The following is a 57671-nucleotide window of genomic DNA, read 5'->3' as shown; positions in this document are numbered from 1 at the left end:
TCGCGCGGCTGCGCTGCAACCTGGCCGACGCGTGCGAGTGGACCGGGCACCTGCGGATCGCCGACGAGCTGCTGCGCGGCGGCCTTCGGATCGCCACCCGCTGCGGCGCCCCGTTCGTGATCAGCACGGCCCGGGCCACCCGGACCCGGCTGGACTGGCTGGCCGGCGAATGGGCCGGGCTCGACGAGCGGGCGCGCCGGATGCTCGACGAGTACCGGGACCTGTTCCCGGTGGTCAGCGAGCTGAGCCTGGTGCTGGGTTCGCTCGCGGCGGCTCGCGGCGAGTGGGCGACCGCGACGAGCCACCTCACCGAAACGGGCGCCTTCGCCCCGGACGAGGCGATCAGCCCGGTCGCGATCGCCGGCTGCGCGGGGCTGGCCTGGACCCTGCTGTCCCAGGACGAGCCGGCGAAGGCGTGCGCGGACGTCGAACGCGGGCTGGACATCCTGCGGCGCAAGGGGGTCTGGGCGTGGAGCGGCGAGCTGGGCCCGGTCGCGGTCGCGGTGTACCTGGCGGCGGACCGCGAAGCGGACGCGGTGCGGCTGGTGGACGAGATCGCCGCGGGAATCGCGGGTCTGAGCGTGCCGCTCGCGGTGGCGGCGCTGGCTCAGTGCCGCGGTCGGCTGGCCGAACACCGGGGAGACCTGCCCGCGGCGGTGGCGCACTACCGCGCCGCGATCGCGCACTACGAGGAACTGCCGGTGCCCTACTACGCGGCGATGGTCGCCGAACGAGCGGCCGCGTGCCTGCTGCCCACCGATCCGGGACCGGCGAGCGAAGAGCTGTCCGCGCTGGTCGACGTGTTCGACCGCCTCGGAGCCACGCGCGACGCGGCCAGGTGCCGCCACCTGCTGCGCGGCGCGGGCGGCGGCAAGCCCTCCCGCCGGGGCCGCCGTGGTTACGGCGACGAGCTCTCGCCGCGCGAGGAGGAGGTGGCCCGGCTGCTCGCCTGCGGCCACACGAACCGCGAGATCGCCGAAATCCTGTTCCTCTCGCCGCGCACCGTCGAACAGCACGCCGCCAGGGTGCTGCGAAAGCTCGGCGTCAGCTCTCGCGAGCAGTTGAAGAACTAGCGCCGTATCCCGCAATGAGCGGTCCGACACCGGAAGGGCGCAATTTCGCGAGAAATCGACGTTCATCCGGGTGACGGTCAATTTCTCGCGAAATTGACCACCACCTGCTCAAACGCACCGCGGCGATCACATCGCGTGACAGCTTCCGTCACCCTGAGATAGCGCAATTTCTCGTGAAATTGGCACCTCCCCGAGTTGCCGCCTGGTGATCAGGAGCCCGGTCGAGGCTCGTGGGCAAGGCGTCAGCCCGCCGGTTGCAGCCGTGCCGGTCCGCGATCCGGCAGCAGTTCGCGGACCAGCTCGGCGACCTGTGCGGTCTCGATGAGGAACCCGTCGTGGCCGTGCGGCGAGGCGATGGTGCGCAGCGGCCCGGCGCCGGGAGTTCCCTCGGCGAGACGGCGCTGCTGGTGCAGCGGGAAGAGGCGGTCGCTGTCGACACCGGCGACGCAGGTCCGGGCCCGGATCCGGCTCAGCGCCGCCTCGACTCCACCTCTCCCCCGGCCCACGTCGTGCCCGGACATCGCCTGGGCCAGCGTCACGTAGCTGGCCGCGTCGAACCGCCGCACCAGCTTGTCGGCGTGGTGGTCCAAATAGGACTCGACGGCGTATCGGCCGCCGCGCCGCGGGTGTTCGCCGTCCTGGTGGTCGGTGCCGAAGCGGTCCTGCAGCTCCTGCGGGCTGCGGTAGGTGATGTGCGCGATCCGCCGGGCAACGCCCAGCCCGGCGTGCGGACCGCGACCGGCAGGCAGGTCGTGGTAGTGGCCGCCCAGCCAGTCCGGATCCGAGCGGATCGCCTGGATCTGCGCCGAGGACCAGGCGATCTGCTCCGCCGAGGCCACGGCGCAGCAGCTCAGCAGCAGCGCCGCCGACACCCGGTCCGGGTAGGTGACGGCCCATTCCAGCGCGCGCATCCCGCCGAACGAGCCACCGATCACCGCCGCCCACACCCGCACCCCAAGCTCGTCGGCGAGTTGTGCTTCCGCACGAACCGTGTCCCGCACGGTGATAGCGGGAAACCTGCCGCCCCAAGGCCTTCCGTCGGGCGCGGCGCCAGCCGGGCCGGTGCTTCCCTGGCAGCCGCCGATCGCGTTCGGGGCGACGACGAACCACCGATCGGTGTCGAGCGCCCGGCCGGGCCCCACGAGCGCGTCCCACCAGCCCGGGCTCGGGTGGCCGTCACCGGCCGGACCGGCGACGTGGCTGTCGCCGGTCAGTGCGTGCAGCACCAGCACCGCGTTCGAGGCATCGCGGTTGAGACGCCCCCAGGTCTCGTAGGCCAGGCTGGCCGCCGGGAGTTCGCCGCCGGCTTCCAGCCGCAGCGGCTCGCGCAGGCGCAGCCACCGGCGCCGACCGCCCGGGCTCCCTTCCCGCCACGCCCCGGTGGCGGGAAGGGAGCCGGTCGCCTGCGGTCCGCTCATCGCTCCAGCTCGGCCTTGGCCGCGCGGAAGCCGGCTTCGAGGTCGGCCTTGAGGTCCTCGACGGCTTCGATGCCCACCGATAGCCGGACGAGACCCGGCGTGACACCGGCGAGCAGCTGGTCCTGCTCGCTGAGCTGGCTGTGCGTGGTGCTCGCCGGGTGCGCGATGAGGCTGCGCACGTCGCCGATGTTCACCAGGTGGCTGAACAGCTGCACGCCGTCGACGAATGCGCGCCCGGCGGACGTGCCTCCACGAAGTTCGAACGACACGACGGCGCCCGCGCCGCGAGGCAGGTACTTCTGTCCGGCGTCGTACCACCGGCTGGAGGTGAGACCGGCGTAGTGCACCGATTCGACCTCGTCGCGCTCGCTGAGCCATTCGGCGAGGATCTGCGCGTTGCGCGTGTGCCGCTCGATCCGCAGCGACAGCGTTTCCAGTCCCTGCAACAGGAGGAAGGCGTTGAACGGCGAGATGGCGGGACCGAGGTCGCGCAGCCCCTGCACCCGCAGCTTCGCCGCGAAGGCGCCGTGGCCGAGGGCGGGCCAGTACTGCAGGCCGTGGTAGGTCGGGTCAGGTTCGACGAATCCCGGGAACCGCTCGGCGTGGGCGCCGAAGTCGAAGGTGCCGCCGTCGACGACCACGCCGCCGATGGCGGTGCCGTGGCCGCCGAGGTACTTCGTCGCCGAGTGCACGACGATGTCCGCTCCGTGCTCGATCGGCCGCTGCAGGTACGGCGTCGCGATGGTGTTGTCGACGACGAGCGGGGCTCCGGCTTCGTGCGCCGCGTCGGCGACCGCCCGCACGTCCAGCACGTTGGCGCGCGGATTGCCGAGTGTTTCGGCGAAGAACAGCTTCGTGTTCGGGCGCGCGGCGGCTCGCCAGGCGTCGAGGTCGTCGGGGTCTTCGACGAAGCTGACCTCGATGCCCAGCTTCGGCAGCGTGTGCCGGAGGAGGTTGTGGGTGCCGCCGTACAGCGAAGAGCTGGAAACCACGTGATCCCCGGCCTGCGCCAGGGTGAGGATGGTCAGCGTCTCGGCCGCCTGGCCGGACGCCAGCGCCACCGCCGCCACGCCGCCTTCCAGCGCCGCCACCCGGTTCTCGAGGGCCGCCTGGGTGGGGTTGTTGATCCGCGTGTAGATGTTGCCGGATTCGCTGAGGTTGAACAGGTTCGCGGCGTGTTCGGTGTCCCGGAAGACGTACGACGTGGTCTGGTAGATCGGCACCGCGCGCGCACCGGTCGCCGGGTCGGGCTCGGCGCCGGCATGCACCTGAAGCGTGTCGAACGACCACGAAGACTGGTCGAGGGCGGCGGAAGAAGCGTCGGAACTCATGCGTGTCTCCTGAGAAAAACGGCATGCGCCAGCCACATCACGGCGGCGCGGCCTGGAGTGATCGACGGAGGTTCCGCCGAGAAGCGTTGCGAGAAGGGCGATTCGGAGCTCCGCGGTTCCGCCGGCAGCGGGTCACGAGACCCGAGCGGAAGCGCAGAACTGCGAAATTCCCGGGCGATGGCCCGAGGAATCAGAGGATCAACACGCAGAAGTGGTCACGCGCACGTAATCGACGTGCCGGCGGATAACCAAGCGGATCATGAGCCGAAGAGTAGCGGTTCGATCGCAGCCCGCAAAACGTGTTCACCAGTTGAGACGAACGGCGCCACCAAGAACCGATCGCCGCGTTTCATCCACAATGGACCATACAGTGTTGGTTTCTCGGTGTGAGCCTTGGCAACTCCTGGAGGACCTGTCACGGCAGAAGCTGCCCGAAGCCCCTCAGGCGGGGCCCGACCGCCCAGATCTGCCCGAACTTGAGGCCGTCCACCTGTCCACGTGCTAATCACTGGGCGCGCTCCACGGGCCTGCCTGCTGCCGCGGACCATGTCAGCTGCGCTCGGATTCCTGTTCAGCAGCGCGCCAACCGTTTTCGAGCAGGTCGAACGCTGCCGCGACGGCCTCTTCGGGTTGGGGGCCGCGGGCCAGTGCGCGCGTTTGCAGCGCGAAATGCGCCAGGGCGGCGCACCTGGGATCGTCGCCGGCGCATCCCGCCTGTTCCGCGATCGCGGCGGCGAGCGCGGCTCGGTGGCGCATCCACATTCGGTCGGCGTAGGAGCGCAACGCATTGCTGGACTCGCTGAGCGCCACGAACGACGCCCACCGCGGATCGCCGCGGACCCGCTCGACAGCCTCCAGCACGTACCGGCGCAGCGCGGCCGGGATGGATTCGCCGGGCGCGCGGTCCCGGACGACCGCGACGAGCTCGGCCTCGTGGTCGACGTCCTCGTCGAAGACCAGCGCTTCCTTGCCGGGGAAGTGCTTGAACAGCGTCGTCGTCGACACGTCGGCGGCGTCGGCGATCTCGCGAACGCTGACCTGGTCGAAGCCGCGCAGGAGGAACAGCTCCATGGCGGCGTCGGCCAGGGCCTGACGGGTGGCCGCCTTCTTCCGCTCCCGCCGCCCCATCGCGCTTTCGGTCATGCCACGAACACTACCCGAGAGTGCAACAGTGCAAAAAGTTGAACTGTTGCACTTTTATACTCGATGTGGTGTTCTTCAACTGGAGCCGCGCAGCGCGACGCTCGAACCTCTGATCCGCGCCGTCCGCGGCACTCCCCGATCCGCCGACGCAGCCACTGCGCACCCACACGCATCGCACACCAGTACGGAGACCGACCATGACCACGCCCCACCCGCGCATCGCCATCATCGGCGCCGGGCCCGCAGGGCTCACCGCCGCTCGCATCCTGCAACGAGCCGGCCTCACCCCCACCGTCTACGAACGCGACGCCTCCGCGCACGCCCGTGACCAGGGCGGCACCCTGGACATGCAGAAGGACACCGGCCAGGCGGCACTCGCCGCGGCCGGGCTGCTCGAGGACTTCCTGAAGATCGCCCGGCCAGAAGGCCAGGAAATGCGCGCCGCCGACAAGCACGCCACGGTCCTCATGCGACGGGTCCCCGACGAAGGCGACATGCACAGCCCCGAAATAGACCGCGGCGACCTGCGCGAACTCCTGCTCGGTTCCCTGGCGCCGGGAACGATCCGCTACGACAGCGTTCTCGACCACGCCACGCCGGCCGGCGGCGGGCGCCACCGGCTCCACTTCCGCGACGGGCACACCGCGGAGGCCGATCTCCTCATCGGCGCCGACGGCGCGTGGTCCAGGGTCCGCCCACTCGTCTCACCGGCCACGCCGTTCTACGAAGGCGTCATGTTCGTCGAGATCCAGATCAGCGACGCCGACTCCCACACCGGCATCTCCGAACTCGTCGGCCCCGGGTCCATGTTCGCCACCTCCGACGACAAAGGCCTGTTCGCACAACGCAACGCGCGCAACAACATCCGCGTCTACATCATCTTCCGCGACGACCTCGGCTGGACCGCCCGGCGCGGCATCGACGCCGCGAACCCCGCCGCCGTGCGCACCGCGCTGCTCGACATGTTCCACGACTGGGCACCCGGCCTGCGCTCCATGCTGACCAGTTGCGACGACTCCTTCATCAGCCGCCCCATGTACGCGCTGCCGATCCCGCACGCCTGGGGCACCGTTCCCGGCGTGACGCTCCTCGGCGACGCCGCGCACCTCATGTCACCGATCTCCGGGCTCGGCGCCAACACGGCGATGCTCGACGGCGCCGACCTCGCCCGAGCCGTCATCGACTCCCCCGATCTCGCCACCGCCGTGGCCGGCTACGAAGCAACCATGCTGCCGCGCGCCGCCGCCAACGCCCATGACGCCCACGCAGGGCTGCACAGCGTGATCTCCAACGACGCACCCGATTTCTCCGACATACCCTGACCGACACGATCACCGTCACCGCGGGTGCCCTCAAGGAAACCTGGCGCCTGCACGAGCACCGTTGATGACCTGCCGATTTCGGTTTCTTGTGCCCTTACGGAGGCCGTCGGCGCGGGGCTATCCTGCACCTGCGGTGGGTCCCGCGCGGCGGGGACGTGTTGGGGGCCCAGGCGAGGTCGGGGGGCGTGTCGATCGCGGTTGGCGCCGCCGGCACTGGACATCGCGTCCGCCTCGGCCATGCTCGGAGCACGCCTGCAGCCCAGTCGACGGTCGCCGCCCGGGGACGCGCTCGTCCGCGGAGATGGAGGTGCCAGTCATGAAATCAGATGCTGCTCGGTCCGCTCTTATCGAATGGGAGCCCCCAGAGTTCGACGAAGTCGAATGGGAGACGCCTGAGTTCGAAGAAGTCGCGTGCGCCTCAGAGGTCACGATGTACGTCTCGCGGCTGGAGGACTAGGCGCGGTGGGACGACCGGCAGTCGATGCACGGGCGCCGGAAGCCCGGCGCCCGGCCATCAGCGCTGCGAGACCGCGATGAGCACGGCGGTGCGCCCGTCGAGCCGGCCGAGGCTGGCGGCGCACGTGCGCCTGGGGTTCGAGCGGTCTCGCAAGCGGTACATGCTGCTGGGGCCGGAGTCGGTAACGGTCCTGAACACGACGGGCGCGGCCATCCTCGACCTGTGCGACGGGCAGCGGACGGTCGCCGAGATCGTGGCGAAGCTGAGCTCCCGCTACGACCACGTGGCCGACGACGAGGTGGCGCAGTTCCTCACCCGCCTCGCCGTCAAGCGGTACGTGGAGGCCGACGATGACTAGACCGTTCGGTTTGCTGGCCGAGCTCACCTACGCGTGCCCGCTGCACTGCCCGTACTGCTCCAACCCGCTCAACCTGGCCGACTACGGCGACGAGCTGACCACGGCGGAGTGGCAGCGGGTGCTGACCGAGGCCCGCGAGCTCGGCGTGGTGCAGCTGCACCTCTCCGGCGGTGAGCCGCTCCAGCGCCGGGACCTGGTGGAGATCGTGCGCATCGCCGGCGAGCTGGACCTGTACACCAACCTCATCACCAGCGCGATCGGCCTGTCGCCGCGCCGGGCGGAGCAGCTTCGGGCCGCCGGCCTCGACCACGTGCAGATCAGCGTCCAGGCCTACGAGGCGGCCCTGTCCGACCGCATCGCCGGCACTCCTTCGTTCGAGCGCAAGATCGCGGCGGCCCGGACGGTGAAGGAGATGGGCTGGCCGCTGACGGTGAACGTCGTCCTGCACCGGCAGAACATCGACCGGATCCCCGACATCATCGCGTTGGTCGAGTGGCTGGACGCCGACCGCATCGAGCTCGCCAACACCCAGTACTACGGCTGGGCCCTGCACAACCGCGCCGCGCTGCTGCCCAGCAGGAAGCAGGTCGAACGGGCGGAGGAAGTCGTGCGCGCCGCGCGGAAACGCCTGGAGGGGCGGGCGGAGCTCCTCTACATCCTCCCCGACTACTACCTCGACTACCCCAAGCCCTGCATGGGCGGGTGGGGGAAGCTGCAGCTCACCGTGGTGCCCAACGGCGATGCCCTGCCCTGCCCCGCCGCCCACTCGCTGCCGCTGCCGCGCGTGAACGTGCGCGAGAAGTCGCTGGCGTGGATCTGGGACGAATCGCCGCTGTTCCAGCGCTTCCGCGGCACCGACTGGATGCCCGAGCCGTGCCGCAGCTGCCCGCGACGCGAGATCGACTTCGGCGGCTGCCGTTGCCAGGCGTTCCTGCTCACCGGCGACGCGGCCCGCACGGACCCGGTCTGCATCCTCTCGCCGGACCACGAGATCGTGGCCGAGGTCGTGCGAGCCGCCAACGCGGAGACCAGGCCGGTCGCGGAAGTGCTCGCGCCGCGCCCGCATCCCCGCGACACCCGGTAGGAACCGGACGAGCCCAGCGCGATGCCAGCGGCGGAGCACGACCGGATCACGGTGCGGGCGCTGCTCGCGCGGCCGGTCTACCGGCGGTGGTGGGCCGCCGCGGTGATATCGCGCGCCGGGGACGTCCTGGCCGGCGTGACGCTGCTCCTGCTGGTGCTGGACCGCACGGGCTCCGGAACGGGCGTGGCCGGCGTGGTGATCGCCGACGTCCTGCCCGTGCTGCTGTTCGCTCCCCTGGCCGGCATCGTCGTCGACCGCTGGCCCCGGCGCCGGGTCATGATCGCGGCGGATCTGGTTCGCATGGCACTCGCCGCGACGCTGCCCCTGGTCGATGCGCACGTGCTCGCGATCTATGCGATCGCGTTCGCGCTCTCCGCCGGCACGGTGTTCTTCAACCCCGCCGCCAACAGCCTGCTACCCGCGCTGGTCGGCGAGCGCGAGCTCGTCGCCGCCAACTCCGGCATCTGGACCACCGCCGTCATCGCCCAGATCGCGCTCGCACCGCTGGCCGGAGTGCTCGCCGCAGCAGCCGGCTTCGCCGTCGCCTTCTGGGTCAACGCCGCCTCCTTCGCCGCCAGTGCCGTGCTGCTCACCGGCTTGACGGTGCCCGGTCACCGCGCCGCCGCGATCACTCGCGGCTGGCTGCGCGACTCCCTCGACGGCGCGCGCCTGCTCGTCGCCGATCGGTTGCTGCGGGCGCTGGCCGCCGCTCAGCTGCTCGCCGCGCTGTCGGCCGGGGCCATCAGCGCCCTGCTCGTCGTCCTCGCCCGGGAGCAGCTCGGCCTCGGCCCGCAGGGTTTCGGGTGGCTGCTGGCGGCTATCGCCGTCGGCGCCGTCGCCGGTCCCTTCCTGCTGACCCGGACCTTGCGCGGCCGCGTCGGCCCGAACGTCGTGTTCGCCTCGTTCGGGCTGCGCGGCCTGGTCAACGTGCTGCTGGCCGTGACGACATGGCCCGTTCTGGCCGCCGCGTCGCTGCTGCTCTACGGCCTGGGCACCTCGACGGGAACCATCGCCTTCACCAGCCTGGTGCAGACCCACGCCGACGAGACGGTGCGGGGGCGCGTCTTCGCCGCGCTGGACTCGCTGTTCCAGGCGGGCAGGCTCGTGAGCCTCCTCCTCGGCGGTCTCCTGGCCGACGCGCTCGGCATCACCGCCGTCTACCTCTTCGGCTCCGCGCTGCTGCTCGCCGCAGCGGCGAGCGGCTTCGCCCTCGCCCGGGATCCCCGCCCGCGATGAACGCGCCGGAGTCATAGAGGCTGGTCTTAGGGTCGTGGTGTGAGGTGTGGTGACGCGGGGTTTTGTCTTTGAAGCGGCGCAGCCGCTTGGCCCACCCTCGCAACTCGCACCGCCGCGGGTTCTCAGGTGTCTTCTCGCGAGGACAGCCCCGACGTGGTGAATTGGCATTCATGATGTCGGGGATCCCACAGCGAGAAGGCACCTGAGGTTCCGCCACCCGCACCGCCACCCAAAACGAGGTTGGAAAAACCTCATTAGACGCTGCGCAGCACCGAGACGACCGTGCCCAGCACGGCGGCCTTGTCGCCGTCGATGACCTCGTAAGCCGGGTTGCGCGGTTCGAGGTACACGTGGCCGTTGCGGCGGCGGTACACCTTGACGGTGGCCTCGTCGTCGATCATCGCGGCGACGATCTGTCCGGAGTGGGCCTCGGATTGCTGGCGCACCACGACGATGTCGCCATCGCAGATCGCGGCGTCGATCATCGAGTCACCGCGCACCCGGAGGCCGAAGACGTTGCCGCGCCCGGTGAGTTCGCGGGGCAACGTCAGCACGTCGTCGACGTGCTCCACCGCCGAGATGGGAGTTCCGGCGGCGATGTCGCCGACCACCGGCACGGGCACGGAGTGCTCGGCGGACTCCCGTGTGGAGGGTTCCCGGAGGAATGCGCGCACGTCGATCGGCCGGGACATCGTGTTGCTGCGCCGGAGGAAACCCTTCTCCTCCAGGCTCGCCAGGTGCTTCGACACCGACGAGGACGACCGCAGGCCGACGGCATCGCCGATCTGCCGAGTGCTCGGCGAATACCCGTGCCGTATCACCCAATCCCGGATGGTGACCAGGATTCGCTGCTGCCGCAGCGGCAGGGTCGAGGGGTCCAGGTGCTCGAACACGTCGAGATCGTCGTAGGCGGCCACCCACGGAATGGTAGAGGTGGACGCCCGCGACCAGGTCACCGCCCTGCGAGGCCATCCGGCCGCGGACCGGTTCGGAGTGCCGTGGCGCGAGCCGCGCTGGGCTCAGGGCGGCGCGTTGCCGTCTGTCCGCCGGGCGGACGGCAGCCTCGCGACCAGTCTGGCTCCCGTTTCGCTGTCCTCCGCGCGGAGGGATCCGCCGTGCCGGGTGGCGATGTCGCGGGCGAGTGTCAGGCCGAGACCCGAGCCTCCGGCGTCTCGCGTGCGAGCGTCGTCCAGCCGGGCGAAGCGGCCGAAGACGCGTTCGCGGTCTTCGACGGGGATCCCGGGGCCGTCGTCGAGCACTTCGAGGACGACCTCGTCCGCCTGTTGACCGACGCGCACGGTGACGGCGGAGTGCGCGTGCCGCACCGCGTTGTCCAGGAGGTTCCGCAGCAGTCGTTCGAGCTGCACGGGTTCGCCGGCCACCGGCGCCGGGCCGTCCACAATGGATCGCACCGTGCGGCCACCGGGGTCGAACGAGCGCTCGGCGACCTGCTCCGCCACCACATCCGCGAGGTCGACGACGGCTGACGGCGCCGGCTGCCCGGCCGGGTCGACGGCGAGTTGCAGCAGATCCGCGGTGATGCGCTGCAGGCGCTGGACGTCGAGCAGCGACCGGTGGGCCACCTCGGGCCAGTCCACCCGGTCCGGGTGCGCGAGCGCGACCTCCAGGCCGGCCCGCAGGTTCGCGAGCGGGCTGCGCAGCTCGTGGCTGGCGTCGGCGACGAAACGTTCCTGCTGGTCGTGCGCGTGCTGCAGGCGGTCGAGCGTCGCGTTCGTCGTTCGTGCCAGCCGGGCGACCTCGTCGCGGGAGCGAGGCACCGGCACGCGCCGGTCGAGCTGGCTCTCGCTGACCTCGGCGAGTTCCCGGCGGATCGCTTCCACGGGGCGCAGCGCGCGCCCGGACGCGAACCACGCGGCCAGCGCCGTGAGCAGCACTGCGAACGGGACGAAGAACGCCAGCGTGTCGTCGAAGTTGCCCAGCGTGCCGAGCGCGTTCCACGGCGACACGAACAGGTACAGCGTGAGTCGCTGGCGCTTCGCCGGATCCGCACCGCGCAGCCTGGCATCCAATGTGGATCCTTCGCGGCCGGGCGGCTCCACCAGATCGGCCGGCACGTCGTCGACCACGCGGCCCAGCACGGTGTACGTGCGGTATTCGCGCCAATGCGGATGGTCGCCGGGCCGCAGCGGCACTCTCATCGTGGTCGTCCAGTCCGCCGGCGCTCCGGCCGGGGCCGGCGGCAGCGGTGTCCACGCCGGATCCAAGCGGCGCAGGTTCGCGCTGCTCACCACCGCCTGCCCGGAGTCCGCGACGACCTCGAACATCGCACCGCCGGACATGCCTACCGCGGCCAGCGCGGGACGGCCGCCACCCAGGGACGCGACGCGATAGGCGGCGGCCATCCGGTCCAGCTCGGTGCGCGTCGCGTTCACCGCGCCGTTGGTCAGCTGGCTGCTCAAGAACTCGCGAATCCCCAGCCAACCCAGCGAGAACACGAGCGTGCAGAGCAGTGCCGCCGACAGGGCGGTGCTCCGCCGCACCGACACCGGCCACCACCTATTCATCCGCCACCAGCCGGTAGCCGACGCCGCGCACCGTGGCGATGGTGCGCCGCCCGAACGGCGCGTCCACCTTCCGCCGCAGCGCACTCACGTAGACCTCGACGATGTTCGGATCGCCCCGGTACGCCAGATCCCACACCTGCTCCAGGATCTCGTGCTTCGCGACCACCTGGCCCTTGTGCCGCAGCAGGCATTCGAGCACCGCGAACTCCTTAGCGGTCAGCGCCACCGGCTGCCCCGCGCGCCGGCACGTCCGCTTCGCGGGGTCGAGCGCCAGGTCGCCGAACGTGAGCGCCGCGGCCGCGCCGACCGCGCCCCGGCGGGTGAGGGCGCGCAGCCGCGCGGTGAGCACCACGTACGAGAACGGCTTGCTCAGGAAGTCGTCGGCCCCCGTGTCGAGCGCCTCGGCCTCGTCGTACTCCCCGTTCTTCGCTGTGAGCATGAGGATCGGTGTGCTCACGCCGCGCCCCCGCAACGCCGCGCAGACGCGGTAGCCGTTGAGCTTCGGCAGCATGATGTCCAGCACGATCACCTGGTACGGGTACAGCTGCGCGAGCTCAAGCCCTTCCACTCCGTCGTGGGCGAGGTCCACGGCGTAGCCCTCGGCCTCCAGCCCCCACTGGAGCGTCTCGGCCAGCCGCTTCTCGTCCTCCACCACGAGCACCCGCATGGGCCGATCTTCCCAGATCCGCGCCGCGGTACCTGAAGCGTTCTTCAGGTCGTTTCAGGAACCGTTCAGGCGTCACTCGCCACGATCGCCGAGGCGGCCGCGACGGGCGGTCGTCTTCGAGGCTCGGTTCAGGGGAGAAGATGCGCAGGAACACAATGGACGGTCATGCCGCGGCCGGTGTGGCGGACGCCGTGAAGGTCTACGGTCGCGGCGACACGGCGGTGCGCGCCCTGGACCACGTGTCCCTCGACCTCCCGGCACACCGCTTCACCGCGATCATGGGCCCGTCCGGCTCGGGCAAGTCCACGCTCATGCACTGCCTCGCCGGCCTGGACACCGTGGACTCCGGGCGCGTCCGGATCGGGCAGACCGACCTCACCGGCCTGTCCGACGCCGCATTGACCCGGCTGCGGCGGGACCGGGTCGGGTTCGTGTTCCAGTCGTTCAACCTGCTGCCGACCATGACCGCGGAGGAGAACATCGTGCTCGGCCTGCGGCTCGCGGGCCGCCGCCCGGACCGGGCGTGGTTCACCGCGGTCGTCGACGCGCTGGGCCTGCGGTCGCGGCTGCGGCACAAGCCGGATGAGCTCTCGGGCGGCCAGCAGCAGCGGGTGGCGTGCGCCCGCGCGCTCGTGGGCCGACCGGACGTCGTGTTCGCCGACGAGCCCACGGGCAGCCTCGACTCGCGCTCGGGTGCAGAGGTGCTCGGCTTCCTGCGCACTTCGGTCCGCGAACTCGGCCAGACGGTGGTGATGGTGACCCACGACCCGGTCGCCGCGTCCTACGCCGACAGCGGGGTGCTCCTGGCCGACGGCCGCATCGCCGCTCACCTCCAACGCCCCACCGCCGAGACCGTGCTCTCGGCGCTCACGAATCTGGAGGCGTGATGCTGCGAACCGTCATCGCCGGGCTGGCGGCCCGGCCGCTGCGGCTGCTGCTCTCGGCCGTCGCCATCGCGATCGGCGTGGCCTTCGTCGCCGGATCGCTAGTCCTCTCCGACGCCGTCGACGCCCGTCTTCGTGATGCCGTCGACTTCCAGACCCGCGGAGTGGACGCATCGATCGGCAAGACACGCGGCGGGATCGAGCTCGACGACGAGATGCTGAGGAATGTCCGCAGCGTGCCCGGCGTCGCCGCGGCGGAGGGGCGCGCCGCGGTGAGCGCTCCCCTGTGGGACACCTCAGGCCGCCCGAGGGACGCCGCTGCCACGGCCCTGGCCGCCGACGAGGAGCTGCGCCCGTTCGACCTTTCCGAGGGCCGTTTTCCCGGGAATGCAGGCGAAATCGCGATGGAGCAGGGCACCGCTGCGGACTACGCGCTGGGACAGCCCGTGACCGTCCTCGACCAGGACGGCCGCCAGCACACGTTCACGCTGGTCGGCACGTTCAGCCGACCCACGGATGCCGGTATCGGCGCGAGCGATCTGGTGCTGCTGCTGCCCGAGGCCCTGCACCGGCTGTCGCACGAGACTGCGTTCCGCGAGATCGTCGTGCGCGCGACGCCGGGCGTCGGCCAGCAGCAGCTCGTCGCCGATCTCACGCGAGCGGTGGGCGGACGGGGCATCTCCGTGGTGACCGGGCAGGAGGCAGCGGCGCAGCTGTTGCGCGAGACGCCGTCGGACTCGGCCGGGCTGACGAAGTTCTTCACCGCCTTCGCGGTGCTCGCGATGGTCGTGGCCGCGATGGTGATCACCAACTCGTTCACGATCCTCATCGCGCAGCGTGCGAGGGAGCTGGCGTTGCTGCGTTGCATCGGGGCCGGAAAGCGGCAGGTGTTCGTGGGAACGCTCGCCGAAGCCGTGGTGGTGGGCGCGGTCGCGTCCGTGGCTGGTCTGCTGGGCGGGCTCGGCGTCGCCGCGGCGTTGCAGGCGGTCTCCAGTGCGCTCGGCGGGCGCGAAGCGGCCATTCATGTCCCGCTGACCGCGCGGACGGTCGTCGCGGCCTTGGCGATCGGGGTGCTGGTGACGATGCTGGCCGCGGCGCTCCCGGCCTGGGCCGCGACCCGCGCCGCCCCCGTCGAGGCGCTGCGGACGCCGGTGGAAGGCAAGTCCACCCGCACCGGGTGGCCACGAGCGGTGGTCGCGATCGTGCTGCTGGTAACGGGTGTCGGCACAGCCGTGCTCGCGCTGCGCGCCGAAATGGAGGACGGCGCGGCGCTTTCCATCGTGGCCGTGGTCGCGGCGCTGGGCTCGGTGCTGGCCGCGGGGCCGCTGGTGGTCGGCCCGGTCGTGCGGGCGCTGGGCAAGGTCTGCGCTCCGCTTCTCGGACAGCCCGCGAGGCTGGCCGCGCTCAACGCCGACCGCAACCCGAAGCGCACCGCGGCCAGCGCCGCCGCGCTCACGATCGGTCTCGCCGTCGTCTCGCTCGTGACCACGGTGACGGCGGGCGTCGAGGCGGGCCGGAACCACGGCCTGGACCAGCAGCTGGGGGCCGATTACACCGTCACGTCGGTGGTCGCCACCCAGCCGCTGCCCGCCGAGCTCGCGGACACCCTCGCCGCGGTGCCCGGCGTCGCGGACGCCGCTCTCCGCCGGTCGTTCTCAGGGGACCTGGGGACGCACGGCGGTTATGGGATGACCGCCGTGCGCGGCGACGCCGTGGGCAGCCTGCTGCGGCCGGTGGTGCTGTCCGGCCGCCTCGACCGGCTCGGCCCGGGCGAGCTGGCCGTGAGCAGGCAGCTCGCCGAGGAGACGGGGCTCGCGGTCGGCGACACCGTCCAGGCCGGGCCCCGAAACAGGCCGGTCCCGCTGCGGGTCGTCGCGGTCTACGACGGCGTCCGCGCCCCGGGCGCCGATGTCGAGCTCGCAATGGTCGAGCTCGGGCAGCAGTCCGCGATCTCCTTCAACGACAACGACAACGGCTACGACGACAGCGTCCTGGTCAAGCTGGCGGCGGACGCCGACCAGGACCAGGTTCGGCCGGCACTGGAACGGGCGCTCTCCGTCGCCCCGCTCGCCCAGCTGAGCAGCGTCGCCGAGCTCAAGTACGAGCTTTCGGCGCCGCTGCGCAGCACCCTGGACCTGCTGTGGGCGCTGACCGCACTGGCCGTGCTGATCGCGTTCACCGGCATCGCCAACACGCTCTCGCTGTCCGTCCTGGAGCGGACTCGCGAGTCGGCTCTGCTGCGCGCGCTCGGCCTGACCCGAGGCGGGCTCGGCGCCGCCGTCGCGGCGGAGTCGGTGTTCGTCGCGCTGCTCGGCGCGGCATGCGGTCTGCTCCTCGGCATCGGCTCGGCGTGGCTGATCGCGCAGGTGGCGTCGACCGACGCCGAGCCGGTGCTGTTCATGCTGCCGTGGGGCCGGCTCGGGGTGCTGCTGGGCGCTGCGGTGCTGGCGGCGCCGCTCGCCGCCGTCATCCCAGCCCGAGGCGCGGCACGCGGCTCGCTCACCGCAGAGATGGCCGGACGGTGATCGGCCGGCACCGTTGATCGTGCGATGAGGTCAGGCGGCATCCGACTGCCTGACCACGCATTCCGTCGGCCGGATGTCACCGCGCATCGGAATCCACAGTGGACGAGCAAGAACGCGCTGGGCGAAGCGATGGTTCGCACCGCCAACACGAGCTGGGAACTCGCCCGCTTCCGCGAACCTCAGGCCGGCGAATCGGGCGCGGGTTCTGCCGCCGGGCCGGGCAGCGGGATGACCTCGCCGGTGCAGCGGCCGTCCGGGTGCATCAGCCAGCCGACCCGCTTGCGGGTCCGCAGGATCACCGAGCTGTTCACGATTCCGCCCGGCGGCAGCAGTCGTTCGAGGTTGTCCTGCATGTTCATCAGGTCGGCCATGTCCGCGGTCCACGCGTTCACCACGAGGTTCGCCGACCCGGTCACCGACATGCACAACCGCACCCGGGAGTCCTCGCGCAGCCGGGACACGGCCGCGGGCAGCGCGCTGTTCGGCAACCGGCACCACCAGATCACCGCGATGGGCCACCGGGTGTGCAGTTGGGCGACTTCGCAGCGCAGCCGCAACGCCCGGGACTGCAGCAGAGCAGCCAGCTGGCGACGCACCGTGGAAGTGGGCCGGTCGAGCCGCTCGGCCAGTTCCGCCGCGGTGGCCCGGCCGTCGTGCGCGAGGGCAGCTACCAGCGGCGCGAAGACCTTGGATCTCAAGTAGATCGGTTCGCTGGGCCGGTCCCGCTCGGCGCGGCCGGCCTGCAGGATCGCCTCGCGTTGCGCGCGGTCCAGCGCGTCCAGCTGCCACTGGTTGCCCTCGATGTGCCTTCTGGTGCCGATGTGGGAGTGCAGCGACGCCACGCCGGGCAGCTTCGGCAGCTCGTCCAGCAGCAGCGCGGAGAGTTCGCCGAATGAGCTGGCGGAGACCGTCAGCAGCAGGTCCAGTCCCCGGGCGGCGTGTTCGATGTTGTGCACGCGGTGCATCTGCTCCAGCCTTCGCGCCACGTCGTCCACCGCGCCCGGGGCGCAGTTCATCTCGACCAGGGCCACCATCGCGCCGCCGGAAAGCTCGCCGTACTCGGGATACGCGGTGATCCAGGCCAGGCCCGCGTCGCGGAGCCGGGTCCAGCGCTGAGCCAACGCCGTCGGCGACGCGCCGAGGGTCGGGGCCAGCGCTGCCCACGGCGCGCGAGGCCACAGTTGCAGGGCGTGAATGAGCGCCAAGTCGTCCTCAGAGAAGTCGTGATGCACGTTTCTCGCTCTCTGCGGTCCAAAAATGAGCGTATCGAGCGAATGATCTCGTTCATCCGCGGGCGAGTTCACACTCTAGACCAGCTCGACGCGAGATCAAGGAGTTCGCGAAGTTGGATCTGCTGGACGATGTGCGGGCGCCGCAACCGGTTCCGCTCCTGGGACGCGGGAAACCGCACCAGGTGCCCGAAGTCGGCCTGCGGTCGCAGCGTACCCGAGAATCACGCGCCCGATTCGGACAGATGCGGACATCGCGCCGCCGCACCGGCATCGGTCTGTGCACTGAGGACCAAGGAAGGGAGCGGCGATGACGCACAAGCACACCTCGCCCGGCCCGAGGCTGACCCGCCGCAGCATGCTCCAGCTGGCCGGGGCCGGCGCCGCGCTGCTCGGCACCGCGGGTTGCGGGACTTCGGTCCGGGCCAGGGCCGACGGCGACGCCTTCGTCTACGGCCGGAGCGCGGACGCCGTCTCCCTGGATCCGATGAACCAGACCGACAGCGAGTCCTACGCGGTCGTGCACCACATCTTCGACTCGCTGCTGCGCTACGCCCCGGACGGCGAACTGCTGCCGGCGCTGGCGAACGCGGTGCCCGAGCCCGAGAACGGTGGCCGGCAGTACACCTTCGTGCTCCGCGAAGGCGTGCACTTCCACGACGGAACGCCGTTCGACGCCGACGCCGTCGTGTTCAACTTCCGGCGCTGGCGGGACACCGGGCACCGGTACCACCGCGGCGGCGGCCCGCAGAGCAGCAAGTTCGCCTACTACAAGAACCTGTTCGGCGGATTCGACGAGAAGTCGATCATCACCGGGATCGAGAAGGTCGGCTCGCACGCGGTGCGGTTCGACCTCCGGGAACCCTACGGGCCGTTCCTCCCGACGCTCGCCGGCGCGCAGTTCGGCATCGCCTCGCCCACCGCCATCCAGCGGGACGTGGAGAACTTCTGGCAGCGGCCGGTCGGCACCGGCCCGTTCACGCTGGAATCCTGGCAGCACGGAAGCAAGATCACCTTGCGCCGCAACGAGTCCTGGTGGGGCACGCGGCCGGGCGACGCGGGCCGGCGGCTGAACACCGTGGTGCTCGCGCCCATCCCGGACAGCACGGCCCGGGTGGCGGCGCTGGTCGGCGGCGACCTCTCCGCCGTCAACGGCATCGTCCCCCAGGACGCCGACGCGCTGCGCGACACCCCGGGATTCGCCGTGGCCCAGCACCCGCAGGAGTGCTTCAGCTACTTCGCCATGAACACCCGCCGCGAGCCGTTCCGGAATCCCTTGGTGCGCAAGGCGATCGCGCACGCGATCGACCTGCCGCGGATCGTGAAGTACTTCTTCGGCGAGCGGGCCGAGGTGGCCGGCGCGCCGCTGTACGGGATCTCCGCGTTCGTCGACCGCTCGATCCAGCCGTACCCGTACGACCCGGACCTGGCTCGCAGGCTGCTGGCCGAAGCCGGGCTGCCGGGCGGTTTCCGCACCAGCCTCTGGTACATGTCCACCGCCCGGCCGTACCTGCCGGACGGCAAGGGCGTCGCCCAGGCCGTGCAGGCGAACCTGGCCGCGGTCGGGATCACGGCGGAGCTCGTCACCTACGAGCTGGCGACCTACGTGGAGCGGACCGGCAAGGGATTGCACGACATCGCCATGTTCGGCGGCACCACGATCGGCGTGGACTCCTACTTCCCGCTGAACTACTGGTACGCCGGCGCCAGCGCGACGGAGACCAACTCGTCCAACTTGTCCTTCTACCAGAACTCGCAGGTCGACGCGTTGCTCGCCGAGGCCAGGGTTACCGCTGAGGTGGAGAAGCAACGTGCCCTCTACGCCAACGTTCAGCGCATCGTGCACGACGAGGTGCCGGTGCTGCCAATCGCCTACGTCAGCCCGCCCGTCGCGCTCCGCGCCTCGATCCGGGGCTTCGGCACCAACATCGCCATGGACGACCTCGATGCGCTCACCGTCTGAAAGCCGTTTTCCAAACTCATCTCACGTAGCGGTGCGGGTAGCGGCCCCGCTGCGGGAGTTACTGCGGCCTTCTCGCTGTGGGATCCCCGACATCATGAATGCCAGAGGTGACGGCCCGTGCTGACCTACATCGCGCGCCGGCTCGGCCAGCTGATCCCCGTGCTGCTCGGGGTCTCGGCGATCGTGTTCTTCACCGTGCGGATGATCCCGGGCGACCCGGCGCAGATCATCCTCGGCGAGAACGCCACCGCCGAGCAGATCACCGAGCTGCGCGCCCAGATGGGCCTGGACGAGCCGATCATCGTGCAGTACTGGCTGTTCCTCGGCCGGGCGCTGCAGGGCGACCTCGGCGAGTCCATCGTGTCCGGTCGGCCGGTGGTCACCGAACTGGCCGCGCGGCTGCCGGCCACCCTGGAACTGACCCTGATGGCGCTGCTCATCGCCGTGGTGGTCGGCATCGCCCTCGGCACGCTGGCGGCCAGCAAGCCGCACTCGCTGCTGGACAAGGTGGCGTCGGTGTTCGCCGTCGCCGGGGTGAGCATGCCGATCTTCTGGCTCGCCATGATCTTCATGGTGGTGCTGGGCGTGAACCTGCACCTGCTGCCGTTCCCCGGCCGGCTGCCTGCCGCCGAGTCGCTGCCGGCGATCACCGGCCTGAACCTGGTCGATTCGCTGCTCGCCGGGGACTGGGGGATGTTCCGCGCCTCCCTCGCGCACCTGATCATGCCCGCCCTCGCGCTGGCCACCATCCCGTGCGGCGTGATCATGCGGATGACGCGGTCGAGCATGCGGGAGACGCTGTCCGAGGACTTCATCCGGACCGCTCGGGCGAAGGGCGTCTCCCCGCTGGTCACGACCTTCCGGCACGGCCTGCGCAACTCGATGCTGCCGGTGATCACGGTGATCGGGTTGCAGCTCGGCCTGCTGCTCGGGGGCGCGGTGATCACCGAGACGATCTTCTCCTGGCCCGGCATCGGTCAGATCGCCTACCAGGCGGTGTACCAGCGCGATTACGCGCTGATCCAGGGCGTGGTGCTGTACGCCTCGCTGCTGTTCGTGCTGGTCAACCTGGTGGTCGACGTCCTGTACGCGGTGCTGGACCCGAGAGTGAGGTACTGATGGCCGAGCAAGTAGCCACCGCGCCGCCGAAGGGCATCCGGAGCCGACGGCAGCGCGCCTTCTTCGTCAACAGGCTCGCGGTGTTCGGGGTCGTGGTGCTCGGGCTGTTCGCGCTGGTCGCCGTGCTGGCCCCGGTCCTCGCGCCGTTCGATCCGTACGCGCAGGACCTCGGCGGCCGGTTCCAGCCGCCCAGCGGCACGCACCTGCTCGGTCAGGACGAGCTGGGCCGCGACATCCTGTCCCGGTTGCTCTTCGGGGCCCGGGTGACGCTGTCCGCCGGGCTGCTCTCGGTCGCGCTGGCCACCGTCGCCGGGACGGCGATCGGGCTGCTCGCGGGCTACCGGGGCGGCTGGTTCGACGCGGTTCTGATGCGCCTGATGGACATCCTGCTCGCGTTCCCCAGCGTCCTGCTGGCGATCATGATCGTCTCGACGCTCGGACCGGGGCTCGGCAACGCCATGCTCGCGGTGGGCATCGTCTCGGTCCCGCAGATCGCCAGGGTCGTCCGGTCCGCGGTGATCGGGCTGCGGGACAGCGACTACGTGCAGGCGGCGCGATCCATGGGCGCCGGGCACACGAGGATCCTCCTGCGCACCCTGCTGCCCAACTGCCTGGGCCCGCTGATCGTCCAGGCCACCCTCAGCCTCGCCGCGGCGATCCTGGACATCGCCGCGCTTTCCTTCCTCGGCCTCGGCGCGCAGGCGCCAACACCGGAATGGGGTGCCATGCTCTCCGACGCCTTCCGCGCCGGTTTCCACGTGTTCCTCACCAGCCAGTTCGCGATCGTCTTCCCCGGGCTGGTGATCGCCGTCGCGGTGCTTTGCGTGAGCTTCATCGGCGACGGCTTCCGCGACGTCTTCGACCCGAAGGCGGTGCGGTGATCATGCCCCTCCTCGAAGTCGAGGACCTGCAAGCGCATTTCCGCACCGCAGGCGGCGTGGTGCGCGCGGTGGACGGCGTCTCCTTCGCCGTCGACGAGGGCGAGACGCTCGGCATCGTCGGCGAATCCGGCTCCGGGAAGAGCGTGACCGCGATGTCCATCATGCGGCTCAACCCGTCGCCGCCCTGCCACTACGCCGGGGGCCGGATCCGGTTCCAGGGCCGCGACCTGCTCACGGCCTCCGAGCGCGAACTGCGGTCGATCCGGGGCAACGAGATCTCGATGATCTTCCAGGATCCGACCACCTGCCTGAACCCGGTGCTCACCGTCGGCGACCAGATCGCCGAGGCGATCCGCACTCACGAACGGGTCTCCCGCAGGCAGGCGATGCGCCGGGCGGTGCGGACGCTGGACGAGGTCGGCATGCCCAGCCCCGAGCGCCGCGCCAGGGACTACCCGCACCAGCTCTCCGGCGGCATGCGGCAGCGGGCGATGATCGCCGTCGCGCTGGCCCGGCGGCCGAAGATCCTCATCGCGGACGAGCCGACCACGGCGCTGGACGTCACCATCCAGGCGCAAATCCTGGAGCTGCTCGGGCAGCTGAAGTCGGCGTACGGCATGTCGATCATCATGATCACGCACGACCTCGGGGTGGTCTCGCAGATCGCCGATCGCGTGCTGGTGATGTACGGCGGGAAGGCGGTGGAATCCGGCACGCCGAAGCAGCTCTTCCAGGATCCGCTGATGCCCTACACCTGGTCCCTGCTGCGCGCGGTGCCCAGGCTGGACTCCGAGATCCCGCCCGAGCCGATCGGCGGCCATCCGCCGTCGCTGGCCGACCCGCCGCCCGGTTGCCGGTTCGCGCCCCGGTGCCGGTTCGCCGACGACCGGTGCACCCAGGCCGAACCGGCGCTGGACCGCAAGGCCGAAGGCAGGCTGGCGGCCTGCGTGCACACCGCGGCCGCCTTCCGGGAACTGGCCGGCGCGCTGGACGATGCGGAGGCGGGCCGATGAGCGACTACCTCGTGGAGACCCGGGATCTCACCATGCACTTCCCGGTGCGGGGCGGCCTGTTCCGCAGGTCGGGCGGCCTGGTCAAGGCCGTCGACGGCGTCAACCTCGGCGTGCGGGAGGGCGAGACGCTGGGGCTGGTCGGCGAGTCCGGTTGCGGCAAGAGCACCCTCGCCCGGCTGCTGCTGCGGCTGGCCACCCCGACCAGCGGCGAGGTGCGGTTCGCGGGCGAGAACATCTTCTCGCGGCGCGGCGCCGAACTCGCCCAGCTGCGCCGCGACATCCAGATGATCTTCCAGAACCCCTCGTCCTCGGTGAATCCCCGCCTCAGCGTCGGCGAGATCATCGCCGAGCCGCTGCGCATCCACCGCCGGCCGGACGTGCGGCGGCGCGTGCTCGAACTGATGGACATGGTCGGGCTGCACCCGGACCACTACGACCGGTATCCGCACGAGTTCTCCGGCGGCCAGCGGCAGCGGATGGGCATCGCCCGGGCCATCGCGCTGCGCCCCAAGGTGGTGATCTGCGACGAGCCGGTCTCCGCGCTGGACGTGTCGATCCAGGCGCAGATCCTCAAGCTGCTCAAGGAACTCCAGCGCGAACTCGGCCTCACCTACGTGTTCATCACGCACGACCTGTCGGTGGTCAAGCACCTGTGCGACCGGGTGGCGGTGATGTACCTGGGCAAGGTGGTGGAGGTGGCCGACCGGGCGGAGTTCTTCGCGAGCGCGGCCCACCCGTACACCGCTTCCCTGCTGTCAGCCATCCCGCTGCCCGATCCGGATGCCGAAGCGCGGCGGCAGCGGGTGGTGCTCGCCGGGGACGTGCCGTCGGCGCTGAACCCGCCGACCGGCTGCGCCTTCCACCCGCGCTGCCCCCGGGCCCAGGCGCGGTGCGCGCGGGAGGCGCCTGGCCGCACCGCCGACGAGTCCGGCCGCCGGACGGTTTCCTGCTTCTTCCCGGTGCGCCCCGGCGAAGAGCTCCAACAGCCCGCAGAGGACGGTGCGATCGCATGACCGACATGGCCGGACTGCTGACCGGGATCATCCCGCCGCTGATGCGACGTTGGGCCGTGCCCGGCGTCGGCGTCGGCGTGCTCACCCCGGAAGGCAGCCACCGCCTGGGCTTCGGCGTGACCAATGTGGACCATCCGCTGCCGGTCGACGAGCACACGCTGTTCCAGATCGGCTCGGTGTCCAAGACGTTCGTCGGCACCATGCTGGCCGCGCTGGCCGACGCCGGCCGGCTGGGCCTGGACGACCGGGTGGCCGACCACCTGCCCGACTCGGGCATGGACGGCCGGATCACCATCCGGCACCTGCTCACCCACTCCTCCGGCCTGTTCGGCGACCACCTGATCCTCAACGGCCCCCGGCTGCTCGCCGACGGCGCGGACGACTCGATCGCCACCGGCGTCGCGCACATCGCTGGGCTGCCGCTGGTGTTCGGCCCCGGCACCAACTACTCCTACAGCAATGCCGGGCTGATCGTCGCCGCGCGGCTGCTGGAGGTGGTCACCGGCCGGCGGTACGCGGACCTGGTCCGCACCGAAGTGCTGGAACCGGCCGGGATGCGGCACACCTACACCACGGCGGACGAGGCGATCACCCACCGGGTGGCCGCGCCGCACCGCGGCGACGCCACCACCGAGCCCGAGGTGGCCCGCACCGCGGGCTGGCAGCGCGGCTGGCAGCTGCCCGGCTGGGACGTGCCCGGCGGCGGGCTGGTGTCTTGCGTGAGCGACATGCTCGACTACGCCCGCTACCACCTCGCCGGGAAAACTCCGGCGGAGCCGTTCATCCCGCAACGCGAGCGCAGTGGCGCGAACGAGCGGATCGGGCTGATCTGGCGGCTCGACGACGTCGACGGCGTGCGGCTGGCCTACCACGGCGGGCTGACCATCGGGTACTGCACTCAGCTGTGCCTCGTGCCCGAACGGGGAATCGGTTTCGTGCTGCTGACCAACGGCACGTCGGGCGAGCAGGTGAACCAGGAGGTGCGCGCCGCGCTGCTGCGGGAACTCGTCGGCATCTCCGTCGAGGCGCCACCCGCCGAACCTGGCGCCGCGCCGGCCGACGCCGCCGGGCTGGCAGGCAGCTTCGACGCGTCCTTCTACCGCCTCGAACTCGACCCGCGCCCCGACGGGCGGGCGGCGGTGCGCATCCACCGGCCGGCTCCTCGGCCGGGCAGCTACTACCTGGAGCCGCCGTCGATCGAGCAGGTCGCCTGGTGCGGGCACGACCGGCTGGTGATCACCGAGCCGGCGAGCGAACGCGGCACGACCATCGACGTCTGCCGGGACGACTCCGGCGCGATCAGCGGACTGCGGCTGCGCGACCGGCTGGCACCCCGCATCGACGGCTGACGCCTGCGGCGATCACGATGTGCTGGCGAGCTGACTCGTCAACTACTCGGCCCTAAGGGCCGGGCTTGTGACTCGGGCACCGCTGGCTGCGGTGTGGCCGGTCACGTCCAGCACTCCGCTATGCGGGTGCAGGGGCGTGTGACTCCGCCCCGCATCGCCACAACAACCACGCACGGTCACGGATGTTGCGGGAGGCATTGCGGTCGGCATGCGCAACGACGCCACACGACCGGCACCGAAACCGTGCCTGAGAAACACGGTTCCGTTTGTCTGTGTGCCCGCACTCCGCGCACATGCGTGAGGTGCAGGCGGGGTCAACGAACAGCACAGGAACACCAGCTCTACGAGCCTTGTATTCGACGAACCGCCCGAGCTGGGCGAAGGCCCAGGAGTGCAGCGCGACCCGTTGGGGCTTTCTCAGCCGTGCCCGATCACGGATACCGGCAAGGTTTTCCATGCCAATCCCGCGCCCGGTGCGTTCAGCCTCGGTCACGATGCGCTTGGAGATGACGTGGTTGGTTTCGGTGGCTTTGCGGGACTCCTTGCGGCGCTGACGCTTTAGGACCCGCTTGGCGGACTTGGTGCCCTTGGCCTGGAGCTTGGCTCGCAGAGCCAGTTGCCGCTTGCGGTAACTGTTCAGCCCTCGCCCGGTCGGCCCTGTGGCGGCGCTTGGATCCCGGCTTGCCGAGGTTCCCGGCGCGGATGTTCGCTTTCAAGGTGGTGTAGGCGTCGGCGACCTTCCGGATCACATGTAGCGCGGGTTGAGCCGACAAGCCGCGGTTCTTCAACGCGATGTAGGCGAAGCCCTGCAACGCCTTCCGTCCCCGCTCCTTCTCACCCAAGGCGTGCGCTTCACCGCACAGCCAGTTCGCTGCCTCGTTGATCGCGTGCAAGGTGCACTCGAGCGCGGACGCCTGCACGGCATCCGGCACGAGCTTGACCTGCACAGTGATCTTCACAACCAAGACCATATCGTCGGCAGCAGGTACAGGAAGATCGAGCCGGAAAGCCCGAGCGCCGCGCCGACCAGCAGGCCCGTCAGGGCGCGCGGCATCCGCAGCCGCAGGACCACGTAGTCGGTTCTCGGCGTGCCCTGCCCGAACAGCGTGGCGACCACATCGGACACGCCGATCGGATACCGGCCGAAGCACAGGGTGAAGATCAGGACGGCGACCACGGCGGGCGAGGAGCCCGGTCAGGACGACCGCATAGCGGAGGCCGTTGCGGCGGCGAGCCGCGACCAGAGCCGTCATACGGCCACCTGCTTGCGGCGCCGGACGAGGTGGATGAACACCGGCGCCCCGATGATCGCCGTGACGACGCCGGCCTGCACCTCTCCCGGCGGCGCGACAACGCGCCCGACGATGTCGGCCACCAGCAGCAGCAACGGGGCCAGCAGCATCGAAAACGGCAGCAGCCAACGGTGATCCGGCCCGATCAGCAGTCGCGCGGCGTGCGGGACGACCAGGCCGACGAACGCGATCGGGCCGGCCATCGCGGTCGCGGTCCCGCACAGCACCACGACCGCCGCCGCGCAGGTCACGCGGCCGGCCACCACGTTGTGCCCCAGCGAGCGGGCCACATCGTCTCCCAACGACAGTCCATTGAGGATCCTCGTGCACGCGAAGGCGAGCACCAAGCCGACCACGAGGAACGGCAACGCCTGCCAAGCGGTGTCCGAATCCCGGCCCCACAGCGAGCCCACCTGCCAGAACCGGAACTGCTCGAAGCTCACGTTGTCGGTGACGAGGATGCCGGTGGTCAGCGAGCCGAAAGCGGCGGTGCACGCCGCCCCGGACAGCGCGATCCGCAGCGGCGTGCTGCCTTCCCCGCCCATCATGCTCACCCCGTAGACCAGGACCGACGCGAGGATCGCACCGAGGAAGCCGAACCACACGTACCCGGCCACCGACTGCACGCCGAGCACGCTGATCGCCAGGACGATGCATAGCGAGGCCCCGGCGTTGACGCCCATGATTCCCGGGTCCGCCAACGGGTTTCGGGTCACGCCCTGGATGATCGCGCCGGCCAGCCCGAGCGCCGCGCCCGCGAGCAGCCCCACGAACGTCCGCGGGATGCGCACCTGCCAGATGATCAGGTGATCGGGATCGCCCGGGCGCGGGTGCAGCAGCGCGTCCAGCACCACGGACGGCGCGAGCCCCTTGGCGCCCACCATGACGCTCGCGAAGGCCGCCAGGACCAGAACCGCCGCCACCATCCCGAGAACGGAACCGGGACGCGCCCCGCGTCGCACCGAACTCACAGCGCTCAGCGCGCCAGCGCCTGCGCGACCAGCGGGACGACCTTGTCCACGGCGTGGGACAGGCCCAGCGGAGTGCCGCTGGAGAAGGCTCGCGCGATCTCCGCGTCGGACAGCACGACCGCGTGCCCCGCCTGGACCGCAGGCACCGACCGGAACAGCGGATCGTTGGCGATGTCGTCCGCGCTCACGCCGATCGGCGACATCAGCACGAGATCCGCGTTGAACAGGTCCATCCGCTCCGGCGAGATGGGAACCGAGAAGCTTTCCCCGGCCAGGGCCTGCACCTGCGGCGACTGGACGAAGCCGAGGCGCTTCATGAGCTCGATGCGGGAACCGCCGCTGACGTAGGCGCCGTAGGAGCCGACCATCTTGGAGCCGACGACCACCGTCTTGCCCGCGAAATCCGGGTGCGCGGCCGCGGCGTCGCGGAACTTCGCCTCCACGTCCGCGTGGACCTGCTCCGCCTCGGCCGTCTTGCCGAGCGCCTTGCCGATCATGTCGAGCTGCTGGTCCCAGTTCGTCCGGTACGCGTGCCCGCCGGCCGGGATGCTCAGCACCGGCACGCCCAGCCCGGCCAGCAGGTCGTGGCGGTCCCGCTCGCCGCTGGCGCGGGCGTCCAGGATCAGATCCGGTTCCAGCGCGGCCACGGCTTCCATGTCGACTTCCATGGTGCCGAGCATCGTGGGCGGCGTCGCGTACCTCTTGTCCGCGGGCATCCACGCGGGAACGCCATCGCCGCCCACGGGAAGCCAGTCCGACGCCCCGACCGGCTGCACGCCGAGCGTCAGGGCGACCTCCGCATCGCCCCAGCCCAGGGCGACGACCCGCTGCGGACGCTCCGGAACCGTGACGTCACCGAACGCGGTCGGGATGGTCACCGGCCGATCCCGGGCGCCTAGCCGATCACCAGGTCACCTGGGTCAGATCCGCGCAGGACAGTTCGAGCGTCTCGAACGACGCGCCGGGTCCGCGACCGGTCCACTGCACGGGCACGACTCCCGCCAGCGACCAGCAGGCCAGCGGCGCGCGCTCCGGGCCCAGCATCGTGATCTCGCCGACCGACTTCTCCGGGCGGCTGCGCAGCCAGGCCGACATCGCCGCGACGCGACCGGTCGGCGGGCGGCTGAGGACGACGACGCCCGTTCCGGTCTCCAGGCCCGCGCAGCTGGTGAACACGCCGAGATCGCGATCCCCGATGCGCACTTCGAAGAGCCCGTCGAGCCCGTCCGCTGCCCTCACTCCGCGACCTGCGTCCGGTACGCCCAGCGGAACACCGGCAGGTTCAAGTCGCCGACCGCGCGGTAGTCCTCGGTCCGCTCGAAGTGGTCGTACCCGTTCAGCCGCCGGATCTTGATCCTCTCGGCCAGATCCATCTCCGAGGCCGTCACCTGGGTCGGAATCCCGACCGGGCCACCTTCCAAGATGACTTCCCTATCACCGGACACGTCGGCTTCCTCCTAATGAATCGAGCACATCACTCTAAAAGCCGTTGACTCACAACGAAGTTTGTCGACATCATCACAACTTCTCAAGAATTGACCGGCACTTTCACACCTGTGGGCACCATACGATCCGGCGACCGCAGGGATAGGAGATGAAACGCACTGGGACGCGAGGCGATTCACACCGAATCCGGTACTTTCAGCTGCTCGTCGAGCACCGCGAACACCTCTTCCTGGTGCTCGGCCAGGTAGAAGTGCCCGCCGGGAAAAACCCTCAGATCCACTTCGGCGTCGGTGTGCTCCCGCCAGGCTTCCGCCTCCGCCAGGGTGACCTTCGGGTCGTCGTCGCCGATCAGCACGGTGATCGGACAGGTCACCTTCGCCCCTGGCACGCCCCGGTAGGTCTCGGCCGCGCGGTAGTCGCCGCGAACAGCCGGCAGGATCATGCGTAGCAGCTCCTCGTCGCCGAGCACACCCGAAGCGGTTCCGCTCAGCTTCCGCAGTTCCGCGACGAGCCCGTCGTCGTCGCACAGGTGCACCCGCTCGTCCCGGTACGTCGACGGCGCGCGGCGGCCGGACGCGATCAGCCGGATCGGCGCGACTTCCAGGCGGCGCGCCACTTCGAAGCCCACCACCGCGCCCATGCTGTGGCCGAAGAGCGCCAGCGGACGATCCGCCCACTGCCGCAGCTCGGTTGCGAGCCGGTCCGCGAGCTCGCCGATGTCGTCGATGCAGCGCTCCGCCCGGCGGTCCTGGCGGCCCGGGTACTGCACCGACAGCACCTCTACTCGCGGCGCGAGCGCGCGGGACAGCGGGAAGTAGAAGCTGGCCGAGCCGCCCGCGTGCGGCAGCGCGACCAGGCGCGCCCCGGCATCGGGTGCCGGGTGGAAGCGGCGAATCCACAACTGGCCCTCGGCTGCTGGAACGGTCACTGTTCTCCCTCCGGTCACAGCGGAATGTTGCCGTGGTGGCCGCGGCCGGCGGCGGCCTCGGCGAGCGCGGCGGCGACCCGGCGCCGGGTGTCCGCGGGATCGATCACCTCGTCCACCACGCCGATGGCGAGCGCGCGGCCGACACCGCCGGCGATCCGTGTGTGCTCGTCGACGAGTTCCGCCCGCAGCGCCAGCCGCCTGTCCTCATCGTCCACTGCGGACAGTTTTTTGCGGTGCAGGATTCCCACCGCCGCCTCGGTGCCCATCACGGCGATCTCGGCCTCCGGCCAGGCGAACACCGCGCTCGCGCCCAGCGCCCGGGAGTTCATCGCGATGTAGGCGCCGCCGTATGACTTCCGGGTCACCAACGTCACCCGCGGCACCACGGATTCGGCGAACGCGTACAGCAACTTGGCGCCCCGGCGCACCACGCCGGCCCATTCCTGGTTCACCCCGGGCAGGTAGCCGGGCACGTCGACGATGACCAGCAGTTGCACGCCGAACGAGTCGCACATCCGCACGAACCTCGCCGCCTTCTCCGCCGACAGCGAATCCAGGCAACCGCCCTTGCGCAGCGGGTTGTTCGCGACGACGCCCACGGTGCGCCCGCCGAGCCGGCCCAAACCGGTGACCACGTTGGGCGCCCACTTCTGCTGCAACTCGTCGAAACCGGTGGCGGAATCGAGGATCTCGCGGATCAGCGGGTGCACGTCGTAGGCGCGGTTGGCCGCATCCGGCAGCAACGCGCGCAGATCCTTGCGATCCGCCACGGCGCGCAGGTCGAAGACGCCTTGCCGGGCGAGCAAACCGGTGATCCGGCGAGCCCGGGCGTAGGCGTCCGACTCCGAGTCGGCCAGCACGTGCGCGACGCCCGACTTCTGCCCGTGCGCCGCGGGGCCGCCCAGCCCGGCCATGTCGACCTGCTCGCCGGTCACGCTGCGCACCACGTCCGGCCCGGTGACGAACAGCCGGCCGTCCGCCGCCATGATCACCACATCGGTCAGCGCCGGCCCGTATGCAGCGGCCCCGGCCGCCGGCCCGAGCACGACCGAGATCTGCGGCACCCGCCCGGAAGCGCGGATCATCGCGGCGAACATCTGGCCGACGCCGTCCATCGACTCGACGCCCTCGGCGAGCTTCGCGCCGCCGGAATGCCACAGCCCGATCACCGGGCACCGGTCCCGGACGGCGCGGTCGATGGCATCTACGATGCGCCGCGCCCCCTCGGCACCCAGCGCGCCGCCCATCCTGGTGGCATCCGTGCAGTACGCGATCACCCGGCCGCCGTCGATCCGCCCCGCGACCGCGGTGACCCCGCTGTCGTCCGGTGGATGCAACGGGGTGGCGGAATCGCGGTCGAGCAGCCGGGCCAGCCGCACGACAGGCAGCCGTGGATCCGCGGCTCTTTCGACGAACAGCCGCGGTGCGGCGGTGGCAGTCAACTTCAACCTCCCGGCTTCAGCGGATCGAAGATCCGATCGGTCCTGCTGCCCGGGATTCCGGCTACGCACGAGCAGAACACCGGGCTTCGCGAGGTGGTCGGCACCCGCCTCATCTTCGGGCATCCGGCACCGCCTCGCCGAGCGACGTCGCGGATGCGAGCGGTTCCGCGAGAACGGCGGCGAAAGCTAAAAACCTCTTCACCGCAACAGGAAATCCCTTCACGAGATCGGCTCCGGTGGGTTGCGAGCGGAATCGCGACTACCGCGAGATGCCGGAACTCGTTCATGCCACCGGAAAGTCGGTCCACCGCCACCGATGGGGTCGGCACCCGCACGATCAGGTGCGGCGCCGTCACGGTTCCAGCACGAGCTTGCCGCACGTCCTCCGGCCGAGGATGTCCTCGTGCGCCCGCCGCGCCTCGCCGAGCGGGTAGACGCCGCCGATCTCCGGGCGCAGCCGGCCGGCGGCGGTGAGCGCGAACAGCTCGGCCAGCGGCTCCCGGAACCTGCCCGGCAACGAGATCACCTGCGGCAGCCAGAACCCGCTGACCGCAACGGTGCGCGCGATGACCTGCGCAGCCGTGAGCGGAGCGGGCAGCACGTGGGATGCCACGCCGTAGGTGACGATCCGCCCGAGCGGGGCGAGCGCGTCGAGCGCCGCGTCGAAGACCGCTCCGCCGATGCCGTCGAAGATGATGTCCACCGGCAGCCCGGCGTTGGCCTCGAGGACCCGGTCGCGATATCCCTCGGCCGCGCCGTCCACGGCGACGTCGGCCCCGACGTCCAGCGCGAACGCGCGCTTGTCGGGGCTCGACGCCGCGGCCACGACGCGGCCCGCCCCGAACAGCTTCGCCAACTGGACCAGCAGCGATCCCACGCCGCCCGCGGCCGCGTTGACCACCACCGACTCGCCGGGGACGATTCGCGCGCAGGTGCGCAGCAGGTGCCAGGCCGACAGGCCCTGGACGCCGAGCGCGACGGCTTGGTGATCGTCGACGCCGTCCAGGACCTCGGCGACGAACGGGGACGACGTGACGACCTGCTCGGCATACCCGCCGCCGTCCATCAGGGCGAGGACGCGCCGCCCGTCGGCGGTGCGGCCGACGACCTCGCCGCCCGGGACGTAGGGCAGCGCGACCGGCTTGAGGTAGGAATTCGACGTGCACATGGTGTCCATGTAGTTGACACCGGCGGCGCTGACCCAGATGGCCACCTCACCGTTGCGGGATTCTGGATCCGGCACTTCTTCTTGAACGAGCACTTCCGGCCCGCCGTACCGGGAAATCTGGATGGCGCGCACCGCATCTCCAAGCGCTGTGCTGCGATCACGGACCACCCAGGACTACCACACGGCCCCTGGTGAGGCGCACCAGAATCGGTCACCCTATCGAAAGGCTGAAACCCATTGCGCCGCAACAATATATGAAGCGATCTCGGCATCATCACTGCGATCCGTAGTCGCCCTTCCGGGCAGGACAACGAAGACGAGTGAGCTGCCTTCTCGATCGGGCATGATCGGTCGAGAAAGCGCCTTGGGTGCCTTAGAAATGGGTCGGATCTCCCGTGTTTACCGGAAGGAGCCTTTCCCATGAATGCCAAGACCCCCGGCAACGCGTCCCGGCCGGACGAGAAAGCCGCACCGCTGATCGGCCGCCGGGGCAAGTGGGTGTTGGCAAGCCTCTCCGCCGTACTGCTGGCCTCCGGCTCGCTGCTGGTTTCCGGCGGACCGACCGCGCTGTCCGCGGCGAACGTCGACGAAGCCGTGCACGGCGAATCGTGCAGCGGAACGGCGACGCTGAAGATCACGCCCGGCCTCAAGCGCACCGAGCAGGAGATCAGCTTCAGCTACGTCGAGGGCGGGCACAGCGGGCGGTGCGTCTCCACGCTGCCGATCACCGGCACGAAGGCCCACGAAGTAGAGGTCAAGGGCAAGGGCGACTGCGAGTCCGCGATCGTGTGGGTGAAGGACCGCGTGCGCTGGACCACCGAGGACCAGTCGGAGCGCACCAGCGTCATGGAGTTCGTGAGCACGTTCCAGATCGCCGGTGACGTCATCATCGAGCGGTCGATCGGCCGGGTCACCGAAGGCGAGCTCAAGGGCCACATCATCGAGAACAACACCATCGGCCGGATCGACCCGGCGAAGTGCGACTCCCCGGAAGGCCTCACCGAGATCACCCTGACGGGTCTGTACAACACCAGCCTCGGCTGAGCGCGCGCTCGGCCCCGGAACCCGTGTGTTGAACGAGCCGACAGGGAGTTCACTTGGTACCCGGATCTGACCGCGCAGGGGTAGGAGATCGTTCGGCCGCCGATGACGGGATCGCCGTCATCGGCGCCGCATGTCGGCTCCCGAAAGCAGCTGACCCGCGCGCGTTGTGGCGACTGCTGCGGGACGGCGACAGCGCGATCACCGACGCCCCCGTCGACCGCTGCGGCCCGGATGCGTCCGGCGCCGCCCGGCGGGGCGGGTTCCTCGATCGCGTCGACGGCTTCGACGCCGACTTCTTCGGCATCTCGCCGCGCGAGGCCCGCGCGATGGATCCCCAGCAGCGGCTGGTCCTGGAGCTGAGCTGGGAAGCGCTCGAAGACGCCGGGATCGTCGCGAACCGGATCCAGGGCAGCAGGACCGGCGTATTCCTCGGGTGCGCGGCCGACGACTACGCGACCCTGCTGCACCGCCGCGCGCCGCAGTCGATCGGCCGGCACACCGCGACCGGCCTCCAGCGCGGCATCATCGCGAATCGCGTTTCGTACGCCCTGGGGCTGCGCGGCCCGAGCATGGTCGTCGACAGCGCGCAGTCATCGTCGCTGGTGGCGGTGCACCTGGCCGGCGAGAGCCTGCGGTCCGGGGAGGCCGACCTGGCGCTGGCCGGCGGGGTGAACCTCATCCTCGCGCCGGAGAGCTCGACGTGCGTGGAGGAGTTCGGCAGCCTGTCCCCCGACGGCCGCTGCTACACCTTCGACGCCCGCGCCAACGGATACGTGCGCGGCGAAGGCGGCGGCGTGGTCGTCCTCAAGCCCTTGTCGCGGGCGATGGCCGACGGCGACCCGATCTACTGCGTGATCCGCGGCGGAGCGGTCAACAACGACGGCGCCGGAGACGGCCTGACGGTGCCCGATTCCCAGTCGCAGCAGGAAGTCATCCGCGCGGCTTACGCGACGTCCGGTGTGGACCCGGCGGAGGTGCAGTACGTCGAGCTGCACGGCACGGGCACGAAGGTGGGCGATCCGGTGGAGGCCTCGGCGCTCGGTGCGGCGTTGGGCGCCATCCGGCCGCCGGGCGTTCCATTGCCGGTCGGCTCCGTCAAGACGAACGTCGGTCACCTGGAGGGCGCGGCGGGCATCGTCGGCCTGCTCAAGGTGGCGCTGGCCATCCGGCACCGCCGGCTGCCGCCGAGCCTCAACTTCGAGACGCCGAATCCCGGGATTCCGCTGGATTCCCTGAATCTGGCGGTCCAGCGGGAACTCGGGCCGTGGCCCCAGCCGGATCAGCCGCTGACGGCGGGCGCGAGTTCCTTCGGCATGGGCGGTACGAACTGCCACCTCGTCGTGACGGAGCCGCCCGCCGCGGAACCGACCCGCGCACTCGAACCCGGCCGCATCCCAGGGTCCGTGCCCTGGCTGGTTTCGGGGAAGACCCCGGAAGCGCTGTGCGCGCAGGCGGCCCGGCTGCACTCCCACCTCCGCGAGCACGGGGAATGGTCGCCGTCCGACGTGGCGTGGTCGCTGGCGACGACGCGGAGCCAGCACGCGCATCGCGCCGCGATCCTCGGCCGCGACGGCGAAGAACTGCTCTCCCGGCTGGAAGAACTCGCGCGGGGAAGCGAGAGCCCGGGACTCGTTCGCGGCGTGGCAACGAGTGGCAGCGGCGTCGCGATGCTGTTCTCCGGGCAAGGCAGCCAGCGGGCCGGTATGGGACGCGAACTCCACCGCACCTTTCCCGAGTTCGCCGAGGCGTGGGACGAGGCGTGCGGGCACCTCGATCCGCTGCTCGGCCTGGACCGCCCGCTCACCGAGGTCGTCTTCACCGGCAGCCAGGACGCCCTGAACGAGACGCTCATCGCGCAGCCCGCCCTGTTCGCCCTCCAGGTCGCGCTGTTCCGGCTGTTCGAGCGGCACGGCATCGGCGCCGACTTCCTCATCGGCCACTCCGTGGGCGAGCTGAGCGCGGCGCACGTCTCCGGCATCCTCACCCTGCCCGATGCGGCGACGCTGCTCGCCGCCCGCGCCCGCCTCATGCAGTCGCTGCCGACCACCGGCGTCATGGCCGCCGTGCAGGCGACCGAAGCCGAACTCGCCCAGGCCCATCCCGAACTCGCCGACCCGGCGAGCGGCGTGGCCATCGCGGCGCTCAACTCGCCGGACAGCACGGTGATCTCCGGCGAGCCCGAACCGGTGGACGCGATCATGCGGCATTGGCGCCAGGCTGGCCGCCGCGTCCGGCGGCTGCGCACCAGCCGCGCCTTCCACTCGCCGCACTGCGACGCCATCCTCGACGAGTTCGAGTCGACCGCGGCCCGGCTCACCTACCACCGGCCGGGCATCCCGATCGTCTCCACCCTGACCGGTGATCGCAGCGACGCGATCATGACGCCGGGCTACTGGGCGCGTCAGCTGCGCGATCCCGTCCGGTTCCACCCGGCGCTGACCTGGCTCCACCGCCACCACGAGGCGACCCACCACCTGGAGCTCGGCCCGGGAACCACCCTCACGTCGCTCGCGCGCGAGGTGCACGGCGACATCCTGGCCATTCCGGCGCTGCACCCGGATCATCCGGAACCCGAGAGCGTGCTGGCGTGCCTCGCCCGCGCGCACTCGACCGGCGTTCCCGTCGACTGGACGGCTCTGCTGCCCGCGGGGCGCCGGCTCGACCTGCCGACTTACGCCTTCCAGCGGCGACGGTACTGGCTGGACGAGGAAGCGCCCGACGCCGAGCAGGTGGCTCCGCCCGCGACCAAGAGCGAACAGGATCCGCTGGAGCTCGTGCGCTCACAGGCCGCTGCCATCCTGGGGCATTCCTCGCCCGAGGACGTCGAACCGCGACGCACGCTCCGCGAACTCGGCTTCGATTCGCTCGGGACGGTTGAGCTGCGCGACCGCCTCTCCGCCGCCACCGGGCTCCGGCTGACGACGGCGGCGCTCTACAGCTATCCAACGCCCGTCGAACTGGCCGATCACCTGCGCGCGGAGCTGGCCGGGGCTGGCGGCGGAGCGGCGGCCTGGTCCCGCGCGTCGGCAAGCGATGAGCCGATCGCGATCGTCGGCATGGCCTGCCGGCTACCCGGTGGCGCGCGGTCCCCGGAAGACCTGTGGCGGCTCGTCACCTCCGCCGCGGACGCGATCTCCGGTTTCCCCACCGATCGCGGCTGGGACCTGGACTCGCTCTTCGACCCGGATCCGGACGCGCCCGGCAAGTCCTACGCCCGGCACGGCGGATTCCTCCACGACGCGGCGTCTTTCGATCCCGACTTCTTCGGCATCAGCCCGCGGGAAGCGCTGGCGATGGACCCGCAGCAGCGGCTGCTGCTGGAAACGTCGTGGGAGGCCCTGGAGCGCGCCGGCCTCGATCCGGCGGCGCTGCGCGGCACCTCCACCGGGACGTTCGTCGGAGCGACCGCGCAGGACTACGGGCCTCGCCTGGACCAGCCCAGCGAAGGGCACTCGCTGACCGGCACCACGCCGAGCGTCCTGTCGGGGCGGATCGCCTACACCCTGGGCCTGCAGGGACCGGCGTTCACTGTGGACACCGCGTGTTCGTCGTCGCTGGTGGCGATGCACCTGGCGTGCGAGTCGCTGCGGTCGGGCGAGTCGGGCCTGGCGCTGGCCGGCGGTGTCACCGTGATGGCCACGCCCGGCATGTTCGTCGAGTTCAGCCGCCAGCGCGGCCTGGCACATGACGGCCGCTGCAAGGCGTTTTCCGCCTCGGCGGACGGCACCAGCTGGGCCGAGGGCGTCGGCGTGGTGGTGTTGGAGCGGTTGTCGGAGGCAGTGCGCAACGGCCACCGCGTGCTGGCCGTGATCCGCGGCAGCGCGGTGAACCAGGACGGCGCCAGCAACGGCTTGACCGCGCCCAGCGGGCTTGCCCAGGAACGGGTGATCCTGCAGGCCTTGGCGAATGCCGGGCTCTCGCCCGCCGACGTCGACGCGGTGGAGGCGCACGGCACCGGCACGGCGTTGGGCGATCCGATCGAAGCGCAAGCGCTGCTGGCCACCTACGGCAAGCACCACAGCGCCGAGCGGCCGGTGTGGCTGGGATCGCTGAAGGCCAACATCGGCCACACCCAATCAGCAGCCGGTGTCGCCGGCGTCATCAAGATGGTGCAGGCACTCCAGAACAACGAGCTGCCCGCCACTCTGCACGCCGAAGAACCCTCACCCCACGTCGACTGGAGCAGCGGCGCCCTCGCGCTGCTCGCTCAACCGCAGCCGTGGCCCGAGGGCGGTCGGCCGCGTCGCGCCGCCGTCTCGTCCTTCGGCATCTCTGGCACCAACGCTCATCTCATCGTCGAACAGCCACCGAGCATCGAGTCCGCAACGGACATCATCGTGGCTGCGGAGTCCGGCGCTGTGCCGTGGGTGCTCTCCGCGAGAACGCCGGAAGCGCTTGAAGCACAGGCAGAACGGCTGCATTCCCGGCTCCGCGACCGGGACGACTGGACAGCTACCGAGGTGGCTTGGTCGCTGGCCACCACCCGCACCGCCTTCGCGCACCGGGCTGCGATCCTCGGCGCCGACCGCCAGGAATTGCTGGCAGGGCTGGAAAACCTCACCCGCTCCGAGGAGGTTCCCGGCGTGGTGCGAGGCATCGCCGCAGACGAGCCGAGCGTCGCCATGCTGCTGTCCGGCCAGGGAAGCCAGCGGCCCGGCATGGGCCGTGGGCTGCACGAGGCGTTCCCGGTGTTCGCCCGGGCCTGGGACGAAGCCTGTGCGCACCTGGACCCGCTGCTCGGGCTGGACCGTCCGCTCACGGAGATCGTGTTCCACGGCCAGGACGCCGAGGTGGAACAGACGCTGGTCGCGCAGCCGGCGCTGTTCGCGCTGCAGGTGGCGCTGTTCCGATTGCTGGCACATCACGGCATCGCCCCGGACTACCTCATCGGTCATTCCGTCGGCGAGCTCACCGCCGCGCATCTGGCCGGGGTGTTCTCCTTGCCCGACGCCGCGGCCTTGCTCGCCGGGCGGGCCCGGTTGATGCAGGCCCTCCCCTCGCACGGAGTGATGGCCGGTATCCAGGCAAGCGAGCAGGAACTCACCGAGGCGCATCCCCAGCTTCTCGACCCGCGTAGCGGGGTCTCCATCGCCGCGGTCAACGCCCCGCAGTCGACCGTCATCTCCGGCGACCCCGACGCCGTTCACGCCATCGGCGAGCACTGGCGCGGGCAGGGCCGCACCGTCCGGGACCTGCACACCAGCCGGGCATTCCACTCTCCCCACTGCGAGCCGCTGCTCTCCGAGCTCGAAGACATCGCCGGTGAGCTGACCTACCACCCGCCGACGATCCCGATCATCTCCACCGTCACCGGGGCGACCAGCGACGACATCACCACCCCGGCCTACTGGGCCCGCCAAGTACGCCAACCAGTCCGGTTCCACCCCGCACTCACCTGGCTGCACCAGCACCACAGCGTCACCCATCACCTGGAGCTCGGACCTGACGCCACCCTGACCACCCTCGCGCGCACCACTCACGACACGCCCAGCCTCCCCACCCTGCGCGCCGACACCGACGACGCCACCGCCTACCTCGCCGCTCTTGCCAGCGCCCACACCACGGGCCTTCCGGTCCGCTGGCCCGCGCTTCTCCCGCCGAGCCGAACCATCGACCTCCCCACCTACTCCTTCCAGCACCAGCGGTACTGGCTGACCGCAGAACGTCCGGCCGGGAGCCCAGAAACGCTTGGGCTGGACAGCACCGGGCACCCGCTGCTCACCGCACGCGTCGACATGCCGCAGACCGGCGAGACGGTCTTCACCGGGCGGATCTCGCTCGACTCGCAGCCGTGGCTGGCCGACCACGTCGTCCAGAACACCGTCCTGCTGCCCGGCACCGCGTTCCTCGACATGACGCTGCACGCCGCCGCACAACTCGACTGCACCGTCGAAGAACTCACCCTCCACACACCACTCGCACTCCCCGACCACGGACACATCGCGCTGCGACTGACGATCGCGCCGGAGAGCGAGTCCGGAGATCGCGATGTCGCCATCCACTCGCGGTTCCACGTGTCGGCCGACGACGAAGCTCAGGAATGGGCCCAACACGCCACGGGCGTCTTGAGCCCCGACGCGCAACGTCCTCGGGTCGACGTTCCTGCCGCAGTCCCGCCGGAGCACGCCACGCCGGTGGATCTGGCGGACGCGTACGACGTCTTCGGCGACCGCGGCCTCGACTACGGCCCCGCGTTCCAGGGACTCCAAGCCCTGTGGGAAGACGGCGACGACCTGTACGCCGAGATCGCCTTGCCCGGAGGGTCCGACGCCGGTCGCTGGGCGATCCACCCCGCGCTGCTCGATCCGGCCCTTCAGGCGGCTCTGCTGCCGAGGCTCCGCGACTCCCAGAACGCCCTTCTTCCCTTCTCCTGGAGCGGAATCCGGCTCCACCGGAGAGGTGCAACCCGTCTCCGGGTCGGCATCCGGCCGACCGACTCCGGCACGATCCGCATCGCCGCGACGGACGAAGCCGGCATTCCGGTGGCGGAGGTCGAGGCCCTGACCTTCCGACCCGCCGCGACCTCCGGCGGCCGAGGAGCCGGGCTGCTCCGTCTGAAGTGGACGCAGCTGCCTGCGGGCCTGCACGCGAAGAGCGATGATTCGCGCCCCGATGTGGTGCTGGCCGACTACCGCGCGATCGATCCGGCAGAGGACGTTCCGGCATGCGTTGCGCGAGTCGCCCAGGACGCCCTGGACCGGGTGCAGAGCTGGTTGCTGGAGGACGCTCCGACCCGTCTGGTGCTGGTGACCCGCGGTGCGGTGGCGGTGCAGCCGGGTGAGGTGCCGGACCTGGTCACCGGCCCGCTGTGGGGCCTGCTGCGCGTAGCGCAGAACGAGCACCCCGACCGCATCCTGCTCATCGACACCGACACCAGCGACGATCACGACGAGCTGCACCGAGCCGTCGACGTAGCCCTGCGCCACGGCGAATCGCAGATCGCGGTGCGCGGCGATGCCGTGTTCGTGCCCCGCCTGACCCGCACTCGGCCGCCGCACGAGCTGACTCCGCCCGATGGAGACGGCGCGTGGCGGCTGGATGTGACCGAGCGCGGCAGTGTCGACAACCTGCGCCTGGTCTCGTTCCCGCAGGTCGAGGAGCCGTTGGAGGCCGGGCGGGTTCGGGTCGCGGTGCGGGCGGTCGGGCTGAACTTCCGCGACGTCCTCAACACCCTCGGCATGTATCCCGGCACCCCGCCGCTGGGAATCGAGATCGCCGGTGTCGTCACCGAGACCGCCGCCGATGTTGATCGCCTGTCGGTGGGAGACCGGGTGGCGGGAATGTTGCCCGGCGCGATGGGCCCGCTGGCGGTCGGTGATCACCGGGTGTTCGCCCGCGTGCCGCAGGACTGGACCTTCGCTCAGGCCGCCGCAACGCCCGCGGTGTTCCTCACCGCCTACCACGCGCTGCACCACCTGGCCGAAGTCCAACCCGGACAACGCGTGCTCGTGCACGCCGCAGCCGGCGGCGTCGGGATGGCCGCCGTCCAGCTCCTCCAGCACTACGGCGCCGACGTCTACGCCACCGCCCACCCCAGTAAATGGGCCACACTCCGAGAACTCGGCATCCCCGCAGACCACATCGCGTCGTCCCGCACTCCGGACTTCGCCACCCAGTTCCCCCCGGTCGACGTCGTCCTGAACTCCCTCACCGGAGAGCTCCTCGACGCCTCACTCGACCTGCTCGAAGAGGGCGGGCACTTCATCGAGCTCGGCAAGACCGATCCCCGCGATCCGGCCGAGCACCCCGGGCTGCACTACCACGCCTTCGACCTCACCGAAGCCGATCCGGCCCACCTGCAGGCCATGCTCGGCGACCTCACCGGCCTGTTCGCCGACGGTGCTCTCACCCCGCTGCCGGTGACCGCGTGGGACATCAGGCGAGCCCCAGATGCCTTCCGGCACCTCAGCAATGCCCGTCACACCGGCAAACTCGCGCTCACCATCCCCACGGCACCCGGGCCGCGCGGCACCATCCTCATCACCGGAGGCACCGGTTCCCTGGGCAGCACCCTCGCTCGGCATCTCGCCACACAACACACCGGGCACCTCCTCCTGGCCAGCCGCCAAGGCTCGGCCGCGCCAGGAGCGGCGCAGCTCCGCGACGAGCTTGGAGCCCTCGGAGCAGACGTCAGCATCACGGCATGCGACTTCGCCGACGTCGACGCCGTGCAACGACTTCTCGACGCCATCCCGGCCGACCGGCCGCTCACCGGGATCGTTCACACCGCCGGCGCCCTCCACGACGCTCCGGTACACGCGCTCACCGCCGAGCAACTGGCCGCGGTCCTGCAATCCAAAGTGGACTCCGCCTGGAACCTCCACCAGGCCACCCGCCAACACGACCTCGCCTTCTTCACCCTCTACTCCTCCGCCGCCGCGCTGCTCGGCAACCCGGGCCAGGCCAACTACGCCGTCGCCAACACCTTCCTGGACGCGCTCGCCACCCACCGCCATGCCCACGGCCAACCCGCGCACTCCCTTGCCTGGGGCCCCTGGAGCACCGACAGCGGCATGACCCAGCACCTCACCCGCGGCGAGCGGGAGCGCATGGCGGACATCGGGATGCAGTTCCTCGATCCCGACGACGCCCTCCGCCTGTTCGACCAAGCGAGCAGCAGCCCGGACCCGTACCTCGTGCCGCTCCGCCTCGACAACAAGCGCCGGCCGGTCGCATTGCTGAGCGAGCTGACTCCCGGCAGGGCGCGGCGGGCAGCGACGCCGTCGTCGCTGGCAGGCCGCCTGGCGGCCATTCCCGAATCGCAGCGCCACCGCGTGCTGCTGGAGCTCGTTCAGACCCACGCCGCGACGGTCCTGGGCCACTCCGATCCGGCGAGCGTCGACGCCCGGTCGAGCTTCAAGAGCCTGGGATTCGACTCGCTGACATCGGTGGAGCTGCGCAACCGGCTCGCCGCCGCGACCGGCCTCTCCCTGCCGCCCGGCCTGATCTTCGACCATCCCACGTCCTGGACCCTGTCCGACCGGCTGTGCGCCCTCCTGCTGACCGATCGCCCGAAGACCCGGTCGGCCCCGATGACGACGCGGCGCGCCGATGACGAGCCGATCGCCATCGTCGGCATGGCGTGCCGGCTTCCCGGCAGCGTGCGTTCACCGGACGAACTGTGGCAGCTGGTCGCCACCAACACCGACGCCATCACCGGATTCCCCACCAACCGCGGCTGGGACCTGGACGACCTCTTCGACCCCGATCCCGACGCGACGGGGAAGTCGTACGTCCGGCACGGCGGATTCCTGCACGACGCCGACCAGTTCGACCCAGCGTTCTTCGGCATCAGCCCGCGAGAAGCGCTGGCCATGGACCCGCAGCAACGCCTCCTGCTGGAAACCACCTGGGAAGTCCTCGAAAACGCGGGCATCGACCCCGACACGCTGCGAGGCAGCATGACCGGCGTCTTCGTCGGCGCTATCCCGCAGGACTACGGGGCGCGGCTGCACAACGCGGCGACCGACGTGGAAGGGCATGTCCTGACGGGCACGACGTCCAGCGCGATCTCGGGACGCGTGGCCTATCTGCTGGGCCTGGAAGGCCCGGCGATGACCGTGGACACCGCGTGCTCGTCGTCGCTGGTGGCGATGCACCTGGCGTGCCAATCGCTGCGGTCGGGCGAGTCGAGCATGGCGTTGGCGGGCGGAGCCACCGTGATGGCTACGCCCGGGATGTTCATCGAGTTCAGCCGCCAGCGTGGCCTCGCGCAGGACGGGCGCTGCAAGGCGTTTTCCACTGAGGCGGACGGCACCAGCTGGGCCGAAGGCGCCGGGGTCGTAGCACTCGAACGACTCTCCGACGCGCAGCGCAATGGTCACCGCATTCTGGCGGTGATCCGGGGCAGCGCGGTAAACCAGGACGGCGCCAGCAACGGGCTCACGGCGCCCAACGGGCCATCACAGGAACGCGTGATCCTGCAAGCACTCTCCAATGCCGGGCTCACCCCCGCCGACGTCGACGTCGTGGAAGCGCACGGCACCGGGACCTCGCTGGGCGATCCCATTGAGGCCCAAGCGGTGCTGGCCACCTACGGCCAGCACCACACCGCCGAGAAGCCCTTGTGGTTGGGCTCGTTGAAGTCCAACATCGGCCACACCCAAGCAGCCGCAGGCGTTGCGGGTGTCATCAAGATGGTGCAGGCGCTCCACCACGAAGAACTGCCCGCAACGCTGCACGCCGACGAACCTTCACCGCACATCGACTGGACCAGCGGCGCGCTCGCACTGCTCACCGCATCCCAGCCGTGGCCAGAAGGCGACAAGCCGCGGCGTGCCGCCATCTCATCCTTCGGCGTTTCCGGTACCAACGCGCACCTCATCCTCGAACAACCACCGCAGACCGATCAGTCCACACAGGACACCAAACCTGCGAAGATCGTCGTCGGTACTGGTGATGAGCTGGTGCCGTGGGTGCTCTCCGCCAAAACACCCGAGGCCCTCGCAGCACAAGCAGAACGACTGCACGACCACCTTTTGCAGGACTCCGACTGGACGCCGTCGAAGGTCGGGTGGTCGCTGGCCACCACCCGAGCCGCGCTCGAACACCGAGCGGTAGTCCTCGGATACGACCGGGACGAACTGCTGAACCAGCTGCACACCCTCGCCCACGGCGAAGGCTCGCCACGGATCATCCGCCGCACCGGGCCCGTGACACCAGACCCGGACCGCGTGGTGATGGTCTTCCCCGGCCAAGGTGGCCAGTGGCCGGGCATGGGCCGGGAACTGCTCGACACCAGCCCGGTGTTCGCCACAGCCCTGACCGAGTGCGATCAGGCGCTGTCGCGATACCAGGACTGGTCAGTCACCGAGCTGCTCCGCGAGGGAAGCGCACTGGAACGCGTCGACGTCATCCAGCCCGCGCTCTTCGCCGTCATGGTGTCCCTCGCACGGGCATGGCAGGCATTCGGGATCCAGCCCGCCGCAGTCGTCGGCCACTCCCAAGGCGAGATCGCGGCCGCACACATCGCCGGCGCGCTCGACCTCGACCAAGCCGCCCGCGTCGTCGCACTGCGGTCGCAGCTGATCCACACCCGCCTCGCCGGACACGGCAGCATGCTGTCGGTCCCGCTGTCGGTCGGCGACCTTCAGCCACACCTCGGCTCGGAACAGATCTCGGTCGCCGCGATCAACAGTCCGACAGCCACGGTGCTCTCCGGCGACACCAACGCCCTCCGCAGCCTCCACACCACACTCACCGATCAAGGCGTGCGATCCCGGCTGCTACCGGTGGACTACGCCTCGCACAGCCACCACGTGGGAACACTCCAGCGACCGCTACTGGATCAGCTGGCCGGACTCACACCGCAAGCCGCCGAAATCCCGTTCTACTCGACGGTCACCGCGCAAGTTCTGGACACCACCACGCTCGACGCCGAGTACTGGTACACCAACCTCGCCGCCACGGTGAACTTCCTCGACACCATCGCCGAGCTGAACACCGCCGGACACCGGAGCTACCTCGAACCCAGCCCGCACCCCACGCTGACCCACCACATCAACACCGCCATCGCCGACGCGGTCACCGCGACCACCCTCCACCGCGACCACCCCGGCGCCCACACGCTCCTCGCCAACGCCGCTCATCTGTGGGCTCACGGCACACCCATCACCTGGGAGGCCGTCCTGCCCACCTGCGAGCGCATCACCCTCCCGACGTATCCCTTCCAGCGCGAACGCTTCTGGCTCGCACCAACCAGCACCCGGATGGTGGAAAACGCCGCGAAGAGCGGGGACACCGACGCGGAGTTCTGGGAAACCGTCGAGAACCACGACGCGCCCGCGCTCGCCGCCGCGCTCGACGTCGAGGAAACCACTCCGCTGCGCGACTTCCTCCCTGCCCTCGCCACCTGGCGAAACCAACACGGCACCACCGCCCGCTCCGGGGGCGGCACGACACCGATCGTCACGCTCCACCAGCAACTCACCCAGCTCCCCCCGCACCAACAGCACACCCACCTCCTCGACCACATCACCCACCACACCGCCGCGATCCTCAACTACGCCGACCCCGAGTCGATCCCCACACACCACACGTTCCAGCAACTCGGCTACGACTCCGTCACCGCCATCCAGCTCCGCAACAAACTCACCACCACCACCCAGATCCCCCTTCCCACCGCCCTCATCTTCGACCACCCCACACCCGACCAACTCGCCGATCACCTGTTGGAGCTGTTGCTGGGCACGGGAAGTGAACGGTCCACTCAGGACTCGGCGCCGATCGACGACCAGGAGCCGATCGCGATCGTCGGCATGGCATGCCGGTTGCCGGGCGGTGTCGCATCGCCGGATCAGCTGTGGGAGCTGGTCGCCTCCGCGGCGGACGCGATTTCGGACTTCCCGCCGAACCGGGGCTGGGATCTCCAGCACCTCTTCGACCCCGATCCCGACAACCCGGGCACGACCTACTGCCGGCAGGGCGGATTCCTGCTGAACGCCGCGGAATTCGATCCGGCATTCTTCGGCATCAGCCCGCGTGAAGCACTCGCCATGGATCCCCAGCAGCGCCTCCTCCTCGAAACCACCTGGGAAGCAATCGAAAACGCGGGAATCGATCCCGACACGCTCCGCGGCACCACCACCGGAACCTTCGTGGGAGCGACCGCGCAGGACTACGGCCCGCCGCTGCACCAGGTGGCGCCGGATTCATCCGGCCACGCGCTCACGGGTACGACGCCGAGCGTCATGTCGGGTCGAGTCGCCTACACCCTCGGGTTGGAAGGCCCTGCGGTAACCGTGGACACCGCGTGTTCGTCGTCGCTGGTGGCGATGCACCTCGCGTGCCAGTCGCTGCGCTCCGGCGAGGCGAGCCTGGCGCTGGCGGGCGGGGTGACGATCATGGCGGCTCCCGGCATCTTCCTGGAGTTCAGCCGCCAGCGCGGCCTGGCGCGAGATGGGCGCTGCAAGGCGTTTTCCGCGGCAGCGGACGGAACCAGCTGGTCGGAAGGCGTCGGGGTCGTGATGCTGGAACGGCTCTCGGACGCTCGGCGAAACGGTCACCGCGTTCTGGCGGTGATCCGGGGCAGCGCGGTCAACCAGGACGGCGCGAGCAACGGCCTGACCGCACCCAACGGGCCATCGCAGGAACGCGTCATCCAGCAGGCGCTGGCCAACGCCGGGCTCAGCGCCGCGGATGTCAATGCCATCGAAGCCCACGGCACCGGAACGTCGCTGGGCGATCCGATCGAGGCTCAAGCACTGCTGGCCACCTACGGCCGACACCACTCCGCCGAGAAGCCCTTGTGGCTCGGGTCGCTCAAGTCCAACATCGGCCACACCCAGGCCGCCGCGGGCGTCGCCGGCGTCATCAAGATGATCCAGGCCTTCCGGCACGACCAGTTGCCCGCCACGCTGCACGCCGAAGAGCCCTCGACCCAAATCGACTGGAGCAGTGGCGCGCTCGCGCTGCTCACCGAGCCCCGGTCCTGGCCGGAAGGCGACCGGCCGCGCCGTGCCGCCGTCTCGTCGTTCGGCGTCTCCGGCACCAATGCCCACCTCATTCTCGAACAGACACCGCAAGAGTCCACACAGGATGATTACGCCACGGACTCTGGTGGCCTGGTGCCGTGGGTCATCTCCGCGAAGACGCCGGAAGCCCTCGAAGCACAGGCCGAGCGACTGCACGAGCACCTCCGTGACCGGGACGACTGGGCGCCTGCCGAGGTGGCCCGGTCGCTGGCGACCGCCCGGGCAACCTTCGAACACCGCGCCGCGATTCTGGGCTCCGATCGACAGGAATTGCTGTCAGGACTTGACGATCTGGCCCGTGGGCAGGACACGACCGGGATCATCCGCGGCCTGGCGACCAACCGCCGCAACCACGTGGCCATGCTGCTGGCCGGCCAGGGCAGCCAACGACCCGGAATGGGCCGGGGACTCCACGAGGCGTTCCCGGTGTTCGCCGAGGCCTGGGACGAGGCGTGCGCGCACCTGGATCCACTACTCGGGTTGGACCGGCCACTCACCGACATCGTTTTCCACGGCGAGCCTGCCGAAGTGAACGACACACTGGTCGCACAACCCGCGCTGTTCGTGCTGCAAGTCGCGCTGTTCCGCCTGCTCGAACACCACGGCATCACCCCCAACTACCTCATCGGCCACTCCATCGGCGAACTCACCGCCGCCCACTTGGCCGGAGTACTCGCCCTCCCCGACGCCGCCGTCCTGCTGGCCGCGCGGGCCAGATTGATGCACACCCTGCCCAACACCGGGGTCATGGCCGGCATCCAAGCCAGCGAACACGAACTCACCGAGACCCACCCCGAACTCCTCGACCCGCACAGCGGCGTCTCCATCGCCGCCATCAACGGCCCGCAGTCCACCGTCATCTCCGGTGACGCCGACCCGGTGCGAGCCATCGCCGAACACTGGCGCCAGCAAGGCCGCACCACCCGAGAACTGCACACCAGCCGAGCCTTCCACTCACCCCACTGCGAACCACTACTCGCCGAGCTGGAACAGACCGCGCGCGGACTGACCTTCCACCCACCGACCATCCCGATCATCTCCACCGTCACCGGAACCACCACCGACGACATCACCACCCTGGCCTACTGGGCACGCCAGATCCGCCAGGCCGTTCGGTTCCACCCCGCACTCACCTGGCTCCACCAGAACCAAACCGTCACGCACCACATCGAGCTAGGGCCGGACACCACCCTCACCACCCTCGCCCGAACCACTCACGACACACCCAGTCACGCCGTCCTCAAGCCCGGCACCGACGACACCACCGCCTACCTCACCGCCCTCACCTCCGCGCACACCACCGGACTCAGTCCGCGCTGGTCCACGCTGCTGCCGCCGGCTCGGACCCTCGACCTGCCCACCTACGCCTTCCAGCGCCAGCGGTACTGGCTCAGCCCGGCGGCTTCGACCGGAAGTCCCGAAACGCTGGGATTGGTGAGCACCGGGCATCCGCTGCTCACCGCGCGCACCGATGTGCCCGACTCCGGCGAAGTGATCTTCACTGGGCGCGTCTCCCTCGATGCCCATCCCTGGCTCGCCGACCACGTCGTCCAGGACTCCGTGCTGCTGCCTGGCACGGCGTTCCTCGACATGGCGCTCCACGTCGCCGCCGAGCTCGGGCATCAACTGGACGACCTCACGGTCCTCACACCTCTCGAACTCCCGGAGCACAGCCACATCGCGCTCCACGTGACCGCCGCGGCCGCCGACGAAGACGGCCGGCGGAGCCTGTCGATCCATTCGCGCGGCGAGGACCAGCCCTGGATCCGCCACGCAACTGCCACGACCAGCAGCGCCGGCGACGACGACGTACCGGAACTGACGGTCTGGCCTCCTGAGGGAGCAGTCGCCGTCGACGTCAGCGATCTCTACGACGTCCTAGCCGGGCAGGGCTTCGACTACGGCCCGGCCTTCCGCGGCCTGCACGCCGCATGGCGGCGCGGCGACGAAATCTATGCCGAAGTCGGACTGCCCGACGAGCACAGCGCGCATGGCTGGACGGTCCACCCCGCGCTCCTCGACGCCACCCAGCACGCCGCTGTCATCGGTGACGACCAGGGCGAGGACCGCACGCGCCTGGTCTTCTCCTGGGCGAATGTCCGCCTCCACCTCGCGGGTTCCTCTCGGCTTCGCGTCCGGCTGCGCCACACCGGCGAAGACACCATGGCGCTCGCCTTCGCCGACCACACCGGCCGTCCGGTGGCGACCATCGGGTCGTTGACCCTTCGGCAGTCGGCCGGTGAGCGGAGTGGCGAGCTGTTCCAGGTCGAATGGACGCCGCACGCCGCCGAACCAGGTGACGAGGCCCCCGACGCGCTGGTGCTCGACTACCGGTCGCCGGCGGGCAGCGGGCCCGTTCCGGCCCGGGTGGAGACCCTGGCGCAGGAGGTCCTGGGGCGCGTGCAGGAGTGGCTCTCCGATGCGGAGCAGTCGGCGACCTACCTGGTGCTGGTGACCCGAGGCGCGGTGGCGGCGCATCCGGGTGAGACGCCGGATCTGGTCACCGGCCCGTTGTGGGGCCTGCTGCGGGTGGCCCAGAGCGAGCACCCCGACCACATCCTGCTCGTCGACACCGATGGTGATCTGTCGCAACAGGACGTGTCGGACCTGCTGCGGAGGGCCATTTCCTCGGGCTCGTGGCAGCTGGCTCTGCGAGGTGGTGCGATGTTCGCGCCCCGCCTGAACCGCGCCGACTCGCGGCAGGAGCTGACGCCGCCCGAGAGCGGTGCTTGGCGGCTGGATGTGACCGAGCGCGGCAGCATCGACAACCTGTGCCTGGCGGCGTTCCCGGCGGCCGAGGCGCCGCTCGCGGCCGGTCAGGTGCGTGTTGCACTGCGGGCTGTCGGGGTGAACTTCCGCGACGTCCTCAACGCCCTCGGCATGTATCCCGGGACACCCCCGCTTGGCGTGGAGGGCGCGGGCGTGATCACCGAGATCGCCGGGGATGTCGGCGATCTGTCGGTCGGTGACCGTGTTTGGGGCATCCTGCCCGGCGCGATGGGCCCGCTCGCGATCACCGATCACCGGCTGCTCGCCCGCGTGCCACGCGGGTGGAGCTTCGCCCAGGCCGCCACCGCGCCCGCGGTCTTCCTCACCACCTACCACGCCCTCCACCACCTGGCGGGAGTCCAACCCGGACAAAAGGTCCTGGTGCACGCCGGAGCAGGTGGCATCGGCATGGCCGCCATCCAGCTCCTCCAGCACTACGGCGCCGACATCTACGCCACCGCCCACCCCACGAAATGGGCCACCCTGCGCGAACTCGGCATCCCCGCGGATCACATCGCGTCCTCCCGCACTCCGGACTTCGCCACGCAATTCCCTCCGGTCGATGTCGTGCTGAACTCGCTCACCGGCGAACTCCTCGACGCCTCGCTCGACCTGCTCACGCCCGGCGGATATTTCATCGAACTCGGCAAAGCCGATCCCCGCGATCCGGCCGAGCACCCCGGGCTGCACTACCACGCCTTCGACCTCACCGAAGTCGACCCGGCCCACCTGCAGAACATGCTCGGCGACCTCACCAGCCTCTTCGAGCAACGCCAGCTGACTTCGTTGCCGCTGACCTCGTGGGACATCCGCCAGGCCCGGGAGGCATTCCGGCACCTCAGCAATGCCCGCCACACCGGCAAACTCGCACTCACGATCCCGACTGAGCCCGATCCGCACGGCACCATCCTCATCACCGGCGGCACTGGCTCCCTCGGAAGCGTTCTGGCCCGGCATCTGGCCACCCGCCATCCCGGTTGCCACCTCTTGCTCGCCAGCCGTCGAGGCCCGGCTTCTCCCAACGCCGAGGCCCTCCGCGATGAGCTGGCCGCTCTGGGAGCCGCGGTCACCATCGCCGCCTGCGACACCGCTGATCGCCACCAGCTCGCCGAGCTGATCGACAGCATCCCGGCCGAGCACCCGTTGACCGGCGTCGTCCACACCGCCGGCGTCCTCCACGACGCACCGGTGCACGCCCTCACCGCCGATCAGCTCACCACGGTTCTCGAATCCAAAGTGGACTCGACGTGGAACCTCCATCACGCCACCCAGCAGCACGACCTGGCGTTCTTCGTCCTCTACTCCTCCGCCGCCGCATTCCTCGGCAATCCCGGCCAAGCCAACTACGCCATCGCCAACACCTTCCTCGACACCTTCGCCCGCTACCGCCACAACCTGGGCCTTCCCGCGCACTCGCTCGCCTGGGGACCCTGGAACACCGGCAACGGCATGACCCAGCACCTCACGCATGCGGACCAACAGCGCATGGCGAAGACCGGCGCCCTCCCGTTCGGGCCAGAAGACGGGATCCGCCTGTTCGACCAGGCGCGCGGCAGTTCTCAGCCGATGCTGCTGCCGATCAAGATGGACCCGAAGGCGCTCCGCCGCCACCAGCTCTCCGGGTCGCTCGCCGGCCGAATCCCCGAGCAACGCCGGGAAGCGAATCCGCGGAACGCCGAGCCGCTCACCACCCGGCTGCGGGGAATGCCCGAACAGCACCAGCACCGCACCGTGCTGGAAGTCGTCCGGATGCACGCCGCCGCCGTTCTCGGGCACACCGGTTTCGACGACATCCCCGCCGACCGCCCCTTCCTGGAGCTCGGTTTCGACTCGCTCACCTCGGTGGAACTGCGCAACCGGCTCGCCACCGCCACCGGCCTGCGGTTGCCCACCACCCTCGTCTTCGAGCATCCGACGCCCCACAAGATGGCCGCGCATCTCCGCGCCGAGCTGGTCGGCGGGGATGACGACGCCGCGTCCGTGCTGTCGGCGCTCAGCCACCTCGAAGACGTCCTCGCGACGATCCCGTTGCCGGGCGACTCGCGGAACGAGGTCGTGGCGAGGCTGACCGCGCTGCTCGGAACGCACCACGGCGAATACGGCGCTGCCGACGACTCGATCGACTCGGCATCCGACGAGGAGATCTTCGAACTGATCGACCGCGACCTCGAACAGTCCTGACCCGAGCGCCCCGAAGGAGGAGGACATCGCGATGGCGAACGAGGAGAAGCTCCGCAGCTACCTCAAGCGCGTCACCGCCGAGCTACGCCAAGCGCGGCAGCGGTTGAGCGCGGCAGCGGTCCCCGACCCGATCGCCATCATCGGGATGGGGTGCAGGTTTCCGGGCGGTGTCGCCTCGCCGGCACAGTTGTGGGAGCTCGTGGCGGCCGGCCGCGACGCGATCTCCGCCTTTCCAGCCAACCGGGGCTGGAACCTCGACGCGCTGTACCACCCGGACCCGGAACACCACCGGACGAGCTACGTCCGGGAGGGCGGATTCCTGCACGATGCAGGGGAATTCGACGCCGCCTTCTTCGGCATCAGCCCGCGCGAGGCGCTCGCCATCGACCCGCAGCAGCGGTTGTTGCTGGAGACCTCCTGGGAGGCCCTCGAACACGCGGGCATCGATCCCCTGTCGCTGGACGGCAGCCCGACCGGCGTGTTCACCGGCGTCATGTACCAGGACTACGGGTCGCGGCTGGCGCCGCACATCCCGGCCGAGTTCGAGGGATACGTGGGCCACGGCAGCGCGGGCAGCGTGGCGTCCGGCCGCGTGTCGTACACCCTCGGTCTGGAGGGGCCGGCGGTCACGGTGGACACCGCGTGCTCGTCGTCGTTGGTGGCGATCCACCTCGCCTGCCAGTCGCTTCGGTCCGGGGAATCGGCGCTCGCGTTGGCCGGTGGGGCCACTCTCATGGCCACGCCCACCATGTTCGTCGAGTTCAGCAGGCAGCGCGCCCTGTCCCCGGACGGCCGGTGCAAGCCGTTCGCCGCGGCGGCGGACGGCACCAGCTGGTCCGAAGGCGTCGGCGTCGTGGTGTTGGAGCGGCTCTCGGAGGCCGAGCGCAACGGCCACCACGTGCTGGCGGTGATCCGGGGCAGCGCGGTCAACCAGGACGGCGCCAGCAACGGGCTGACCGCGCCCAACGGGTCTTCCCAGCAACGGGTGATCTTGAAGGCGCTGGCAGCCGCGGGCTTGGGGCCCGCCGATGTCGATGTCGTCGAAGCGCACGGCACCGGCACTTCGCTGGGCGATCCGATCGAAGCCCAAGCACTGCTGGCGACTTACGGGAAGTACCGCGGCGCCGAACGCCCGTTGTGGCTGGGGTCGTTGAAGTCCAACATCGGCCACACCCAGGCCGCGGCCGGGGTTGGCGGCGTCATCAAGATGGTTCAAGCCCTCCGGCACGGCGAATTGCCCGCATCTCTGCACGCCGGGGAGCTCTCGCCGCACGTCGACTGGAGCAGCGACGCGCTCGCGCTGCTCGCCGAGCCCCGGCCGTGGCCGGATGTCGACCGGCCGCGCCGTGCCGCCGTGTCGTCCTTCGGCGTCTCCGGCACCAACTCGCACCTCGTCCTCGAACAGCCATCGCGCAATGTCGGGTCCACACAGGACTTTTCGCCTGCAGAGATCGTCATTGTGGATCGCGCTGCGAGCACTGGCGATGAGCTGGTGCCGTGGGTGATCTCGGCCAAGACCCCGGAAGCGCTTGAGGCTTATGCGACGCGGCTGCATGAACATCTGTCCGCGAGCACGGAGTGGACGTCCGTGGATGTCGGGGCGGCCCTGAGCAAACGCAGCAGCTTCACACACCGCGCCGTCCTGCTCGGCCACGACCGCCACAACCTCCTGCAACACCTGCGCGACCTCGCCAACGGCACCGAAACACCCGGCATCATCCGGCCCACGCAGGCCTCCACTCATAACCCTGACCGCATCGTCATGGTTTTCCCCGGACAGGGCGGCCAGTGGCCCGGTATGGGGCGCCAGTTGCTCGACACCAACCCCGTTTTCGCCGAAGCCATGACCGAATGCGATCAAGCGCTTTCCCAGTACCAGGACTGGTCGGTCACCGACCTGCTCCGCAACGGATCCCCACTGGAACGGGTGGATGTCATCCAACCCGCGCTGTTCGCCGTCATGGTGTCCCTGGCCCGGTTGTGGCAGGCATTCGGGGTGCAGCCAGCCTCCGTCGTCGGGCATTCGCAAGGCGAGATCGCCGCTGCACACATCTCCGGTGCGCTCGATCTCGACCAAGCCGCCCGCGTCGTCGCGCTGCGGTCGCAGCTGATCCACACCCACCTCGCGGGGCACGGCAGCATGCTGTCAGTTCCGCTCTCCGTCGATGATCTCCAGCCTCATCTCGACCCGGAGCATGTCTCGGTCGCGGCGATCAACAGCCCCAGCGCCACCGTGCTTTCCGGCGATACCGACGCTATCCGCGCCCTCCACCACACTCTGACCGAGCAGGAAGTGCGTTCGCGGATCCTGCCCGTGGACTACGCCTCGCACAGCCACCACGTCCACGCTCTCCAGCAACCGCTACTGGAGCAGCTGGCCGGACTCACACCGCAAGCGGCCGAGATCCCCTTCCACTCCAGCGTCACAACTCAAGAGCTGGACACCACGACGCTCGATGCCGAGTACTGGTACACCAACCTCGCCACCACGGTGAACTTCCACGACACCATCACCCAACTCCACGCAACCGGGCACCACACCTACCTGGAGCCCAGCCCACATCCCACCCTCACCCACCACGTCTCCACCTGGTCGGATGTCGTCACCGCCGCCACGCTGCACCGCGACCAGCCCGACACCGACGCGCTCCTCACCAGCGCCGCCCACCTCTGGGTCCACGGCACGCCCGTCACCTGGCAAGCCGTCCTGCCCGACCGCGAACACGTCGAGCTCCCCACCTATCCCTTCCAGCGCGAGCACTACTGGCTCGATGCGCCGCAGCACAACGGCCTGAACGAGGTTCGGCATCGCGTCGCTTGGCATCCCGTTCCCACTCCGACTCGACGGCCCGGCGGAACCTGGCTTGTCGTCTCGCCACCCGATGTCGCGCACCAATGGCCGGAGTTCGTGTCCGACGCGTTGACCGCAGGCGGGGCGGCGGTGCGGCATCTGACGTTTGATGAGGCGGCTCAGCGGAAAATACAGGAAGTGCTTGCCATACAAGGACCTTTCGAGGGTGTCGTATCCCTGCTCGCCCTGAGCGAGCAGCCCGCACGCCACGCGGTCACTGCCCTGGTGCAGGCCGAGATCGTCGCGCCGTTGTGGTTCCTGACGAACGGAGCGGTTTCGACCAGCCCGTCCGAACCGGCCGATCTTGAACGGACCCTGCTGCTGGGGCTGACGCGGGAAGCCGTTGGAGAGCGCCCAGAGGTCGGCCTGCTGGACCTGCCCGCGCAACCGAAAGGGATCTCGCCTGCTGATCTGACCGGCTGCCTGTCGCAGGCCGGTGGCGAGTTCGCCCTTCGCACAGCCGGACTCCTCGCCCGGAGGCTGGTCCACGCATCGGTCGGCGACGCCCGGCCGGTTCGCGACTGGCGTCCGCGCGACACTGCGCTGATCACCGACTGCACCTCCGAGAGCGGTCGGCACCTCGCGGAGTGGCTGGCCCGGTGCGGGGCCGAGCACCTGGTGCTGCTCGTCGATCCCGATCAGCCCGATCCGATCGAGCTCGAAGCCGCGCTGACCGAGCGAGGCGCCAAGGTCACCATCGCCCGCTGTGCCCCGAATGATCGCACCGGACTGGATGAGGTGCTGTCCGCTGTCCCGCAGCAATCTCCGCTCAGGACGGTCGTGCACATCGCGTCGCCGGTCGCCGAACCCCACAGCGCGCTGAATCTGGACGAGCTGACTCGCGGCCACGATCTCGACGCCTTCGTACTCCTCTCGACGGCCGGCAGCGTCGCCACCGAGTCGGCAGCCGGCGAAGTCCTGGACTCCGTCGCCCGATGGCGACGGGCGCAAGGGCTGCCGGCGACCTCGATCACCTGGAGCCCGGGCGCGGCCCCCGTGTCGGACGCCGTGAAGCAGGCAATCGATCACGACGAGACCTCGATAGTGCTGTTCCGGCGCGAGCCGGCCGCGGCACCTACGGGCGAAGCCGGTCGGCCGAACGACCTCGCCGCTCAGCTCGCCGCCGCGCCGGGCAGCGAGAAGCGGAAGATCCTCTTGAAGGCCGTGCAATCCCTGGCCGCCGTCGTGCTGCGGCACGCGGAATCGGCGCGGATCGCGCCCGGCCAGCCGTTCAAGGAACTCGGCTTCGACTCCATCACCGCCGTGGAGTTCCGGAACCGGCTCAACTCGATCACCGGGCTGCACCTGCCGGTCACCGTCCTGTTCGACCACCCGACGGCGGAAGCGCTGGTCGAGCGATTGCACACCGCCCTCGTCCCGGCGCCCTCGATCGCGGCGGCGCTCGACGGCCTGGAATCCGCCCTATCCGGGCAGCAGATGTCCGAAGTGGATAGACGACGACTGGCGGAGATCGTCGATTCCTGGCTGCCCGACTCTCCGCAATCCGACGGGGTCGCCGCGAGGCTCGAATCCGCCTCGAACGAGGAAATCATCGAGTTCATCAACCGCGAGCTCGGCATCAGCTGACCGGCAGAAAGAGGTTGCTGCGCATGACCACCGATGATCAGATGCGACACCTGCTCGCTCGGGTCACCGCTGAACTGCACGAGACGCGCAACCGGCTGCGCGCAGCGGAGAACGACACGGCCGAGCCGATCGCGATCGTGGGCATGGCATGCCGCTTCCCCGGCCGCGTCACCTCTCCGGACGAGCTGTGGGAGCTGGTTCGCACGGGGGCCGACGCGATCTCCGAGTTCCCCGCCGATCGCGGCTGGGACGTCGACGACCTGTACGACGCGGACGCGGATGCGGCCGGGAAGTCGTACGTCCGGCACGGCGGATTCCTCCGGGACGCATCGGCTTTCGACGCCGCGTTCTTCGGCATCAGCCCGCGCGAAGCGACGGCGATGGACCCCCAGCAGCGGCTGCTGCTGGAGACCTCGTGGGAGGCCGTCGAGAACGCCGGCATCGCCCCCGGCGGCCTCCGCGGCAGCCGGACCGGGGTGTTCGCGGGAACGGTGCTGCCGGAGTACGGCCCGCCGCTGCGGGAACCGCTGGAGGGCTTCGAGGGCTACTTCCTCACGGGCAAGGCGCTGAGCGTGGTGTCCGGCCGGGTCGCCTACTCGCTCGGGCTGGAGGGCCCGGCGGTCACCGTGGACACCGCGTGCTCGTCGTCGCTGGTAGCGATGCACCTGGCGTGCCAGTCGTTGCGGTTCGGGGAATCCACACTCGCCCTGGCAGGCGGCGTGACCGTCATGGCATCACCCGGCATCTTCATCGAATTCAGCCGACAGCGCGGGCTAGCACAAGATGGGCGCTGCAAAGCTTTTTCCGCCAACGCAGACGGCACCGGCTGGGCCGAAGGCGTCGGCGTCATCGTGCTGGAACGCCTGTCGGATGCCGAACGCAACGGGCATCACGTCCTGGCGGTGATCCGCGGTAGCGCGGTGAACCAGGATGGCGCCAGCAATGGGCTCACCGCGCCCAACGGGCCATCGCAAGTTCGTGTCATTCAAGAAGCTCTCGCCAGCGCCGGACTCACGCCCGCCGACATCGACGCCGTCGAAGCCCACGGCACCGGAACCTCGCTCGGCGACCCGATCGAGGCGCAAGCGCTGCTAGCGACCTACGGTCGGCACCACACCGCTGAGCGGCCGTTGTGGCTGGGGTCGTTGAAATCCAACATCGGCCACACCCAAGCAGCCGCAGGCGTCGCAGGCGTCATCAAAATGGTGCAGGCCCTCCACCACGATGAACTGCCCGCAACGCTGCACGCCGACGAGCCCTCGCCCCACATCGACTGGTCCAGCGGCGCACTGACGCTGCTCACCGAACCCCAGCCGTGGCCGGAAGCCGACCGGCCGCGCCGTGCCGCCATCTCGTCCTTCGGCGTCTCCGGCACCAACGCGCACGTCATCGTCGAACAGGCACCACTGGGCGCAAAGGGCGTCGAACGTGCTGCGGACGCCAACAACAGACTGGTGCCGTGGGTAATCTCGGGGAAAACGCCAGAAGCTCTTAAATCACAGGCAGAACGCCTTCACTCCCACCTCCTCGCCCAGGAGAAGTGGTCATCCGTCGAGGTCGCTCGGTCGCTGGCAACGACTCGAACCCACTTTCCGCACCGGGCCGCGATCCTCGGTGGTGATCGCAAGGAATTGCTGACGGGGCTGGAAGCCATTGCCCGCGCCAAGGAGAGCGCTGCGGTGGTGCTCGGCGCTTCGGTGGACAGCCCGAGCGTGGCCATGCTCTTGTCCGGCCAAGGCAGCCAGCGGCCTGGCATGGGACGAGGCTTGTACGAGGCGTTCCCCGTATTCGCGCATGCCTGGGACGAAGCATGCGCGCACCTGGATCCACTGCTGGGCTTGGACCGGCCGCTCACCGACATCGTGTTCCACGGGCAATCTGCTGAGGTTGAGCAGACACTCGTCGCACAGCCTGCGCTGTTCGTGCTGCA

Annotated in this window: 34 protein-coding genes (1 of these 34 running past the window's edge); 18 read left to right on the top strand and 16 right to left on the bottom strand. The window is 70.2% G+C overall.

The features are described 5' to 3' along the window. Positions 1 to 1073: the 3' end of an AAA family ATPase gene (locus tag AB0I53_RS12275; protein WP_358600587.1), read on the top strand. The gene continues 1792 nt to the left of window position 1, outside the view; the window shows 1073 of its 2865 coding nt (coding positions 1793-2865); its start codon lies beyond the left edge, outside the window; it ends in the stop codon at positions 1071 to 1073. Positions 1074 to 1315: 242 nt separating this feature from the next. Here the strand turns inward: AB0I53_RS12275 and AB0I53_RS12270 are convergent, their stop codons facing one another. The 3 genes from AB0I53_RS12270 to AB0I53_RS12260 form a co-directional block, all read right to left on the bottom strand. Further along, a complete protein-coding gene (locus AB0I53_RS12270; protein ID WP_358600584.1) occupies positions 1316 to 2491 on the bottom strand; it encodes a homoserine O-acetyltransferase in 1176 nt (391 codons plus the stop codon). Then, positions 2488 to 3822, bottom strand: coding sequence for a bifunctional o-acetylhomoserine/o-acetylserine sulfhydrylase (locus AB0I53_RS12265; RefSeq protein WP_358600582.1), 1335 nt, complete (start codon positions 3820 to 3822; stop codon positions 2488 to 2490). Before AB0I53_RS12265 ends, AB0I53_RS12270 begins: the two co-directional genes overlap by 4 nt. 549 nt (positions 3823 to 4371) lie before the next feature. Next, on the bottom strand, positions 4372 to 4965 hold the full coding sequence (locus AB0I53_RS12260; protein ID WP_358600579.1) for a helix-turn-helix domain-containing protein: 594 nt from the start codon (positions 4963 to 4965) through the stop codon (positions 4372 to 4374). 197 nt (positions 4966 to 5162) lie between these two features. On the opposite strand from AB0I53_RS12260, the gene AB0I53_RS12255 reads away from it, so the two are divergent. The 5 genes from AB0I53_RS12255 (at position 5163) to AB0I53_RS12235 (ending at position 9422) form a co-directional block, all read left to right on the top strand. Beyond that, positions 5163 to 6287 (top strand): NAD(P)/FAD-dependent oxidoreductase, encoded by a 1125-nt coding sequence (locus AB0I53_RS12255; protein ID WP_358600576.1) that lies wholly within the window; start codon positions 5163 to 5165, stop codon positions 6285 to 6287. A 316-nt stretch (positions 6288 to 6603) separates the two neighbouring features. Further along, on the top strand, positions 6604 to 6744 hold the full coding sequence (gene pqqA / locus AB0I53_RS12250; protein WP_358600573.1) for a pyrroloquinoline quinone precursor peptide PqqA: 141 nt from the start codon (positions 6604 to 6606) through the stop codon (positions 6742 to 6744). A gap of 76 nt (positions 6745 to 6820) precedes the next feature. Beyond that, a complete protein-coding gene (pqqD, locus tag AB0I53_RS12245) occupies positions 6821 to 7102 on the top strand; it encodes a pyrroloquinoline quinone biosynthesis peptide chaperone PqqD (protein WP_358600570.1) in 282 nt (93 codons plus the stop codon). After that, positions 7095 to 8186, top strand: coding sequence for a pyrroloquinoline quinone biosynthesis protein PqqE (gene pqqE, locus AB0I53_RS12240; protein ID WP_358600567.1), 1092 nt, complete (start codon positions 7095 to 7097; stop codon positions 8184 to 8186). Before pqqD ends, pqqE begins: the two co-directional genes overlap by 8 nt. Before the next feature lie 21 nt (positions 8187 to 8207). Next, complete coding sequence (locus AB0I53_RS12235) at positions 8208 to 9422, top strand: MFS transporter (protein WP_358600564.1); 1215 nt, start codon at positions 8208 to 8210, stop codon at positions 9420 to 9422. Positions 9423 to 9676: 254 nt separating this feature from the next. Here the strand turns inward: AB0I53_RS12235 and lexA are convergent, their stop codons facing one another. From lexA to AB0I53_RS12220, 3 genes are all read right to left on the bottom strand, one after another. Beyond that, a complete protein-coding gene (gene lexA, locus AB0I53_RS12230) occupies positions 9677 to 10339 on the bottom strand; it encodes a transcriptional repressor LexA (protein WP_358381128.1) in 663 nt (220 codons plus the stop codon). Between the two features lie 102 nt (positions 10340 to 10441). Continuing rightward, a complete protein-coding gene (locus tag AB0I53_RS12225) occupies positions 10442 to 11929 on the bottom strand; it encodes an ATP-binding protein (protein ID WP_358600562.1) in 1488 nt (495 codons plus the stop codon). 10 nt (positions 11930 to 11939) lie between these two features. Next, positions 11940 to 12614, bottom strand: a complete 675-nt coding sequence (locus AB0I53_RS12220) for a response regulator transcription factor (RefSeq protein WP_358600559.1) — start codon at positions 12612 to 12614, stop codon at positions 11940 to 11942. Positions 12615 to 12769: 155 nt separating this feature from the next. On the opposite strand from AB0I53_RS12220, the gene AB0I53_RS12215 reads away from it, so the two are divergent. Next, complete coding sequence (locus tag AB0I53_RS12215) at positions 12770 to 13501, top strand: ABC transporter ATP-binding protein (RefSeq protein ID WP_358600825.1); 732 nt, start codon at positions 12770 to 12772, stop codon at positions 13499 to 13501. After that, positions 13501 to 16023 carry an FtsX-like permease family protein gene (locus tag AB0I53_RS12210; protein WP_358600556.1) on the top strand — a complete coding sequence of 841 codons (2523 nt, stop codon included), beginning with the start codon at positions 13501 to 13503 and terminating at the stop codon, positions 16021 to 16023. Before AB0I53_RS12215 ends, AB0I53_RS12210 begins: the two co-directional genes overlap by 1 nt. 179 nt (positions 16024 to 16202) lie before the next feature. On the opposite strand, the gene AB0I53_RS12205 is transcribed toward AB0I53_RS12210, so the two are convergent. Next, positions 16203 to 17228 carry an Lrp/AsnC family transcriptional regulator gene (locus AB0I53_RS12205; RefSeq protein WP_358600554.1) on the bottom strand — a complete coding sequence of 342 codons (1026 nt, stop codon included), beginning with the start codon at positions 17226 to 17228 and terminating at the stop codon, positions 16203 to 16205. A 334-nt stretch (positions 17229 to 17562) separates the two neighbouring features. Between AB0I53_RS12205 and AB0I53_RS12200 the strand changes: the two genes are divergently transcribed. The 6 genes from AB0I53_RS12200 (at position 17563) to AB0I53_RS12175 (ending at position 24590) form a co-directional block, all read left to right on the top strand. After that, on the top strand, positions 17563 to 19215 hold the full coding sequence (locus AB0I53_RS12200; protein WP_358600553.1) for an ABC transporter substrate-binding protein: 1653 nt from the start codon (positions 17563 to 17565) through the stop codon (positions 19213 to 19215). Positions 19216 to 19332: 117 nt separating this feature from the next. Continuing rightward, positions 19333 to 20334: an ABC transporter permease gene (locus tag AB0I53_RS12195; RefSeq protein WP_358600551.1), complete on the top strand. Its 1002-nt coding sequence runs from the start codon at positions 19333 to 19335 to the stop codon at positions 20332 to 20334. Beyond that, on the top strand, positions 20334 to 21215 hold the full coding sequence (locus AB0I53_RS12190) for an ABC transporter permease (protein WP_358600548.1): 882 nt from the start codon (positions 20334 to 20336) through the stop codon (positions 21213 to 21215). Before AB0I53_RS12195 ends, AB0I53_RS12190 begins: the two co-directional genes overlap by 1 nt. A 2-nt stretch (positions 21216 to 21217) precedes the next feature. Continuing rightward, positions 21218 to 22228, top strand: a complete 1011-nt coding sequence (locus AB0I53_RS12185; protein ID WP_358600823.1) for an ABC transporter ATP-binding protein — start codon at positions 21218 to 21220, stop codon at positions 22226 to 22228. Next, on the top strand, positions 22225 to 23241 hold the full coding sequence (locus AB0I53_RS12180) for an oligopeptide/dipeptide ABC transporter ATP-binding protein (protein WP_358600546.1): 1017 nt from the start codon (positions 22225 to 22227) through the stop codon (positions 23239 to 23241). Before AB0I53_RS12185 ends, AB0I53_RS12180 begins: the two co-directional genes overlap by 4 nt. Continuing rightward, on the top strand, positions 23238 to 24590 hold the full coding sequence (locus AB0I53_RS12175) for a serine hydrolase domain-containing protein (RefSeq protein WP_358600544.1): 1353 nt from the start codon (positions 23238 to 23240) through the stop codon (positions 24588 to 24590). Before AB0I53_RS12180 ends, AB0I53_RS12175 begins: the two co-directional genes overlap by 4 nt. Before the next feature lie 118 nt (positions 24591 to 24708). On the opposite strand, the gene AB0I53_RS12170 is transcribed toward AB0I53_RS12175, so the two are convergent. The 9 genes from AB0I53_RS12170 to AB0I53_RS12130 form a co-directional block, all read right to left on the bottom strand. Next, positions 24709 to 25200: a transposase gene (locus tag AB0I53_RS12170; protein WP_358600820.1), complete on the bottom strand. Its 492-nt coding sequence runs from the start codon at positions 25198 to 25200 to the stop codon at positions 24709 to 24711. 345 nt (positions 25201 to 25545) lie between these two features. Further along, on the bottom strand, positions 25546 to 25767 hold the full coding sequence (locus AB0I53_RS12165; protein ID WP_358600541.1) for an iron chelate uptake ABC transporter family permease subunit: 222 nt from the start codon (positions 25765 to 25767) through the stop codon (positions 25546 to 25548). A gap of 72 nt (positions 25768 to 25839) precedes the next feature. Further along, positions 25840 to 26808 carry an iron ABC transporter permease gene (locus tag AB0I53_RS12160; protein ID WP_358600538.1) on the bottom strand — a complete coding sequence of 323 codons (969 nt, stop codon included), beginning with the start codon at positions 26806 to 26808 and terminating at the stop codon, positions 25840 to 25842. Positions 26809 to 26858: 50 nt separating this feature from the next. Next, positions 26859 to 27731 carry an iron-siderophore ABC transporter substrate-binding protein gene (locus AB0I53_RS12155; protein WP_358600535.1) on the bottom strand — a complete coding sequence of 291 codons (873 nt, stop codon included), beginning with the start codon at positions 27729 to 27731 and terminating at the stop codon, positions 26859 to 26861. Between the two features lie 25 nt (positions 27732 to 27756). Next, entirely contained in the window at positions 27757 to 28092 is a 336-nt protein-coding gene (locus AB0I53_RS12150) for a hypothetical protein (RefSeq protein ID WP_358600532.1), read from the bottom strand. Beyond that, a complete protein-coding gene (locus AB0I53_RS12145) occupies positions 28089 to 28298 on the bottom strand; it encodes a DUF5988 family protein (protein ID WP_358600530.1) in 210 nt (69 codons plus the stop codon). Before AB0I53_RS12145 ends, AB0I53_RS12150 begins: the two co-directional genes overlap by 4 nt. Positions 28299 to 28474: 176 nt before the next feature. Then, the gene (locus AB0I53_RS12140; protein ID WP_358600527.1) at positions 28475 to 29227 is read right to left on the bottom strand and encodes an alpha/beta fold hydrolase; all 753 of its coding nucleotides are present in this window, start codon (positions 29225 to 29227) and stop codon (positions 28475 to 28477) included. Between the two features lie 14 nt (positions 29228 to 29241). Then, entirely contained in the window at positions 29242 to 30645 is a 1404-nt protein-coding gene (locus AB0I53_RS12135) for a carboxyl transferase domain-containing protein (protein WP_358600817.1), read from the bottom strand. Between the two features lie 376 nt (positions 30646 to 31021). Beyond that, entirely contained in the window at positions 31022 to 31969 is a 948-nt protein-coding gene (locus AB0I53_RS12130) for a zinc-binding dehydrogenase (protein WP_358600524.1), read from the bottom strand. 288 nt (positions 31970 to 32257) lie between these two features. On the opposite strand from AB0I53_RS12130, the gene AB0I53_RS12125 reads away from it, so the two are divergent. From AB0I53_RS12125 to AB0I53_RS12110, 4 genes are all read left to right on the top strand, one after another. Then, positions 32258 to 32881 (top strand): hypothetical protein, encoded by a 624-nt coding sequence (locus tag AB0I53_RS12125; protein ID WP_358600521.1) that lies wholly within the window; start codon positions 32258 to 32260, stop codon positions 32879 to 32881. A gap of 53 nt (positions 32882 to 32934) precedes the next feature. After that, positions 32935 to 51303 carry an SDR family NAD(P)-dependent oxidoreductase gene (locus AB0I53_RS12120; protein ID WP_358600518.1) on the top strand — a complete coding sequence of 6123 codons (18369 nt, stop codon included), beginning with the start codon at positions 32935 to 32937 and terminating at the stop codon, positions 51301 to 51303. 31 nt (positions 51304 to 51334) lie between these two features. After that, positions 51335 to 55741, top strand: coding sequence for a type I polyketide synthase (locus AB0I53_RS12115; RefSeq protein WP_358600515.1), 4407 nt, complete (start codon positions 51335 to 51337; stop codon positions 55739 to 55741). A gap of 23 nt (positions 55742 to 55764) precedes the next feature. Then, positions 55765 to 57671: type I polyketide synthase (locus AB0I53_RS12110; RefSeq protein WP_358600512.1), on the top strand; the 1907-nt coding region annotated here is incomplete at its 3' end.

Origin of the sequence: Saccharopolyspora sp. NPDC050389, from assembly GCF_040655595.1 — a bacterium.
GTDB lineage: Bacteria > Actinomycetota > Actinomycetes > Mycobacteriales > Pseudonocardiaceae > Saccharopolyspora.
The sequence above is the reverse complement of the archived record's forward strand: the minus strand, read 5'-3'. Positions and strand labels throughout refer to the sequence as shown.

Coding starts and splice junctions, on each gene's coding strand:
- AB0I53_RS12200 (WP_358600553.1), top strand. CDS start 17,563: ATGACGCACAAGCACACCTCGCCCGGCCCGAGGCTGACCCGCCGCAGC.
- AB0I53_RS12160 (WP_358600538.1), bottom strand. CDS start 26,808: ATGGTGGCGGCGGTTCTGGTCCTGGCGGCCTTCGCGAGCGTCATGGTG.
- AB0I53_RS12255 (WP_358600576.1), top strand. CDS start 5,163: ATGACCACGCCCCACCCGCGCATCGCCATCATCGGCGCCGGGCCCGCA.
- AB0I53_RS12265 (WP_358600582.1), bottom strand. CDS start 3,822: ATGAGTTCCGACGCTTCTTCCGCCGCCCTCGACCAGTCTTCGTGGTCG.
- AB0I53_RS12175 (WP_358600544.1), top strand. CDS start 23,238: ATGACCGACATGGCCGGACTGCTGACCGGGATCATCCCGCCGCTGATG.
- AB0I53_RS12270 (WP_358600584.1), bottom strand. CDS start 2,491: ATGAGCGGACCGCAGGCGACCGGCTCCCTTCCCGCCACCGGGGCGTGG.
- AB0I53_RS12210 (WP_358600556.1), top strand. CDS start 13,501: ATGCTGCGAACCGTCATCGCCGGGCTGGCGGCCCGGCCGCTGCGGCTG.
- pqqA (WP_358600573.1), top strand. CDS start 6,604: ATGAAATCAGATGCTGCTCGGTCCGCTCTTATCGAATGGGAGCCCCCA.
- AB0I53_RS12220 (WP_358600559.1), bottom strand. CDS start 12,614: ATGCGGGTGCTCGTGGTGGAGGACGAGAAGCGGCTGGCCGAGACGCTC.
- AB0I53_RS12185 (WP_358600823.1), top strand. CDS start 21,218: ATGCCCCTCCTCGAAGTCGAGGACCTGCAAGCGCATTTCCGCACCGCA.
- AB0I53_RS12190 (WP_358600548.1), top strand. CDS start 20,334: ATGGCCGAGCAAGTAGCCACCGCGCCGCCGAAGGGCATCCGGAGCCGA.
- AB0I53_RS12115 (WP_358600515.1), top strand. CDS start 51,335: ATGGCGAACGAGGAGAAGCTCCGCAGCTACCTCAAGCGCGTCACCGCC.
- AB0I53_RS12215 (WP_358600825.1), top strand. CDS start 12,770: ATGGACGGTCATGCCGCGGCCGGTGTGGCGGACGCCGTGAAGGTCTAC.
- pqqD (WP_358600570.1), top strand. CDS start 6,821: ATGAGCACGGCGGTGCGCCCGTCGAGCCGGCCGAGGCTGGCGGCGCAC.
- AB0I53_RS12260 (WP_358600579.1), bottom strand. CDS start 4,965: ATGACCGAAAGCGCGATGGGGCGGCGGGAGCGGAAGAAGGCGGCCACC.
- AB0I53_RS12125 (WP_358600521.1), top strand. CDS start 32,258: ATGAATGCCAAGACCCCCGGCAACGCGTCCCGGCCGGACGAGAAAGCC.
- AB0I53_RS12180 (WP_358600546.1), top strand. CDS start 22,225: ATGAGCGACTACCTCGTGGAGACCCGGGATCTCACCATGCACTTCCCG.
- pqqE (WP_358600567.1), top strand. CDS start 7,095: ATGACTAGACCGTTCGGTTTGCTGGCCGAGCTCACCTACGCGTGCCCG.
- AB0I53_RS12235 (WP_358600564.1), top strand. CDS start 8,208: ATGCCAGCGGCGGAGCACGACCGGATCACGGTGCGGGCGCTGCTCGCG.